Origin of the sequence: Enterococcus sp. AZ188 (genome assembly GCF_050544075.1) — a bacterium.
Classification (GTDB): domain Bacteria; phylum Bacillota; class Bacilli; order Lactobacillales; family Enterococcaceae; genus Enterococcus_D; species Enterococcus_D entomosocium.
This window is the reverse complement of the sequence record NZ_CP172943.1, coordinates 2,114,044-2,170,166: the sequence shown is the minus strand read 5'-3', so window position 1 is coordinate 2,170,166 and position 56,123 is coordinate 2,114,044. Positions and strand designations below refer to the sequence as shown.

The 56,123-nt window shown below is 43.8% G+C and carries 59 protein-coding genes, 1 tRNA gene and 3 other annotated features (2 of these 63 only partly in view); of the genes, 48 read left to right on the top strand and 12 right to left on the bottom strand.

The window, feature by feature from the left end:
* The 3 genes in view from IGI86_RS10200 to IGI86_RS10190 are tightly spaced (at most 46 nt apart) and all read left to right on the top strand, a layout consistent with a single transcriptional unit that may run on beyond the window.
* Positions 1-1,325, top strand: partial view of a beta-glucoside-specific PTS transporter subunit IIABC gene (locus IGI86_RS10200; protein ID WP_218192953.1) — the 3' portion only. Its footprint begins 508 nt before the window's first position; 1,325 of the gene's 1,833 nt are visible here — the last part of the coding sequence; its start codon lies beyond the left edge, outside the window; the stop codon is at positions 1,323-1,325.
* Between the two features lie 46 nt (positions 1,326-1,371).
* Entirely contained in the window at positions 1,372-2,835 is a 1,464-nt protein-coding gene (locus IGI86_RS10195; protein WP_005235257.1) for a glycoside hydrolase family 1 protein, read from the top strand.
* A gap of 20 nt (positions 2,836-2,855) precedes the next feature.
* On the top strand, positions 2,856-3,704 hold the full coding sequence (locus IGI86_RS10190; RefSeq protein WP_005235258.1) for a PRD domain-containing protein: 849 nt from the start codon (positions 2,856-2,858) through the stop codon (positions 3,702-3,704).
* 67 nt (positions 3,705-3,771) lie between these two features.
* Here the strand turns inward: IGI86_RS10190 and IGI86_RS10185 are convergent, their stop codons facing one another.
* Positions 3,772-4,173, bottom strand: a complete 402-nt coding sequence (locus IGI86_RS10185) for an HIT family protein (protein WP_254905026.1) — start codon at positions 4,171-4,173, stop codon at positions 3,772-3,774.
* Between the two features lie 173 nt (positions 4,174-4,346).
* Here IGI86_RS10185 and IGI86_RS10180 point away from each other — a divergent pair, with 173 nt between their 5' ends.
* The 4 genes from IGI86_RS10180 to IGI86_RS10165 all read left to right on the top strand — a co-directional run bounded on the left by IGI86_RS10180 (position 4,347) and on the right by IGI86_RS10165 (position 7,220).
* Positions 4,347-5,327 (top strand): aldo/keto reductase, encoded by a 981-nt coding sequence (locus tag IGI86_RS10180; protein ID WP_005235260.1) that lies wholly within the window; start codon positions 4,347-4,349, stop codon positions 5,325-5,327.
* A gap of 75 nt (positions 5,328-5,402) precedes the next feature.
* Positions 5,403-5,807: a MerR family transcriptional regulator gene (locus IGI86_RS10175; protein WP_008378568.1), complete on the top strand. Its 405-nt coding sequence runs from the start codon at positions 5,403-5,405 to the stop codon at positions 5,805-5,807.
* A gap of 66 nt (positions 5,808-5,873) precedes the next feature.
* Positions 5,874-6,434, top strand: a complete 561-nt coding sequence (locus IGI86_RS10170) for an NAD(P)H-binding protein (protein ID WP_086332477.1) — start codon at positions 5,874-5,876, stop codon at positions 6,432-6,434.
* A gap of 168 nt (positions 6,435-6,602) precedes the next feature.
* Positions 6,603-7,220, top strand: coding sequence for a YitT family protein (locus tag IGI86_RS10165; RefSeq protein ID WP_008378566.1), 618 nt, complete (start codon positions 6,603-6,605; stop codon positions 7,218-7,220).
* A gap of 52 nt (positions 7,221-7,272) precedes the next feature.
* On the opposite strand, the gene IGI86_RS10160 is transcribed toward IGI86_RS10165, so the two are convergent.
* From IGI86_RS10160 to IGI86_RS10145, 4 genes are read right to left on the bottom strand one after another with little or no spacing between them, the layout of a single operon-like run.
* Entirely contained in the window at positions 7,273-8,037 is a 765-nt protein-coding gene (locus IGI86_RS10160; RefSeq protein WP_086332476.1) for an ABC transporter permease, read from the bottom strand.
* Entirely contained in the window at positions 8,034-8,945 is a 912-nt protein-coding gene (locus tag IGI86_RS10155) for an ABC transporter ATP-binding protein (protein WP_008378547.1), read from the bottom strand. Before IGI86_RS10155 ends, IGI86_RS10160 begins: the two co-directional genes overlap by 4 nt.
* Complete coding sequence (locus IGI86_RS10150) at positions 8,942-9,169, bottom strand: PLD nuclease N-terminal domain-containing protein (RefSeq protein WP_005235274.1); 228 nt, start codon at positions 9,167-9,169, stop codon at positions 8,942-8,944. Before IGI86_RS10150 ends, IGI86_RS10155 begins: the two co-directional genes overlap by 4 nt.
* A complete protein-coding gene (locus IGI86_RS10145; protein ID WP_061054280.1) occupies positions 9,162-10,352 on the bottom strand; it encodes a helix-turn-helix domain-containing protein in 1,191 nt (396 codons plus the stop codon). Before IGI86_RS10145 ends, IGI86_RS10150 begins: the two co-directional genes overlap by 8 nt.
* A gap of 167 nt (positions 10,353-10,519) precedes the next feature.
* On the opposite strand from IGI86_RS10145, the gene IGI86_RS10140 reads away from it, so the two are divergent.
* Positions 10,520-11,686: a glycerate kinase family protein gene (locus IGI86_RS10140; RefSeq protein ID WP_194188310.1), complete on the top strand. Its 1,167-nt coding sequence runs from the start codon at positions 10,520-10,522 to the stop codon at positions 11,684-11,686.
* 69 nt (positions 11,687-11,755) lie between these two features.
* On the opposite strand, the gene IGI86_RS10135 is transcribed toward IGI86_RS10140, so the two are convergent.
* Positions 11,756-12,094, bottom strand: coding sequence for a RidA family protein (locus IGI86_RS10135; RefSeq protein ID WP_016613408.1), 339 nt, complete (start codon positions 12,092-12,094; stop codon positions 11,756-11,758).
* A gap of 269 nt (positions 12,095-12,363) precedes the next feature.
* On the opposite strand from IGI86_RS10135, the gene IGI86_RS10130 reads away from it, so the two are divergent.
* Positions 12,364-14,928: an HAD-IC family P-type ATPase gene (locus tag IGI86_RS10130; protein ID WP_430617247.1), complete on the top strand. Its 2,565-nt coding sequence runs from the start codon at positions 12,364-12,366 to the stop codon at positions 14,926-14,928.
* 16 nt (positions 14,929-14,944) lie between these two features.
* Here IGI86_RS10130 and IGI86_RS10125 read toward each other — a convergent pair whose 3' ends face one another.
* Positions 14,945-16,396: a helix-turn-helix domain-containing protein gene (locus IGI86_RS10125; RefSeq protein WP_430617246.1), complete on the bottom strand. Its 1,452-nt coding sequence runs from the start codon at positions 16,394-16,396 to the stop codon at positions 14,945-14,947.
* Between the two features lie 862 nt (positions 16,397-17,258).
* Positions 17,259-17,471 (top strand) — a binding site (T-box leader).
* A 67-nt stretch (positions 17,472-17,538) separates the two neighbouring features.
* Positions 17,539-17,785 (top strand) — a binding site (T-box leader).
* Positions 17,786-17,843: 58 nt separating this feature from the next.
* On the opposite strand from IGI86_RS10125, the gene trpE reads away from it, so the two are divergent.
* From trpE to trpA, 7 genes are read left to right on the top strand one after another with little or no spacing between them, the layout of a single operon-like run.
* Complete coding sequence (gene trpE / locus IGI86_RS10120; protein ID WP_218192955.1) at positions 17,844-19,250, top strand: anthranilate synthase component I; 1,407 nt, start codon at positions 17,844-17,846, stop codon at positions 19,248-19,250.
* A complete protein-coding gene (locus tag IGI86_RS10115; RefSeq protein ID WP_087663971.1) occupies positions 19,231-19,827 on the top strand; it encodes an aminodeoxychorismate/anthranilate synthase component II in 597 nt (198 codons plus the stop codon). The genes trpE and IGI86_RS10115 overlap by 20 nt, the downstream gene beginning before the upstream one ends.
* Positions 19,827-20,861, top strand: a complete 1,035-nt coding sequence (gene trpD, locus IGI86_RS10110; protein WP_430617245.1) for an anthranilate phosphoribosyltransferase — start codon at positions 19,827-19,829, stop codon at positions 20,859-20,861. Before IGI86_RS10115 ends, trpD begins: the two co-directional genes overlap by 1 nt.
* A gap of 26 nt (positions 20,862-20,887) precedes the next feature.
* Complete coding sequence (gene trpC, locus IGI86_RS10105; protein WP_016613402.1) at positions 20,888-21,646, top strand: indole-3-glycerol phosphate synthase TrpC; 759 nt, start codon at positions 20,888-20,890, stop codon at positions 21,644-21,646.
* Complete coding sequence (locus IGI86_RS10100; RefSeq protein WP_008378521.1) at positions 21,643-22,290, top strand: phosphoribosylanthranilate isomerase; 648 nt, start codon at positions 21,643-21,645, stop codon at positions 22,288-22,290. The genes trpC and IGI86_RS10100 overlap by 4 nt, the downstream gene beginning before the upstream one ends.
* Entirely contained in the window at positions 22,287-23,480 is a 1,194-nt protein-coding gene (gene trpB / locus IGI86_RS10095) for a tryptophan synthase subunit beta (protein WP_016613400.1), read from the top strand. The genes IGI86_RS10100 and trpB overlap by 4 nt, the downstream gene beginning before the upstream one ends.
* Complete coding sequence (gene trpA, locus IGI86_RS10090; protein WP_430617244.1) at positions 23,477-24,253, top strand: tryptophan synthase subunit alpha; 777 nt, start codon at positions 23,477-23,479, stop codon at positions 24,251-24,253. Before trpB ends, trpA begins: the two co-directional genes overlap by 4 nt.
* A gap of 153 nt (positions 24,254-24,406) precedes the next feature.
* On the opposite strand, the gene IGI86_RS10085 is transcribed toward trpA, so the two are convergent.
* Positions 24,407-25,264: a PhzF family phenazine biosynthesis protein gene (locus tag IGI86_RS10085; protein WP_430617243.1), complete on the bottom strand. Its 858-nt coding sequence runs from the start codon at positions 25,262-25,264 to the stop codon at positions 24,407-24,409.
* A gap of 114 nt (positions 25,265-25,378) precedes the next feature.
* Between IGI86_RS10085 and IGI86_RS10080 the strand changes: the two genes are divergently transcribed.
* A complete protein-coding gene (locus IGI86_RS10080) occupies positions 25,379-25,915 on the top strand; it encodes an AAA family ATPase (RefSeq protein ID WP_016620458.1) in 537 nt (178 codons plus the stop codon).
* Positions 25,916-25,954: 39 nt separating this feature from the next.
* On the opposite strand, the gene IGI86_RS10075 is transcribed toward IGI86_RS10080, so the two are convergent.
* The 3 genes from IGI86_RS10075 to IGI86_RS10065 all read right to left on the bottom strand — a co-directional run bounded on the left by IGI86_RS10075 (position 25,955) and on the right by IGI86_RS10065 (position 27,635).
* Entirely contained in the window at positions 25,955-26,377 is a 423-nt protein-coding gene (locus tag IGI86_RS10075; protein ID WP_005235304.1) for an HIT family protein, read from the bottom strand.
* Positions 26,378-26,717: 340 nt separating this feature from the next.
* Positions 26,718-26,791: transfer RNA gene (locus tag IGI86_RS10070), tRNA-Arg, on the bottom strand.
* 145 nt (positions 26,792-26,936) lie between these two features.
* On the bottom strand, positions 26,937-27,635 hold the full coding sequence (locus tag IGI86_RS10065) for an O-methyltransferase (protein ID WP_034872576.1): 699 nt from the start codon (positions 27,633-27,635) through the stop codon (positions 26,937-26,939).
* A 576-nt stretch (positions 27,636-28,211) separates the two neighbouring features.
* On the opposite strand from IGI86_RS10065, the gene IGI86_RS10060 reads away from it, so the two are divergent.
* The 4 genes from IGI86_RS10060 to leuD are packed head-to-tail and all read left to right on the top strand — an operon-like array spanning position 28,212 to position 32,743.
* Positions 28,212-29,732, top strand: coding sequence for a 2-isopropylmalate synthase (locus tag IGI86_RS10060; RefSeq protein ID WP_430617242.1), 1,521 nt, complete (start codon positions 28,212-28,214; stop codon positions 29,730-29,732).
* Entirely contained in the window at positions 29,729-30,793 is a 1,065-nt protein-coding gene (gene leuB / locus IGI86_RS10055) for a 3-isopropylmalate dehydrogenase (protein WP_218192956.1), read from the top strand. The genes IGI86_RS10060 and leuB overlap by 4 nt, the downstream gene beginning before the upstream one ends.
* On the top strand, positions 30,774-32,156 hold the full coding sequence (leuC, locus tag IGI86_RS10050; protein ID WP_218192957.1) for a 3-isopropylmalate dehydratase large subunit: 1,383 nt from the start codon (positions 30,774-30,776) through the stop codon (positions 32,154-32,156). The genes leuB and leuC overlap by 20 nt, the downstream gene beginning before the upstream one ends.
* Positions 32,156-32,743 carry a 3-isopropylmalate dehydratase small subunit gene (gene leuD / locus IGI86_RS10045; protein WP_430617241.1) on the top strand — a complete coding sequence of 196 codons (588 nt, stop codon included), beginning with the start codon at positions 32,156-32,158 and terminating at the stop codon, positions 32,741-32,743. Before leuC ends, leuD begins: the two co-directional genes overlap by 1 nt.
* Before the next feature lie 17 nt (positions 32,744-32,760).
* Here leuD and IGI86_RS10040 read toward each other — a convergent pair whose 3' ends face one another.
* Complete coding sequence (locus tag IGI86_RS10040) at positions 32,761-33,414, bottom strand: uracil-DNA glycosylase (RefSeq protein WP_034872574.1); 654 nt, start codon at positions 33,412-33,414, stop codon at positions 32,761-32,763.
* A gap of 169 nt (positions 33,415-33,583) precedes the next feature.
* Positions 33,584-33,654 (top strand) — a sequence feature (ribosomal protein L21 leader region).
* 19 nt (positions 33,655-33,673) lie between these two features.
* Between IGI86_RS10040 and rplU the strand changes: the two genes are divergently transcribed.
* The 27 genes from rplU to recN all read left to right on the top strand — a co-directional run.
* Positions 33,674-33,982 carry a 50S ribosomal protein L21 gene (gene rplU / locus IGI86_RS10035; RefSeq protein ID WP_005225751.1) on the top strand — a complete coding sequence of 103 codons (309 nt, stop codon included), beginning with the start codon at positions 33,674-33,676 and terminating at the stop codon, positions 33,980-33,982.
* Between the two features lie 26 nt (positions 33,983-34,008).
* Positions 34,009-34,353, top strand: coding sequence for a ribosomal-processing cysteine protease Prp (locus IGI86_RS10030; RefSeq protein WP_005225752.1), 345 nt, complete (start codon positions 34,009-34,011; stop codon positions 34,351-34,353).
* Positions 34,354-34,365: 12 nt separating this feature from the next.
* Positions 34,366-34,659: a 50S ribosomal protein L27 gene (rpmA, locus tag IGI86_RS10025; RefSeq protein ID WP_003126181.1), complete on the top strand. Its 294-nt coding sequence runs from the start codon at positions 34,366-34,368 to the stop codon at positions 34,657-34,659.
* 109 nt (positions 34,660-34,768) lie between these two features.
* Positions 34,769-35,233, top strand: a complete 465-nt coding sequence (locus IGI86_RS10020) for a GNAT family N-acetyltransferase (protein WP_430617240.1) — start codon at positions 34,769-34,771, stop codon at positions 35,231-35,233.
* A gap of 463 nt (positions 35,234-35,696) precedes the next feature.
* On the top strand, positions 35,697-36,632 hold the full coding sequence (gene phnD, locus IGI86_RS10015) for a phosphate/phosphite/phosphonate ABC transporter substrate-binding protein (RefSeq protein WP_005235326.1): 936 nt from the start codon (positions 35,697-35,699) through the stop codon (positions 36,630-36,632).
* Between the two features lie 95 nt (positions 36,633-36,727).
* Positions 36,728-37,516, top strand: coding sequence for a phosphonate ABC transporter ATP-binding protein (phnC, locus tag IGI86_RS10010; protein WP_144330571.1), 789 nt, complete (start codon positions 36,728-36,730; stop codon positions 37,514-37,516).
* Complete coding sequence (gene phnE, locus IGI86_RS10005) at positions 37,513-38,295, top strand: phosphonate ABC transporter, permease protein PhnE (protein ID WP_005235330.1); 783 nt, start codon at positions 37,513-37,515, stop codon at positions 38,293-38,295. The genes phnC and phnE (IGI86_RS10005) overlap by 4 nt, the downstream gene beginning before the upstream one ends.
* Complete coding sequence (gene phnE / locus IGI86_RS10000) at positions 38,292-39,083, top strand: phosphonate ABC transporter, permease protein PhnE (protein WP_008378503.1); 792 nt, start codon at positions 38,292-38,294, stop codon at positions 39,081-39,083. The genes phnE (IGI86_RS10005) and phnE (IGI86_RS10000) overlap by 4 nt, the downstream gene beginning before the upstream one ends.
* A 146-nt stretch (positions 39,084-39,229) precedes the next feature.
* Entirely contained in the window at positions 39,230-40,138 is a 909-nt protein-coding gene (locus IGI86_RS09995; RefSeq protein WP_005235336.1) for a diacylglycerol/lipid kinase family protein, read from the top strand.
* A gap of 96 nt (positions 40,139-40,234) precedes the next feature.
* On the top strand, positions 40,235-40,768 hold the full coding sequence (locus IGI86_RS09990) for a GNAT family N-acetyltransferase (protein ID WP_005235337.1): 534 nt from the start codon (positions 40,235-40,237) through the stop codon (positions 40,766-40,768).
* 230 nt (positions 40,769-40,998) lie between these two features.
* Entirely contained in the window at positions 40,999-43,773 is a 2,775-nt protein-coding gene (locus IGI86_RS09985; RefSeq protein WP_430617948.1) for a sigma-54-dependent transcriptional regulator, read from the top strand.
* Between the two features lie 229 nt (positions 43,774-44,002).
* Complete coding sequence (locus tag IGI86_RS09980) at positions 44,003-44,497, top strand: mannose/fructose/sorbose PTS transporter subunit IIB (protein WP_205684920.1); 495 nt, start codon at positions 44,003-44,005, stop codon at positions 44,495-44,497.
* Between the two features lie 68 nt (positions 44,498-44,565).
* Positions 44,566-45,558, top strand: coding sequence for a mannose/fructose/sorbose PTS transporter subunit IIA (locus tag IGI86_RS09975; RefSeq protein WP_008378493.1), 993 nt, complete (start codon positions 44,566-44,568; stop codon positions 45,556-45,558).
* Between the two features lie 30 nt (positions 45,559-45,588).
* Entirely contained in the window at positions 45,589-46,392 is an 804-nt protein-coding gene (locus tag IGI86_RS09970; protein WP_008378492.1) for a PTS mannose/fructose/sorbose transporter subunit IIC, read from the top strand.
* A gap of 20 nt (positions 46,393-46,412) precedes the next feature.
* The gene (locus tag IGI86_RS09965) at positions 46,413-47,324 is read left to right on the top strand and encodes a PTS system mannose/fructose/sorbose family transporter subunit IID (RefSeq protein WP_005235347.1); all 912 of its coding nucleotides are present in this window, start codon (positions 46,413-46,415) and stop codon (positions 47,322-47,324) included.
* A gap of 116 nt (positions 47,325-47,440) precedes the next feature.
* Positions 47,441-47,806 carry a DUF956 family protein gene (locus tag IGI86_RS09960; RefSeq protein WP_005235348.1) on the top strand — a complete coding sequence of 122 codons (366 nt, stop codon included), beginning with the start codon at positions 47,441-47,443 and terminating at the stop codon, positions 47,804-47,806.
* A gap of 74 nt (positions 47,807-47,880) precedes the next feature.
* Positions 47,881-48,120, top strand: coding sequence for a GlsB/YeaQ/YmgE family stress response membrane protein (locus IGI86_RS09955; protein WP_005225767.1), 240 nt, complete (start codon positions 47,881-47,883; stop codon positions 48,118-48,120).
* Positions 48,121-48,334: 214 nt separating this feature from the next.
* Positions 48,335-49,399 (top strand): M24 family metallopeptidase, encoded by a 1,065-nt coding sequence (locus IGI86_RS09950; RefSeq protein WP_005235349.1) that lies wholly within the window; start codon positions 48,335-48,337, stop codon positions 49,397-49,399.
* Positions 49,400-49,608: 209 nt separating this feature from the next.
* The gene (locus IGI86_RS09945) at positions 49,609-50,034 is read left to right on the top strand and encodes an Asp23/Gls24 family envelope stress response protein (RefSeq protein ID WP_005225770.1); all 426 of its coding nucleotides are present in this window, start codon (positions 49,609-49,611) and stop codon (positions 50,032-50,034) included.
* Positions 50,027-50,491 carry a transcription antitermination factor NusB gene (nusB, locus tag IGI86_RS09940; protein ID WP_005235350.1) on the top strand — a complete coding sequence of 155 codons (465 nt, stop codon included), beginning with the start codon at positions 50,027-50,029 and terminating at the stop codon, positions 50,489-50,491. The genes IGI86_RS09945 and nusB overlap by 8 nt, the downstream gene beginning before the upstream one ends.
* Positions 50,492-50,784: 293 nt before the next feature.
* Positions 50,785-51,636 (top strand): bifunctional methylenetetrahydrofolate dehydrogenase/methenyltetrahydrofolate cyclohydrolase, encoded by an 852-nt coding sequence (locus IGI86_RS09935; protein ID WP_005235351.1) that lies wholly within the window; start codon positions 50,785-50,787, stop codon positions 51,634-51,636.
* A complete protein-coding gene (xseA, locus tag IGI86_RS09930; protein ID WP_005235354.1) occupies positions 51,637-52,989 on the top strand; it encodes an exodeoxyribonuclease VII large subunit in 1,353 nt (450 codons plus the stop codon).
* Positions 52,970-53,191 (top strand): exodeoxyribonuclease VII small subunit, encoded by a 222-nt coding sequence (locus IGI86_RS09925; protein WP_005235356.1) that lies wholly within the window; start codon positions 52,970-52,972, stop codon positions 53,189-53,191. The genes xseA and IGI86_RS09925 overlap by 20 nt, the downstream gene beginning before the upstream one ends.
* Complete coding sequence (locus tag IGI86_RS09920) at positions 53,188-54,084, top strand: polyprenyl synthetase family protein (RefSeq protein ID WP_005235358.1); 897 nt, start codon at positions 53,188-53,190, stop codon at positions 54,082-54,084. Before IGI86_RS09925 ends, IGI86_RS09920 begins: the two co-directional genes overlap by 4 nt.
* The gene (locus IGI86_RS09915) at positions 54,081-54,902 is read left to right on the top strand and encodes a TlyA family RNA methyltransferase (protein ID WP_016620449.1); all 822 of its coding nucleotides are present in this window, start codon (positions 54,081-54,083) and stop codon (positions 54,900-54,902) included. Before IGI86_RS09920 ends, IGI86_RS09915 begins: the two co-directional genes overlap by 4 nt.
* Before the next feature lie 97 nt (positions 54,903-54,999).
* On the top strand, positions 55,000-55,449 hold the full coding sequence (argR, locus tag IGI86_RS09910) for an arginine repressor (RefSeq protein WP_005235362.1): 450 nt from the start codon (positions 55,000-55,002) through the stop codon (positions 55,447-55,449).
* A gap of 15 nt (positions 55,450-55,464) precedes the next feature.
* Positions 55,465-56,123, top strand: partial view of a DNA repair protein RecN gene (gene recN / locus IGI86_RS09905; protein ID WP_430617239.1) — the start only. 1,015 nt of this gene lie beyond the right edge of the window; 659 of the gene's 1,674 nt are visible here — the first part of the coding sequence; the start codon lies at positions 55,465-55,467; the stop codon falls past the right edge of the window.

Genomic DNA, 56,123 nt, shown 5'->3' with positions numbered 1-56,123 from the left:
TCAACCAATTGGTGGCGGTTTCCGCTGTCGGTGCCTTGATTTTGCCTGAACTAACGACACTATTGACAGATGGCGCAGCTTTCATGGGCTTCGGTTTACAAAATATCGCTTATGCGTCACAAGTATTTCCAGCCATTTTAACGGTTTTATTTTACGCTCAAATTGAAAAACTGTTTACCCGAATCTCACCAAAACCGATCCGTATCTTCTTTGTTCCAATGATGAGCTTAGTTATTACGGTTCCAGTTGCTTTATTGATTTTAGGCCCATTAGGCTTTGAAGTCGGAACGATTTTCTCAGCAGCGATCATTTGGCTGTATGCCCATTTAGGTTGGGTGGCAACGGGGATCTTAGCCGCTGTTTTACCATTGATGGTGGTTACCGGTATGCACAAAGCTATGATTCCTTATGCTGTTTCGTCCATGAGTGAGATGGGGGCAGAGCTGTTATACTTACCTGCCTCATTGGCACATAACATCGCAGAAGCCGGTGCTTGTTTTGCGGTGAGTGTTCGGACCAAAGACCAAAAACTTCGTTCAACCGCTGTTTCTGCAGGCATCTCCGCCCTTTTTGGCATCACCGAGCCTGCTTTGTATGGGGTGACGATCCTGCACAAACGAGTGCTTTACGGCGTGATGGCTTCCAGCCTAGTTGGTGGTGCAGTGGCTGGGTTATTTGCCATCAAGGCCTTCGCATTAGTTGGTCCCGGTCTAGCAAGTATCACTATGTTCGTCGATGAAGCCAACCCGATGAATCTTGTGTGGGCATTAGTCACGTTAGGGGTATCCTTTGCTGTTTCCTTCGTCCTTGTCCTTTTCTTATTCAAAGAAAAAACAGTGGAAAATAAGACGACAGTTGCCGATCCGAAAGCCGAAGTATTGAGTAAACCAGTAGAAGGCCAAGTGGTAGCCCTATCTGAAGTCAACGATGAAGTCTTTTCAAGCGGTATGATTGGAGAAGGTTTCGGGATTATCCCGACGTCTGGCGAATTGATCGCACCGGAAGATGGCGAAATCACGATGTTGTTTGAAACCAACCATGCGATCGGGTTAAAAACTCGTAATGGCGCAGAATTGCTCTTTCATATCGGCTTGGATACCGTTCAATTAGAAGGCAAACACTTTACCCCTTACGTGAAAGCGGGGGATCAAGTGAAACAAGGGCAACCCCTGATTCAATTTGATCTAGATGCCATCAAAGCAGCTGGGTTTGATCCAATCGTGATCTGTGTTGTCACCAATCAAGAAAACTTTACGGTCAAACCGATCGAATCAACCGATGAGCGCAACGAACAAGGCGTTCTATCGATTGCACCGATCGTCTAAACCAATGAGCAATGCAACCAAAACAATGTAAAAGGGGATTGAAAAAATGACTGAAACAACTTTTCCAAAGGACTTCTTATGGGGTGGCGCTATCGCCGCAAATCAAGTAGAAGGGGGATGGAATCTTGGCGGCAAAGGCTTGTCGGTAGCGGATGTGGCTACTTACAAACCTCATGTCGACGTGAAAAACTTTGCAGCACATATGAGTGTGACTGTTGAAGCCGTCAAAGAAGCAATGGCGGATTCAACGGATACCATCTATCCAAAACGCCGAGGGATCGACTTCTATCATCGCTATCCAGAAGATTTGGCTTTATTTGCGGAGATAGGTTTTAAAGTATTGCGTTTATCGATTGCATGGACCCGATTGTTCCCAACTGGGGAAGAAACGACACCCAATCCAGAAGGGATCGCTTTTTACCGCAATGTCTTCCAAGAAATGCAGCGTTTGGGAATCAAACCGATCGTAACGTTGTCTCACTATGAGATGCCGTTAGCGCTGAGCTTGAAGTACAATGGCTGGGTGGAACGTAAAGTGATCGATGACTTTGTCCGTTTTGCGACCGTCTGCTTTGAAGAATTTGGGGAGTATGTGGAGTATTGGCTGACCTTTAACGAAATCGACAGTATCCATCGTCATCCCTTTACAACAGCAGGTCTCATTCCTGAGCAATCAGAAGCTGGTAAGGAAGAGCAAGACGTATATCAAGCCCTCCATCACCAATTTGTGGCCAGCTCATTAGTGACAAAAATCGCCCATGAAATAAATCCCGACAACAAAGTCGGCTGTATGATCACGAAGTTGATGACGTATCCATTGACTTGTGACCCATTGGATGTTGAATTAACTTTAAAGAAAAACTTGGAAAATGATTTTTATGCGGACGTTCAAGTCAAAGGTGCTTATCCGCGAATGATTGAAAAAGATCTCGAAAAACGGGGCATCAAGATTGAAATGGCACCAGAAGACCGCCAAATCTTAAAAGATCACACCGTTGATTTTCTTTCTTTCAGTTATTATATGTCTATGGCTGAATCAGGCGACCCACATGCGGAACGGACACCGGGCAATACGGTTTTAGGGGTAAAAAATCCCAAGCTGCCGTCAACTGAATGGGGCTGGCAGATCGATCCTAAAGGCTTGAAAATCTCCTTGCTTTCATTGTATGATCGGTATCAAGTGCCATTGATGATCGTTGAAAATGGTATGGGTGCCGTGGATGTCCTTGAAGACGGTCAAGTGCATGATCCGTATCGGGTCGATTATTTCAAGGCACACTTCAAACAAATGAAGGAAGCCATCGATGAAGGAGTCGATTTGATTGGTTATACTTCATGGGCACCGATCGATCTGGTCAGTGCGGGGACGTCACAAGTGACGAAACGCTACGGCTTCATTTATGTGGATGCCGATGATGAAGGAAACGGCAGTTATGACCGTTTGAAAAAAGATTCCTTCGATTGGTACAAAGAAGTGATCGCTACCAATGGCGCAAGTTTGGCAGAATAAACAGTGAGGAGCGAGAGTGCATGATTTACATCAAGAAAGTCTTAAATTCAAGTGTCGTACTTGTTGATAAGGAAGGCCAGGAAATGATTGCACTTGGGAAGGGGATCGGCTATGGAAAGAAAGTCGGCGACAGCATAGCCGATACCCAGATCGATCAAGTTTTTCTGCCAATCGATGAAAAAAAATCGGGTCAGTTTGCCGATTTGGTGGATGAGATTCCGTTGTACTATTTTGAAATGACCAAAGAAATCGTTCAGCTGGCGCAAAAAATGCTGCCCTATCCGCTAAATTCAACGATTTACCTTACCTTATCGGATCACTTGCACTTTGCTGTGGAACGTCAGCAAAAAGGCTTGAGTGTGACGAATCGACTCTATTGGGAAATCAAGAATTACTATACGGAGGAATTTCGAGCCGCCGAACAGGCACTACGCTTGTTGAAAGAGAAGTATCAAATTGATCTGCCGGAAGAAGAAGCCTCCAATATCGCGTTTCATTTGATCAATGCCCAGTCGAACACCGAGGAAAATCAAGATGGGTTGAAAAAAGCCAAATTGATCGGGTTGATCGTCAATATGGTACGCTACTCGATCCAGCAAGACGTCAACACCAATTCGATCCATTATAATCGCTTTATCACCCACGTGCGTTTCTTCGTTGACCGGTTCTTTTTGGATGGTCTGCTGCAAGAAGAAGACGAAGGACTATACCGTCAAATGTGGGCTCTTTATCCAAATGCTATGGAGATCGCGACAAAAGTCAAAGCCTATATCGATAAAGAATATCAAACGAAGATCCCTGTCAATGAAATCGTCTATCTAGGCGTTCATATCAATCGGTTGATGAACCATTCAGCGATCAATTCCTAAGCGTCCTCATTTTTAACAAACACAAACAAGCCGTTTCCCTTTGCTGGAAGAAACGGCTTGTTTGTATTTAGTAGGCTTGCTTGTCAGGAATCACGCCTCGAACGCCGCCTTTTGGTTCCTCCACGTCGCCTTGGTAGCGTGGGATCAAATGACAATGGCAATGAAAGACCGTCTGTCCGGCAGCCTCCCCGCAATTGAAGCCGATGTTGAAGCCGTCTGGTCGATAGGTTTCCAACAAATAGGCTTTGCCTTCCTGCAACAAAGCCTGCAAGTCTTGTAATTCCTCTTGGGTGAGGGCAAAATAATCCCTTCGATGTTCTTTGGGGATCAATAGCAGGTGTCCAGGGGTGACGGGAAACTTATCAAAGATCGCATAAAAGCGTTCGTTTTCAATGATCGCATGTTTTGAGGCAGTACAAAAAATACAAGTCAAAATCTTCCGCTCCTTTTTCTCAGCTAGATAGCGTATCGATACTTATCTTTAGTGTACCAAAAGCTGATTCGAAATGAAACGCACGACAAAAAGCATGTCATTATGAGTCATTTGCGAGTAAAATGAAAAAAAGTTTGCTGATTCGCTTGACTTAGAGTGCACTTCAACCTGTATGCTTAGTGTAACTTAAAAAACAGGAGGACGAGCAAATGAACTATGTAAAATTTGGCAATACGGGACTTGATGTGTCACCATTATGTTTAGGGACAATGGGATTTGGCGATCCCAATAGTGGCTTTCATGAGTGGGTGTTAGAAGAAGCAGATAGTCGCGAAGTCATCAAAAAAGCCTTGGATCTAGGCATCAACTTTTTTGATACGGCAAATGTCTATTCTTATGGAGCGAGCGAAGAAATCGTCGGTCGAGCATTGAATGATTTTGCTCCGCGGGATGAGATCGTGGTTGCCACAAAACTGTATTCAAAAATGAAGCAACGGCCAAACAGTGGAGGGCTGTCTCGAAAAGCGATCTTTTATCAAGTCGAACAAAGCTTAAAACGCCTACAAATGGACTACATTGATTTGTATATCATCCATCGTTGGGATTACCACACGCCAATTGAAGAAACCATGAAGGCCTTACATGATTTGGTGGTTTCTGGAAAAGTGCGCTATATTGGTGCATCCGCGATGTACGCTTGGCAATTTGCCAAAGCACAAGCAGTTGCAGAGAAAAATGGCTGGACCAAATTTGTTTCGATGCAAAATCACTTAAACTTGCTTTATCGAGAAGAAGAGCGAGAAATGATGCCCTTGTGTGCCGATCAAAAAATTGCCGTGACGCCATATAGTCCTTTGGCTGCTGGACGTTTAACAAGAGATTGGGGTGCAGAGACCAAACGGTACTTAACGGATAAAACCGCCAATCAAAAGTACGACAAAACGATGGAACAAGACCGGGAGATCGTGGCACGAGTCGCAAAGATCGCTGACAATCACCAAAGCAAACGGTCGCAAATCGCCTTGGCTTGGTTATTGCAAAAAGAACAAGTGGTCGCACCAATTATTGGCGCAACAAAAGAAAGCCACTTATTGGATGCTTTACCTGCCCTTGATCTAAAGCTGACTGCCGAAGAGATTGCTTATTTGGAAGAGCCTTACTTGCCTCATGCAGTGGTAGGAGCGGAATAACGAGTAACAAAAGGGCTTCTGGCTCGTAGCATACAAAACGATCTAGGAAAAAATGCAAAACAAGGAAGTGAAGCCATGAATATCAAAAAAGTCAGTGAACTGAGCGGTGTCTCAGCTGATACCATCCGTTACTATGAAAAAATTGGGCTGATTCCGCCGGTCAAACGCAATAAAAACGGTGTTCGTGAATTTGATGATGACGACTTAAAATGGATCACCTTTACTAGGCAAATGCGTAATGCTGGACTATCGATTGATGGGTTGAGTCATTACCTGGCTTTATTTGAAGAAGGGCGAGGGACGGTTCCTGAGCGCAAGCAGCTCTTAGCAAAACAAATTGCGGTACTCAGGGAGAAAATCTCAGATATGACGGAAGCTGTTGAACGTTTAGAATACAAACTAGAACATTACGACGAGCATGTTCTGCCGACAGAAGAACGATTGCGTCAACGAAAAGCCAATTTGGTCACTAAGTCTTAATGACTGAATTCGCTACTATGGAAATTGAAACGTTCTGCTCAATGGAATCCAATAGAAAGGAAGCTTATGAAACGACTTGCGATTTTAGGTGCTGCTGGAACGATTGGGCAGCTGACACGCCAAACACTTTTAGAAAGAACCAATTTCTCCCTAGTACTCTATGCCCGCCAGGCAACGGAGCGTTTGCAACAGATTGATGCTGCGCGTGAGACGATCATTGATGGTGACTTTCTCGATTTAGGACGACTCGTTCGGGCATTGCAAGGTTGCCAGTCGGTTTTTTTGACGGATATCCATGATCCGCGGGCAACGCTGCGGGTGATCGAGGCGATGAAATTAGCAGAGGTCAGCCAATTGATCAGTGTCGCACCAGAAAGAAACCTTTGTCATTCAGAGGCATTAAAGCAATTGGTGTCCGCAACTGATCTTTCCCTTTCCCCGAAAAAGCATCAGCTGCTTTTGCAGCAAAAAAATCGCTTGATGTCCTATCAATTGATTAAAGGATCAGAATTGTCGGTTTACTTTGTTCATTTGCCGTCAGAGAAGAAACGTATGGCGAATAGAAGAGCATGGCGGGAATCTGTTGTAGAAGAAATCCTTTCCGCTTGTGATTGCTGTGCAGCTTAACAGCAATCTTAAAGGAATGAAAAAATAGCAGAATACTTTCTTGAAGGTCAGAATCAATTTTTTCATGTTTTCATGAAAAAATTGGTTCTTTCTTTTACGATTTTTTTGATAGAATAGACAGAAGCTTTTATACATAAAAATATTTGCCAGATCGAAAGGAGAACGTTGATGGAAACACTTATCAAAAAAAATCTTGCTTTATTGCTTGGGGTGCTATGGATCTGCATCGCATTAAACTTCTTCCTTTTACCTCACAGCATTGCTTCTGCCGGCGTCGGGTCGATTGGCTACCTCATCGAAACTGGCTGGTCGATCAATCGCCATATCGTTGTCTGGGGTATAAATTTATTGATGCTGGCCCTTGCGTTTTTACTTTTGAAACGAGAGGTCTTTGTCAATACGGTTATCGGTAGTTTGGCATTTCCCGTTCTTCTAGCACTTTTACCAGAAATTATGCTGCTGCGCTTTTATTCCATCTCATTGATTTTAGGTAGTTTCTTCTTTAGCTTCGGCATCTTTTCGCTCTACAAAATTGGTGCGTCTAATGGCGGCGTGACGATTCCGCCACTAATTTTGGAAAAATACTATGGCATTCGCAGATCTAGTGGGGTTTTCTTAACCAATTTGATCATCATCTTATTGAACCTTCTGATCTTTTCTTGGCAAGAAGCACTTATTTCTGCCTTTTCAATCTACTTGATTGCCTTCTTCATGCGGCTCTTCATGAGAATCGAACAAAAAATGCAGGCCAAGAAATCTGTGAAAGTCCAAGGAACAGCAAAATAGAGTAACATTTCAGAAGCAAAACATCGGTGCAAAAAATCTGCACCGATGTTTTTTAATATTTTCTTTTTCTTAGAACAGCTATGGAACCAGTCAAACAAGCGATGATCAAAAAGCAAGTTAACAACAGTGCTGGCAGCAGTTCCCCTAGTTTGATTTGGTCGGTTAAGTAGTTAGGAAATTGGCTGGAAAGGGAATATGGATTCCAGTTTGTTACTTGACTCCATAGGTTGCCTAACATGCCCATCAGATAACAGACGCCAATAAACAACAAACCTTGATAGATACTTTTAGCAAAGCTGGAACCTAGCAGCAGGATGCTGATTGCTAGTAAACCGAAAAGCCAATAGCTGACCAAAGCGCTAGGGACTTGAGCAGCGCTGGAATCATCGAAATAAATCATCGTATAAAAAGCACTGACACTGGCACTTAGGAGGTAACTCAAAGACCAAAGAATCATTAAATAGCAAGCTTTTGCTATGACGATCGTGGTTTTTGGTAAGCCTCTGGTGATCAGCTGAATAAAGGTACCCTGATTTATTTCGGCTGAGAGCGTATCGGTAAAAAGAATCACGAATACTAGCAGGCCAATCGTGCCGATGTTGCTGTAAAACTGAAGCCACGCATCGATCGATGTCGGATCAGCAATTGTGATTTCAATCGATTCCGGCATCATACTGGCCATCAGATCTGGCATGATTTTGGCAGTAAAGGGAGAAAGCATACCAATCAGGGCAAACAGGATCAAGCAAATCAGTAGTTTTTTGCTGCGAAGACCGCCGAGAAACTCTTTCTTTAAGAAAACAAGAAACGCATTCATTTGATCACCTCCAAATAAATCGACTCTAACGATGGTTCGATTCTTTGAAAGGATTCTGGGACAATGTGTTGTTCGTTCAGCAATTGTAGCAGCTGTGAACCGATATTGGTTCCAGTTTGTTCATCGATCAGTAATTGATTGTTCTTTCTTTTCGCCGAAATACCGTGGATTGCTAACACTTTGGCAAATTTTAAATGGTCACCTTCGTCGGTAAAGACAATCCCAAAGACGGTTTTTCGATAACGGTTTTTCAAGGAATCCATCGTTTCGAACGCACGGATCTGACCTTTGTGCAAAATCGCAATATAATCTGACAACTGTTCGACATCTGCGAGAATATGAGAGGAAAAAAGCACTGTCGTTTCTTCTTTGATTTTTTCCAATACATCAAGAAATGCTTTGCGTCCTAGAGGGTCTAGTGCGGATGTTGGTTCATCACAAATCAAGATGGCGGGGCGGTTGATCAGAGCTTGGGCTAACCCTAGACGTTGCTTCATGCCGCGAGAAAAGCCAGCGATTTTTTGTTTCGAAGCTTCCAGGCCTACCAACTCTAAGACTTCCATCACTCGCTGAGGCTGAAAAGATTCTTTATTTGGCTGAATTTTTCCGCAGAAAGTCAAATATTCTACAGCTGTCATAAAAGAGTAAAACTGCGGCACATCTGGCAAATAGCCGATCCAGCGATTGGTCTTGGTTGAGCCAAATTGTACTGGTTCGCCACAGACAGTGATTTCGCCTTCATCAATAGGGAGTAACCCTAAAATCGCTTTCATGGTGGTTGTTTTGCCGGCGCCGTTTTCCCCTACAAATCCCACGACACTCCCTTTGGGGACCGAAAAGGATAGGTCTTGTAGCACTTGTTTGTGCCCAAAACGTTTGGATAAGTGATTGATCTCGATCATCTTCATTGTTGATCCCCTTTTCCAAAAGCAAAATAAAGGATAGGACCGATCAGGCTAACAAAACAGGCGATGAAGAGCCAAAGAATACGAGAGCCAAACTTAAATTGTTCTTGTTTTAAAATATCTCGAACTGCCAAAACGATCAAGATCAATTGCAAAAGAATCAGAGGGATCAGTATGGGCAAATAATCAGATATATTTTCTGGTACGTTTAGTGAAAAACTATTCATGTGAGTCACTCCTTTGCGAATTAGATACTTGTTCAGCCAGATTGCTCAAGCGCTGAAACAACTCTTTAAATGGGGGTTTTTCTTGATACGGTTCAAACAAGGGTGTCAGCTGTGCTATTGCAAGAAATTGTTTTTTGACACTACCTGAGTTACGCGGGATCTGACTCCCTAATTCTAATTCACTGATCCACTCATCGATGCTGTTGAAATAATCATCTCCTTTCAAAACGATTTCCTCTGGAGTAGCTTCTAATGTTTTGACATACAGCGTTAATGCTTGTAACAATAAGCTTTCTTTTCCTAAAGCAGCAAACGAAACCATCCCAGCGGCTAGAAAATTCAGTAAAGAGAGGGGATGCAATTCGGCCAGTTGGAAGCTCTCGCTGAGTGCCAGTCCACGTGCATAGGTTTTTTCCAGTTGCTCCTCGTCTTGTGTGAGCATTGCTAAATAATTCGTTAGCAAACTCATAAAAATAATTAAGTACTGGTAAATCGCACTTTGCGTAACGATCTCAGCTTGTTGCAACTGATTTTTTTGCTGAAATGCTGCGGCAATCAACGGTTCGCTAGGTAAAAAAGAGAGAGTTTTCGTGCCAAGGATCGCCAAGACTTCTTCTGGCTTGTTTCTCATCAGAAGACAATAAGCATCGATCTGTTTCGCTTGTTGTGCCAGCTCACTGTCTCCTTGGTCCATGATCCGTTGGTACAGGGTTTCTGCTTCCTTCAAATAGGTATTTTTCTTTGCTTCCATCAAAGCGTCTTCGTAAGTTTGCCCTTTCGGGACGCCTTCTACGGGGACATCCGGCAACAGATCCCAATGATTCAAGTAAAAGGACCCCATTTGTAATAAGAATGGATAACAAGAGTAATAGCGTTTGGTAAAACTTTGAGCAAGAGCGAGAACTTCCGTTGGTGTTTTTGTTTGGAAGGCGTCTTTTAGTAATTGGTAGATTCGCTGGATCTCTTTAGGTGATAGCTGCGAATCTAAAATCAACAATTCATCGACGCTGCAATCAAAATACGCCGCTAATAAGGGCAGTGAAGTGATATCTGGATACGTCTGTCCCGTTTCCCATTTTGAAACGGATGCTTTTGACACGTTCATAAATGCTGCTAATTCTTGCTGCGTAACGCCTCTGTGTTTTCTTCTCCGGGCGATTTCCTCGCCAATTGGTAAGTCCATAGTACACCTCCGATAGGTTTGTTTGATATACTTCTATCATAAGAGGAGAAGGGATAACTTACAATGGATTACTAGTTAACTTTTGGTTGATTTGATTAACCATAGGTTGATTATTAACGTAGGTGCCCCCATCTCTGGCAAAGAGATGATCTAGAAGGAGAGGCAGAATGATGAAAATTGTAGCAGTGATTGATTCCTTCAAAGGAAGCGCCACTTCCGCAGAATTAAATCAAGCGGTCTTAAGCGGGTTTTCAGACCAGTGGGAAAAATGTAGTATTCCCATCGCTGATGGGGGAGAAGGCTCGATGGCAGCAGTTTTTGCTGCGTTTGGAGGCAATTACGAAACGGTTCCAGTGACCGACCCATTAGGTGGTAAGTTGCAAGCCCGTATGTTGGTCACAAAAATCAATGAAGAAAAAATCGCTTTGATTGAATCTGCGGAAGTGATCGGATTGCAACTCGTGGAACCTAGTGACGAGACCACCCGCAATAGCTCTTCTTTTGGTTTAGGCCAAATGGTCTTAGCAGCTTGCAGACAAGGAGTGAAAAAAATTTACCTGACCCTTGGCGGTAGCGGCACTTCTGATGGGGGCGTAGGCTTTTTACTTGCGTTAGGAGCAACCATTCAAAGAAACGTGCGAATGGAAAACAATCCTTTGCTACAGGCAGAATCTCTGGAGCTCAGCCAGTTGAACCCTCTGCTTGCACAAATTGACCTGTTTGCTTTAGCCGATGTAACAAATCCTTATTCAGGTGAACAAGGATTTGCGTCAGTTTTTGGTTCACAGAAAGGGGCAACCAAAGAAACGATCCAGCAGTTGGATCAACAAGCAAAGCGTTTGGCTGAACACATCAAGCGGACCACGGGGATCGATTTGGAAGTCCCTGGTGCTGGTGCAGCTGGGGGCCTTGGTGGTGCGGTTTATTTGGCAGGTGGTCAGTTGGTTCCGGGATTTTCGACGATTGCTTCCTTGATTGGATTTGAGGAAAAAATCAAAGGAGCAGACTTATTGATCACCGGTGAAGGTCGTATCGATGGCCAAACAGCTAGGGGGAAAGTACCCTATGGTGTCGCTTTGATCGCTCAAAAACGCCAACTCCCAATTGTTGCAATCTGTGGCTCCCGAACCGAACGTCTCGGTGAACTGTCGCAATTGCTTCCAACAGTCTTCAGTATCCAACAAGGACCAGTTTCCTTGGCAGAAGCGATGGAAAAAAAGCGAACCTTGATTAATGCTCAACAGATTGCTCAAGCCATCGCCGGCTTTGTGGAGCAGTGGCAAAAAAAGACCGGATCAGCTCCTTCAGAAGTCACTGATTTTCCAACCAAATAAGAAGCAAACACCAAAAAACTTCGTAGGGAAGGCAATCGCCAGTACGAAGTTTTTTGGTGTTGCGCCTTTTTAAGCCAAGGTGGCTTGTGCTTCAATCTCCACTTTAAATTCAGGGGCAACCAAGCCGGCAACGATGACGAGACTCATGGCCGGTTTGTTTTCTGCCAAAATGGTTGTGAATGCCGTACGGACAGCAGCTAAGTAAGCAGCATCCGTTAAAAAGACGGTCATTTTGACCACTGATGACCAAGACAGTTGATTGGCTGATAAATGCTCTTCGATTTTCTTCAAAACGATGGCTGTTTGCTCTTGCGGGTCCTCAGGTGTGGCCCCGTCTTGTGACGGCGTTTGACCAGAAATGAAAAGAAAAGGTCCTTGCGCGATTTTTGTATCGGTATAGATTGCCATTAATTTGGCTCCTTTCTTCTATCTTACCTTTGGATGATGGGGACAGATAGCAATTGATTGGGTGTGTCTTAGTTTACTTGATTACACCTGCAAAAACAATCAACAAACGTTTTCTGTTGGTTTTGTGAAACCACGGGACGAAGCCGCCCTTCCCCTTTAATAAAAACACTCATTTTTTTCAGGCTCCACTGAAATTATCGCCAGAATTTTATGGTTTTAATGTCTTATACTATGTTCAGATCAAATAAATAAACAAGGAGGAAAAAAATATGAATTGGTACAAAAACACAACAGAAGAACTATTACATACGTTGCAAACAACACGGCAGGGCCTTTCCTCCGAAGAACGCAACCAGCGTTTAGCAAAGCAAGGTGAAAATAAAATTACTGAGGCTGCGCAGATCCCTACATGGAAGAAAGTCGGCAAGCATTTTACAGACTTACTGATGTTGGTCTTAATCGTCGCAGCCGTTTTAAAAGGGGTTTCGGGTGATTATATCGAAAGCGGCATTATTATGGCGGTCGTCGTCATCAATGGATTAGTCGGCTACTGGCAAGAGCGTAAAGCCCAAGAGTCACTGGATGGGTTGAAGCAATTCATGGGGCAAGAAGCAACAATTTATGTTCATGGCCGCAAGAAGAAAATTGCTGTTTCTTCCTTAGTAAACGGAGATTTAGTCGTTTTAGGACCAGGAGATGTCGTACCAGCAGATATGCGCTTGATCGAAACCCATGATCTTGTGATTGAAGAGTCTATCTTAACCGGCGAATCTGAGCCAGTTCAAAAAATGACTGAACCCATTACTCAAGAAAGTACGATTGGTGACCAGCGGAACATGGCGTTTTCTGGTACCCATGTAGAAAGCGGAACTGCCAGCGGGATCGTCGTTGAAACAGGAGACGATACACAAATCGGCCAGATCAATCAAGCAATTCAGTCTGTGAAAGCGCAAGAAACCCCGTTGATCAAAAAAATGAAGCAATTGAATCACCAAATCTTTAAAGGCATTATCGGATTAGTGATTTTCTTGATCTTCTTTACTACCTTCCGCTACGGCTTTGATCTTGATCTCTTGTTCTCATCAGGTATCGCATTAGTTGTAGCAATGATTCCTGAGGGCTTGCCAGCCGTGCTGACCATGATTTTATCGATGGGTGTCAAGGAAATGTCTGAGGAGCAAGCAATCATCAAAACGATGCCATCAGTGGAGACACTAGGTGCCATGACGGTGATTTGTTCAGACAAAACAGGAACCTTGACCAAAAATGAAATGACGGTCGTCGATGTCTTAGTTGAGTCAAACGTGGATAAAGCAACGGTGCTTGATATCATGGCAAATTGTCAAGATTTGAAGCAAGACGAAGGACAAAAGGCGGCTGAACTCGTTGGAAACCCAACCGAAAAAGCCTTGTTACAATACGCAGAATTAGCGCAGCAACCATTGCGTAAAACAGTCGATAAAATTCCTTTTAGTTCCTCTTACAAGTACATGGCAACACGCCATCAAAATCAAGAAGAGCCGAATGACTCGGTAGTGTTTGTCAAGGGTGCGCCCGAAGTGTTGCTTGAGAAAAGCCAACTGACTTCAGATCAAAAGCAATGGTGGTTAGATGAAAGTGCAAAATTAGCAGCGAAAGGGCAGCGACTGATCGGCTTTGCGCATCTGACGCTGTCGGCACAGGAGTCCTTGTCCCACGAAGCACTCATCAATTTAACCTTTGTTGGGATCGCTGGCATCATTGATCCTCCGAAAGACAGTGCCATCAAAGCGGTAAAAGAGTGCTTGCAAGCGGGCATCCAAGTCAAAATGATCACAGGAGATCATGGCAAGACCGCTCAAGCTATCGGCAAGCAAATTGGATTGAAGCACACGAATCACGTGTTGGAAGGGCTGGAAATCGATCTGCTGTCTGAGGAGGAGTTGCAGCAAGCAGTCCAAAAGACAGATATCTTTGCTCGAACGACCCCAGAGCATAAATTACGGATCGTTAGTGCTTTGCAGGCGAATGAAGAGATTGTCGGAATGACCGGCGATGGTGTAAACGATGCACCAGCGCTGAAAAAAGCCGACATTGGGATCGCTATGGGGATCAAAGGCAGTGAAGTAACCAAGCAAGCAGCCGATATGGTTTTGGCAGACGATAATTTTCATACGATCGCCAATGCCGTCCGAGTGGGTCGACGGATCTACGATAATTTGAAGAAAACCATCAACTTCTTCTTACCAACGGCTGTTGCACAAGGATTGATCGTTATTGCGGCACTCTTGTTGAACCGACCACTGCCACTGACACCTGTACAAATTTTATGGGTAAATATGGTGACAACCATCACGCTTTCTTACGCACTCGGTTTTGAGAAGGCAAGTGCGGATGTCATGAATCGACCACCACGGCCAATCAAAGAAGGTATCTTATCTTGGTACAGTCTGTTCCGCATCTTCTATGTCTCGCTGTTAATCATGATTCCTTCCTACGTCTTAGCGATTCAGTTTGAAGGAACGGTCCTTCAACAAAGCATGCTACTGCAAAGTATCGTCTTTGCCCAAGCGGTCTACTTGTTAAACTGTCGGGAGCTGGTCAAGCCAGCCTTGAATCGCCAACTGTTTGCCAACCGAGCGCTATTAGTTTCTCTTTCACTGCTGATCGTATTACAGGCAGCGATTTTCCTAACCCCTCTAGGACACCAGCTTTTAGGGATCGGTTCTTTGACCTGGATGCAGCAGTTGAGTATCGCTGCTAACGGCGCACTCCTTTTCGCAGTCGTTGAGGGTGAGAAATTTATTACGAATAAGCTGCAAGGACGGCAAAAAGCCGCTCCAGTGAAGCAGTAGCGGCAGCTTGATGATTCTAGCGATAGCTTAAATAATAGGTTTGGATGAGCTCAGTCACTTGATTGAGCTCATTTTTCGTTGGTACCATCGATAAGTAAAAAACTGGAACAGATACTTCCTCTAAAGGGAAATTTGAGAGAATAAAATCAACCTCGATTTCCGCCAACGCTTCTAGTTGACCAGGCTCGATCGCCGATAAAAGGATGCGGGCACCGAGGAAGTCATTCAATTCTTGCAGGAGATAAGCTTTCCAGGCAGGCTCACCTTGGAAAACAAAATACCCTTTTGCGCGAATGGGATTGATCTGTAAAATCGCTTGTTGGATCAGTAATGTGGTGGTTGACCATAATGGAAAACTCATTTCCGATTGACTGGCTGTTTGCTCTTCTAAAAAGTCATGGATCGTCGCTTCGATCGATAGCGAATAGGGTTGATTTAACCGTTGGATCTCGTGAAATTCGAGCCCGAACAGTTCTGAGAGCTTGGCTGACTCTTGCGATTTGATCAAAAGCAACAGTAGATTCTCAATCAGATGTGTATCACTAGCTAAAGACAACTGCAACAAGCGGTCTAGTTTTCCAACAAAATGGGTCGTTTTCTGATAAATAGTTTTGTAGGATTCAAGGGTTGCTTGGATCGTTGCGGACCAGTCGTTATTGTAGTTCCAACTTTCTAAGAAGCAGTAGAAGCTAAAGAAGTGTTCGCTGCGTTCTAAATAAACGCCTTCTTTTTGATACAGCTGGCTTAATGGCTGTTGGAAAAGGCTATAAAGGGGATCGTTCCCCTGAAACTCAAAGGAATCGATACGGCAATTTGCTTTGATGCGAATCGTATTGATAAAAAACCAGCAGGTACCGTAGATTTGTTCCACTTCGATCTGCAACTTGGCTTTTGCTAAGCGATCCAAGAAATGATAATAGTGGGACTCATGAATCGTATATTCCTCAAAAAAGTAATTGTTATGGGTGTATGGCAGTAACAGGCGATGAAAAAAAACACGGATGTTGATCTCACTTCCTTCAAAGCGGATCATGCGATTGGTGATCCGAATCCGCAACGAAAAATCAGTGAGACTTTTGTTTAATTTTGTCACATGTCGTCGCAAGGTCTCATAGGATGTCCCTGTTTGGCTAAGAATATCTTGCGTACGGAGTTCGCTGGAAAAAAGCAATGCTTTCATCAAAGAAACACCGATCGATTGAGGGAAAAACGTTTCCCAGAGCTGACTCATCAACAATGGCCCATCATGGGTCAGAGCAAAGCCACTACTGGCAGCTTCGATCTGCCAACCATCAGGCAATTGTTGGCGAATATAGGTTAGATCGGAAAAAACGGTTCGCTCCGTCGTATCGATCAATTTTGCTAGTTGCTTGGCAGTGATCATTTTGTGATTCGCCAGTTGTTCCAAGAGAAGGATCTGACGTAATAAATCCTTCTCCGTAATGATTTTTTTCATCATCCCATCCATGACAAAAACTTCCTTTCCGAGTCTTGAAGGTCAAAATAGTCACATTGACTGTTTTGATGAAAGACAACTCTTTCGTGTTCTTTTTGATTTTATACGAAAAAGGCAAGTTTTGCTATTTCCAATTCACTGGATGATGTTTTTTTTATTAAAAAAGATGGGATCGGCAACCTTCTGAGTAACTGTCTAAAGGAATGCGTTTGTTTTATGTGTTTTAACGGTTAGAGGTCTATCATGTGTTCGTATTTCTTCATACGCAAATACATAGAATAACTTTCTTTCGACAATTTTATTTTTGAGGAAAAAAGACTCTTTTTGCGAGAGGCGTAGAGTTTTCGATGGAGCGCAGAATTGATGATCCATTCAATTTCTGCTTGTTCTTCCTCGGATAATTCGACTTTTTTCTCATTGGATTGAATGAGAGAGTAAGTAAATTCTAAGCAACTCATTTTATAAATAAAGGTGGAAAAATATAATTTGTCTATGTGCATTTAATCACCCTTTCTTACATTCGGTTCAATCATATAGAAGAATATTTCAAATAACAATTCTGTTTTTTCATGATGTTATGAAAATTTTGGGAAAATGTCGATTTTTTGTCAAAATTATAGCAAAGTTTTCACTCTTTGATCTTCACGTAAGGGTTATAAAAAAACGAATATTATTTAAATGGAGTAGCAGCTATAATTAAGTACGCTGAAAGAAGTGAAGGAGATTTTTATCCTAAAGAATGTCTTTTTATTTTGTTTAAGGCAACCCATTGCAGGTTGTTTTCTTGTATTGTCAAAAGGAGACAAAAAAAGAAAATTTGCTTTTTTCTGTTGACAGAACAGTAAAAGCCACGTAATATAGCTACCAATAACTAGTAAAGACCAAACAAAAGAGAAGTATGAGGACGTTCGTCTTGCAGAGAGCTGATGGTGGTGTAAATCAGCAGATTGACGCTTCAGAAATGGACTTTTGTGTCGAAAGGCTGAAATCAGTAGGCTTTTTTCGGGATCTCCCGTTACAGAGAACGATCGTTGATAGACGATCTAGAGAACCAATTGAGGTGGCACCGTGAGTAATCGCCCTCATGCAGACGAGTTTGTTTGCATGAGGGCTTTTTTGTTTTTCTTGCCCTTCAACCAATAAAAAAAATAAACGTAAAATCAAACTAAGAGAAGTACTTGAGTCTTTTTTGGTTACAGAAAGTCGGCGGTGATGAGAGTCCGATACCAAAAAATCAAGGAAATGGCCTTAGCCGATCATTTTTTGAACCCTTTTTTGGCAGTAGGAAAATGCGGGAACTCCCGTTATAGAGGAAGACCGTTGTTAGACGGTTGATAGAGAAGAAGTTGTTTTTTTAGGCAACTTTCAATTGAGGTGGTACCGCGGTCATTCGCCCTCAAGCAGACGTTTTTATGATGTTTGCTTGAGGGCTTTTTGTTTACAAAGAAAGGAGCAGCTTATGTATCGAATGGAACGAATCAACAGCGATTGTTTGACACCTGTCTCAGTGTTTTTACGGATTCAAGGGGCGCATAAATGTTTACTGGAAAGTATTCCCAGAGAAGAAGATACGGGACGCTATTCGATCCTCACTTTTGATCCTGTTCAGAAACTGACCTTTAAGGATGGTGTTTTTCAAGTAGAGGATCTTTTGGAAAAAACGGTCAACAAGTACCCGTGTCAGGATCCTTTAAAAGAAATGGAAGGGTATGTAGTCAAAAAGGAAATTAGCGCTTTACCGAATCTACCGCTGCAAAGTGGGGCGATCGGGTATGCGGGCTATGATATCGCAGCTTGCTATGAAGATATTGGACAACTGCCCGCAGATGAATTGCAGGTGCCTGATATGGCCTTTTGGCTTTTTGAAACTTTTCTCGTTCTGGACCATCAAAAGGAAACCTTGACGATCATCCTTGAAAATTGCTACAGCCAAAGGGGGACCACCGAGATGGAGCAGGTACTCCAAGCGGTGCAGCAGCAATTAAGGACACCGGTCGCAGCTGAGACCCGTGGGTTATCGAATGAAAAGCTGCATTTTACAAGTAATGTTACCCAACATGCCTATGAAACGATCGTTCGTGAGGCAAAAGCCCGAATTACGGCAGGGGATATGTTTCAAGTGGTTCCTTCCCAACGTCTGCAAGCAGCATTTACACAAGATCCTTTTGACTATTACCGAAAACTGCGAGTGACGAATCCGTCTGCCTACCTCTATTATCTTGATTTCGATCACGGATTCAAAGTGATCGGCAGTTCACCTGAAAGCTTGATTCGGGTTCAAGGAACAACGATCACCACAAATCCAATCGCTGGTACCCGCAAACGAGGGGCAACCAAAGCAGAAGACGAAGCTTTGGCGGCGGAATTATTAGCAGATGAAAAAGAACGTGCAGAGCACCAAATGCTGATCGATCTGGGGCGCAATGATTTGGGACGAATCGCTGAACATGGCACGGTTCATGTTCCTTTATACATGGTGATCGAGAAATACCGCTATGTCATGCATATCGTTTCGGTAGTGGCTGCCAAGCGCAGAGCAGGTGTGACGGCAATGGATGCCTTGAAAGCAACCCTGCCAGCAGGCACGGTCAGCGGGGCACCAAAGATTCGTGCCATGACTCGCATCTATCAGTGGGAAGCTGTTCGAAGAGGTGTCTATGCTGGTGCAGTTGGTTATTTTTCACGAAATGATCAAGCGGATTTTGCCATCGGGATTCGGACATTGGTATTGAAAGACGAGATCGCTTATGTCCAAGCAGGGGCGGGGATCGTTTATGATTCTGATCCCTCATCTGAATACCAAGAGACATTACACAAAGCCAAAGCACTATTGGAGGTGTCAGCCAATGATTTTACTAGTCGATAATTATGATTCCTTTACGTATAACTTAGTCCAGCAATGTCCAGCGGATACGATCGTCTTGCGAAATGACGATCCAGAGCTTTTTATTGTTGCTAAAGAAGCAGATGCCATCATTTTTTCCCCGGGACCAGGCCGTCCCGAAGAGGCAGGATTCATGATTTCTTTGATCAAAACATACCATGATAGCAAGCCGCTTTTAGGCATCTGCTTAGGTCATCAAGCCATTGGTGAAGCGTTTGGTGCCAAAGTGGTCCAAGCACCAGCTATTATGCACGGCAAGCAATCGACCCTTACGTATCAGAAAAAAGGCGTATTCGAAACCTACCTAGGAGACATGACTGTCATGCGCTATCACTCGCTTGTCATTGAGCCAGCGACACTTTCAGCGGAATTTGAGGTGTTGGCTGAAACAGAAGGGATCATCATGGCGATTCAGCATCGCGAAAAACCAATCGTAGGACTCCAATTCCATCCAGAATCAATGGGAACAAACGAGGGGGCATTTTTCATAGAACAGTTTCTTAAACTCGTCTCGGATAATACAGAAAAAACACAAGATGAAAAAAGGAGGAATCTTTAATGCAAGCACTAAAAAAGCAGCCGCCGCAACAAATCACTCAGCAATTATTTAATGGCCGTCATTTAAGTTATCAGGAGATGCGTCACTTTGCTCAAGGAATTTTAAGCGGGGTGTTTTCAGAAAGTCAATTGGGCGCAGCATTAGTTGCGATGAAGATCAACGGCATCACAGCTGCCGAATTGACTGCTTTAGCAGAAATTATGTTAGAGCATGCCGTGACCATTCCTTATGAAGGAGGAGACACCATGGACAATTGCGGCACTGGTGGCGACCACGCCAATAGTTTTAATGTCTCCACTACGGCTGCCTTCGTTTTAGCAGCTGGGGGAATCACGATGGCAAAACACGGCAATCGCAGTATCTCTAGTCGTTCAGGCAGTGCCGATGTCTTAGCATGCTTGGGGGTGGCAATTCAAGCATCACCAGAAAAAATCGCCGATCTATTAGCGACAGTCGGCATCGCTTTTCTCTTCGCCCCGTCGTTGCATCCGGGCATGAAAGCAGTGATGAAAATACGGCGAGAATTAGCGACACCAACGATTTTTAATCTATTAGGCCCTTTAATCAATCCTGTTCCGTTGACTACGCAACTGATCGGTACTTACGCTGGCGAGAGCTTGGTAGACACCGCTCAGGCGTTAGGCAGTCTTGGTCGGCAACGAGCAATGGTGACCCATGGATGTAATGGGATGGATGAAGCCAATTTGGCAGGTGAAACGGCGATCAGTTTTTATCACGAAGGAAAGGTGAGGAATTTTTCTTTGGATCCGCAAGCGTATGGCTTTACGCCAGCACCGATCGAGGCGATCGTCGGCGGAGATGCGGCTCAAAACGCCGCGATCTTAACAGCAGTTTTGAAAAATCACCCTTCCGTTTATCTAGAGACAGTGGTCTTAAATGCAGGGTTAGGCTTTTATACCAACGGCAAAGCCGCCACCCTAGCGGAAGGCTTTGCGATGGCACGAGCGTGTATCGCTTCGGGCGCGGCCTACGACAAACTGCAGATGCTGATTCGTCAGTCAAATAGCCATTAACTACGAAAGCTGTAAGGAGGAGAATCATGGATTTTTTAGAAACGATCATCCAGAAAAAAGTTGAAGAAGTTGCCGCGATGCCACAAGAAATCGAAAAGGTCGTAACCAAGCGTCCATCATTTTATCAGCAAGTCAAGGACCGACCACAAAAAATGCACCTCATTGCTGAAATCAAGCGTACTTCACCCTCAAAAGGAGACATCAACCAAGGAATCGACCCAGTCACACAAGCGCAAGCTTATGAAGCCGCGGGTGTCAGCGGGATTTCCGTTTTGACCGACCAGCAGTTTTTTAAAGGCTCGCTGGCAGATCTTGAAGCAGTCAGTAATGCCGTTTCGGTGCCTATACTATGCAAAGACTTTATTATCGACAGAAAACAATTGATTCGCGCCAAGAATGCGGGTGCCAGTATTGTTTTATTGATCGTGGCCGCTTTAAAACCAGAACGCTTAGCCATACTTCATCAAGAGGCAATAGCACTAGGGTTGGAAGTACTCGTTGAGACTCATAATGCGGCTGAATTTCAACAAGCCCAAGCCTTAGGGGCCAAAATCATCGGCGTCAACAATCGTGACCTAAAAACCTTTGACGTTTCCTTGGATGTCAGTGTTGCTTTAGCACCTCAGCCGTCAGAGGCGGTTTACATCAGTGAATCTGGTATTCGAACTGCCTCCGATGTGCTGCAGCTTGCACCGTTTTATCATGGAGTCCTCGTTGGAGAAACGTTGATGAGAAGCAATCGAATTGCTGAAACAGCTGCAGATTTGCAGGTGAGCCGCCGATGACCAAAGTGAAAATTTGTGGACTCACCGAACGGCTGCATGTCGAAACTGCCATCAGTGCAGGAGCAGATTACCTTGGCTTTGTTTTTGCCGAAAGCCGTCGGAGAATCGATCCGACACAAGTCCGCAAGATAACGGAGCAAGTACCCCAAAATGTAGGGAAAGTCGGGGTTTTCGTTTCTCCAAGTTTTGAAGAAGTGCAAGCGGCAATTCAAGCCGCCCAGCTGACAGCGATTCAGCTCCATGGAAAGGTTCTGCCATCTTTGCAAACAGCCATCCAGACAGGCATTTTTGCGCATCAAAAGATCGCAGTGATCCAAGCCTTTGATGGAGAAGCAGAGACTTTAGAACAAGATTTCCTAAGCTGCGATGCAGATTTTGGGTTATTGGACGCTCCAGTAAGAGATCACCCTTATGCTGGCGGCAACGGCCAATCCTTTGATTGGCAAAAAGCGGCGAGAAAACCGTTACCGTTGTCTGAGCGATTTTTTATTGCTGGCGGTTTGCACGCGGAAAATGTAGAAGAGGCGATCCAACTTTTTAGGCCTTATGCTGTCGATGTTTCTTCAGGCGTTGAAACCCAGGGGAAGAAAGACAGTCGGAAAATCGAACAATTTATTTACTTAGTAAAGGAGAAGATAAAATGACCCAATACCCCACAGAAGCAGGTTTTTATGGTTCTTTTGGCGGGCAGTTTGTGCCAGAGACATTGATGTATGCAGTCAAGCAATTGGAAACTGTCTATCGTGAAGCACAAGCGGACGCAAGTTTTCAAGTAGAATTACAGGAATATTTGCAAGAGTATGTAGGAAGAGAGACCCCCCTTTATCATGCACAGCGCTTGTCACAACACTTAGGCGGTGCCAAAATTTATCTGAAGCGAGAAGATTTGAATCATACGGGCGCCCATAAAATCAATAATGCGCTAGGGCAAGTGTTATTAGCAAAGCGGATGGGGAAAAAGAAAGTGGTAGCGGAGACAGGTGCTGGACAGCATGGCGTCGCCACAGCGACTGCGGCCGCGTTGTTCGGTATGGAATGCACGATTTTTATGGGTGCGGTAGATGTTCAGCGGCAAGCACTAAACGTCTTTCGAATGGAATTGTTGGGAGCAAAAGTGGTTTCAGTCACTTCAGGCAATCAGACATTGAAAGATGCTGTCAATGAAGCGCTGCGTTACTGGGTCGCAACCGTCGAGGACACCCATTACGTGATGGGTTCCGTACTCGGTCCGCATCCTTTTCCAGAGATCGTTCGAGATTTTCAAAGTGTGATTGGCAGTGAGACACGACGGCAACTATTAGAAAAAGAAGGACGACTACCGACGACAGTCGTTGCTTGTGTTGGCGGCGGCAGCAATGCGATGGGAATGTTTTACCCTTTTATCGATGATCAGACCGTTCGTTTGATTGGCGTTGAAGCAGCTGGGAAAGGTGTGGATACTACTGAGCATGCGGCGACCTTGACGAAAGGCAGTATCGGTATTTTACATGGTACCAAAATGCATCTGCTGCAAGACGATGATGGGCAAGTGATCGAACCTTATTCGATTTCAGCTGGTTTGGATTATCCAGGGGTCGGTCCCGAGCATTCTTACTTGAAGGAGATTGAGCGAGCGGAGTATTTCGCTGTCACTGATGAAGAAGCCGTTGACGCCTTTTATCTCTTGTCTCAAATCGAAGGCATTATTCCTGCTTTGGAAAGTGCTCATGCCGTTGCCTATGCCCTAAAGCTAGCCCCAATCATGACACCCGAAGAACGCTTAGTGATCTGCTTGTCTGGGCGAGGGGACAAAGATGTTCAACAAATCAAAGACCGGAAAGGAGCAGCGAAATGACCAGCAAAACATTGACGATGAAACTAAAGGAGCGCCAAAAACAAGGCAAGCCACTATTTGTTCCTTATATTATGGCGGGTGCCAACGGACTGGAACGCCTGCCAGCAGAAATCGAACTGTTGACGACACATGGCGCAGCGGCCATTGAAATCGGCGTGCCCTTTTCAGACCCAGTCGCAGATGGAGCGGTCATCCAAGCAGCTGGAATGCAGGCATTAGCCAATGGGACCACTTTAAAAAAGATCATTGCTTTGCTGCAAACCATCCATTCCGAGGTTCCACTGGTATTGATGGGGTATGCCAATTCATTCTTTCATTATGGGATTGAACAGTTAGCAAATGAGTTAAAAGCGACAAATGTGAAAGGGTTGATTATTCCAGATTTACCTTTTGAACATCGATCACTAGTAACCCCTACTTTTGATGCGGCGGATCTCGCGCTGATCACACTGGTCTCTTTGACCAGTCCTCCAGACAGAATTCAGACGCTGATCGAAGACGCGGAAGGATTCGTTTATGCTGTGACAGTGAACGGTGTCACTGGAGAAGATCGCCAATACAACGAACAGCTGGATCAGCATTTGCAAGCCATTTCGGAAAAAAGTCCGATTCCAGTATTAGCTGGTTTCGGGGTCTCGACCCACGCAGATGTGCAGCGCTTTGCCAGTGTGTGTGAGGGGGTAGTGATCGGTTCAAAAATCGTAGCAGTGCTACAAAACGAGCCACTGCCTAAAGTCAGTGAGCTGTTAGCAGAACTCGTTGGTAAGCCATAGAAAACAATGTGAAGGAAAGAACCCGAATTGGGTTCTTTTTTTATGAGAAAACTAGTATTCGAGGTACTGATGGGCTGCTATGGAAAAAAGAACGTGATGTGTGAAGAGGAAAAGAAAAAAGGCTGATTGAAGATCAGCCCCAAATTGTCGTGATTATGCCAGTGTATCGGTGTCGATGGTTACTGTCTCGCAAAAATGCCCTCTGCCCCCAACGTAAACATGTTGGATTTCCTTTCGCGAAGTCGTAACGAGTTTGACAAAGATTTCAGAAGGTTCACCTAAATTGCTGCCTTGTTCAAAGCGATACACTTCTTTTTCGAGGGCACACTTTTGATACAAGAAGCAAGCCAAGGCGGCATTGGAAGTGCCTGTGGCAGATTCTTCATTGATGTCAAACAATGGAGCAAAGTTACGACAAACGATTCGTTCTTTTTCCATTGCATATAAGTGCATGCCAACTACTTGTTGAAGCGTACTTACTTTTTTTATTTCCTCAAAATTAGGTGCAACTTGCTGCAACTGGGCCGTTGTTTTGATTGGAATAAGGATATCCTTTAATCCAGTAGAAACGATTTGAATAGGAATTTGATCATTGATAGCATTGGTATCAAAACAGTCAGTTAATTGTTCTAGTGAAAGTACATCTGAAAACAGTGGTTTGTTCTGTTCCATGAAAATGACACCGTCTTTGATGGTGATCGACAAACGTCCGGCGTTGGTGTCGATGCGATACTGTTGCTTGGAAAGTTTGTTTAGATACGATAATAGTGCAAAGGAGGCAATTGTTGCATGTCCGCATAAGTCAACTTCTTCTTTTGGCGTAAAATAGTCAAATCGGAAATCGGCCTGCGGGGATTTCGATAAAAAAGCTGTTTCTGAAAAGCCTAACTCTTTTGCGACGGCTAACTTTTGTTGTGGCGTAAGAGGCTGTTCCAACAAGACGACTCCAGCCTTGTTGCCACCCGTTTGATTTTTACTAAACCCACTTGCGATATGTACCGTTATCTCCATAGGACACCTGCTTTCTTTGTTCTTGTTAAGCATAGCATAATTTTTGCAGGAGGAGGATATGAAAACGGATTGGGTAAGCGTGTTATACTGAAGGTACGACAGAGGAGGGACTTTATGAAGAGAGGGAAAGTAGTTGTAGTGAGTGGCGTTACAGCGTCGGGCAAAACGACATTGGTTCGTGAATTGAGTAGATTGGCAGATGGAATAGTGATCTCCTTTGATGATTATAGTATCGATGCATTGCCCTCAGCACCATCTTTTGATTATTTTTTACAAGATCCCCGCGCAGCGATCAATCAATATGACATCAGTCTGCTACTGAAAGATTTGAAGAGAGCGATGAGCATTCAACCAATCATTTTTGTGGACTTTCCCTTCGGATATGAGCACCAAGATTTGCGTCAGTTGATCGATACGGTGATTTATTTGAAAACACCACTAGATATTGCTTTTGCTCGTCAGATTAAACGGGATTATACGAACGAATCAAAAGAAGCGATTTTGACTTGGGCAGATACTTATCTTTCCTATGCAAGAGAGCTATTTGTTTTACACGAACAGATCATTGCTGAAACAGCCGACTATGTACTGGATGGTGCTCTACCAGCTGATCAGCTAGCAGAACAAGTCAAGTATTATCAAGTATTTTAAGAAGCGCTTTTAAGCAAGATTTAGTCTACTGAGTTTTGTTTAATCTCCCTTACTATCTGTTTCAGAGGTCAAAAATGCCGCTGCTTCCTCTAAAGAGAGCGCTGCTCCATTGAATGTGGGCCACGCATTGATACCGTCACATTTTTTTCTCGGAATCAAATGAAGATGAAAGTGAGGGACTGATTGACCCGCTGCTTGATTTGCTGCGCTTAGCAAATTAATCCCATCAAATCCTAAGCGAGTGACACAATGATCTGCTATTTTTTGAACCGTTTGAATGAGGTGAGCAAGAAGAACGGGGTCGCAATCTAAAATACTGGTGTAATGTTTTTTAGGAATAACCAGCATATGATAATCCACGTCTTTGGCATGATCAAGGAAGGCGCAAACACTGTCATCTTCATGGATTACATGGCTTTTTATTTTTCCAGAGACGATGCGGCAAAAAGGACATTCTTCCATCAAAATTCCTCCTATGGAATAAATTTTGTTAGTTGTGTTCGAGAAGTATAATATCTAAAAATGTGAAGCTACGGGATTATGGGAAACCATAAACGATCTTTGTAATTAAGCCGCTCTTTGAGAGGATAATATCATATTTATTTAGCAGTTAAAACTATATGTGATAATTAATGATGTTTTAGATAATTAGTTAATAGGTTGTTTGCAAAAGAAAAGCACCGTGCTGCTGATTTGTGGTAAAAGTGACGTTTGAAAAAAGTGGTTTTTAAAAATTTATCAAAAAAAATCGTTAGGAATCAAGATTCCTAACGATCTGCTAGTGCAATGCACGATAATATAACGTTCCAGGAGGGATTCGAACCCCCGACCGTTCGCTTAGAAGGCGAATGCTCTATCCGGCTGAGCTACTGGAACAAATAATTTTCAGCGAATGCTCACTTCGCCTAAGCTGTTGAAATCAATCAGCAACAAATAACATTATAGAAAAAGGGCGCAGCAATGTCAATCGCTTTTCGCCCTTTTCTTATTTTTTCTTTGAAAAAAGGAAGCGCAGCTGCCCTCAACCTTTCTCAGGTTCCTCAAGAATTACGCTATCTGCTTCTTTCGTAATGAGAATCACACCATCTCCTAAAGGGACAAGCGTGGAGGTCAGCTGAGGATGGTTCATCACGGTATCCAAGAAAAGATTCAATTTGCGATGGATCGCTCGCTGGTTACGAGGGATTTCTTCGATGGGGTGTAGAATCGTTCCAGCTTGAAATACGTCATCCACCATCAGCACACCGCCTTTGCGTAATAGACGCAGACATTCTGGTAAAAATTCAATGTATTTTGATTTGGCGCTGTCCATGAAGATAAAATCATAAGGGCCACTCAATGTAGGTAGGACGTCTGCCGCTTGTCCTTCTAATAGCGTGATTTTTTCTTCATTTCCTAAGCGAGCGTAGGTTTCTTTGGCTTTGCGGATCATGACGTCAAAGCGATCGATCGTTGTGACATGACCATCTTTCACACATTGCGCCATCAAGCTTGAAGAAAAACCGATCGCTGTGCCGATCTCAAGGATTTCTTTTGGCTGGAGCTGTCCTAATAAAAACTGCAAAAAGACCACTGTTTCATGTGGGATGATTGGCACTTCTTTTTCATGAGCGGCTTGCTCGATTTCACCAAGTTCGCCGGGTAATTGCTTTTGTTTTTCACGCATAAACGCCACTAGTTCTGGTTTGACTACTGGACGATGCATCATTTCGTTGCGCATCTTCATCCTCCTAATTTATCGCTGCCCCTTATTATACGAATAACTCACCTTAAGTTCAATCTTTTCGAGTCTTTGGAACAACAAAAAAACCAGTCATAAGACTGGCAGGATAAAGGGGTGAAAAATATTTTTGGGATATTTCTATCATAACGGTGTTATGTGGAGGTTTGGTTAAAATCCTGTGAAGATCTCGTCAGGTTCTGCTTAAATTTTCATCAAGGAAGAAAAGCAACCCATCAACAGGGCAAAAACGAACTTTTTATCGAAATATTCAGAAAATTCAGGGAAAAGTGTTGACAGAGGAACCTGCTGTTTGGTATCTTCATAACAAGATAAAAAAAGTGATAGGTGACGACGATGGATAAACGATTGAAACAAACAGCTGCATTTTTATTATTATTATCGTAAGGACTCTTTTTCTATGACCCGCCTTTTTTAAGGCATCATTTGAAGAGTCCTATTCGCATTGCATGAAGGAAACCCTTTATGGAGTGCTTTTTTTATACCATTTTTTCAATTGTGTTTGAATGAGGTCGCGCCAAGCGTGCTCCTACCACTGCTAAGGAGGAAATAGTGATGAGAAAAATCCAGTTTTTTGATACGACATTGCGAGACGGTGAACAGACCCCGGGAGTCAACTTTAATACGAAAGAGAAGGTTCAACTGGCGCTGCAATTAGAAAAATGGGGCATTGATACGATCGAAGCAGGTTTTCCGATTGCATCAGAAGGAGATTTTCAAGCAGTCAAAGCGATTGCTGGGGCGGTGACGAAAATGACCGTTGCAGGACTTGCCCGTTGTCAGAAAAAAGACATTGATCGTGCCTATGAAGCTCTTTATCAAGCCGTCGATCCACAGATCCATGTCTTTCTAGCAACGAGTAAGGTGCATCGCCAGTACAAGCTGAATATGACGAAAGCAGAAGTACTCGCTTCCATCAAAGAACATGTGGCTTATGCGCGTGAACGCTTTGAAAAAGTTCAATTCTCGCCAGAAGATGCCACCCGCACCGATAAAGCCTTCTTGCTTGAGGCGGTTCAAACAGCGATTGATGCCGGCGCGACGATCATCAATGTGCCCGATACAGTAGGGTTTACCAATCCTACGGAATATGGAGCGCTTTTTGCCTATTTGATCGCCAATATCAAAAGCGAGCAGCAGATCACTTTTTCTTCCCATTGTCATGATGACTTGGGAATGGCGACAGCCAATGCGCTGGCGGCTATTGAAAATGGTGCTGATCGGGTGGAAGGAACGATCAACGGGATCGGCGAACGAGCTGGCAATACTGCATTAGAAGAAGTGGCCTTGGCGTTGCATATTCGCAATGATTTCTATCAGGCTACCTCCAACATCAAATTAAACGAAACAAAACGAACCAGCGATCTGGTGGCACGTTTGTCAGGAATCACGGTACCGAAAAACAAAGCGATCGTCGGAGGCAATGCTTATGCCCATGAATCAGGGATTCATCAAGATGGCGTCTTGAAAAATCCTGAGACCTACGAAATTATTACCCCACAGTTGGTGGGGTTAGAAACCAACTCGTTGCCTTTAGGCAAACTTTCTGGCCGCCATGCGTTTGTCGATAAAATGCAGCAACTGGGCTACCAGTTTGACCAAGAAGAAACCAACGAATTGTTTAAACGCTTCAAAGAATTGGCAGATAAAAAGAAGCAAGTGACCGAACAAGATTTGCTGGCTTTGGTGGCCGATCAAGGCCGCAGCCAAGAAGGCGGCTGCGAGTTGGACGCCGTTCAGCTACAATACGTGTCCAATGGCCATCAAGGAGCAGTGGTTTCTATCATCAAAGACGAGGAAAAACAAGTGGCATCAGCCAGCGGTGCCGGCAGTATCCAAGCTATCTACAACTCGATCGATCAGATTTTCCAGCAGCAGCCGAAGTTGTTGAATTATGAGATCACTGCCTTGACCAGTGGGGAAGATGCGCAAGCGGAAGTGCACGTGGTCATTGAATGCCAGGAAACCAATGAAAAAATCAGCGGGATCGGCTTAGACTTTGATGTCTTGCAGGCGTCAGCCAAAGCATATGTACAGGCTAGCGCAGCTCTAAAGAATCGAGGTGTCCTTGTTTGAAAAAGATCGTGGTTTTAGCAGGAGATGGCATCGGACCAGAAATTATGGACAGTGCCCTTGCGGTATTGAAAGCGGCTTGTCCTGACCATCTCCAGCACTTTCATTTTGACCAGCGGCCATTTGGTGGAGCGGCGCTGGCACTTACTGGAGAGCCATTGCCGCAAGAAACACTACAAGCTTGCCAGCAGGCAGATGCGGTCCTTTTAGGAGCCATCGGTGATCCAACTTGGGAAAACGCACCGACAACACCCGAGAAAGGACTTTTGAATCTGCGTCAAGCGTTAGGTCTATACGCCAATATTCGACCCATCAAAGTAGTTGATGCGGTGATTGCTTTGTCTCCCATCAAAGAAACGATCCTTCGAGGGACAGATTTTGTCATCGTTCGTGAGTTGACTGGCGGTATCTATTTTGGCGAAAAAGCAGAAAAACCTGAAGAAGCCTACGACATCAATCATTATCACCAAGCAGAGATTCGACGGATTTTGCGTAAAGCCTTTGAGATCGCCCGTACGCGGAAGAAGCGTGTTCTCTCTGTCGATAAAGCAAATGTGTTGGCGACTAGCCGGCTTTGGCGCCGATTAGCGGAAGAAACGGCACAGGAATTCCCGGATTGTCAGTTGACTCATCAATATGTTGATTCCGCCGCTATGAAAATCATCCAAAATCCCAAAGACTTTGATGTAATCGTGACCGAAAATCTCTTTGGCGACATTTTAAGTGATGAAGCCTCGGTTTTGCCGGGGTCATTAGGGGTGCTACCAAGCGCAAGCCATGGTGCAGAAGGGGTTTCTTTATATGAACCGATCCATGGCTCGGCACCGGATATTGCTAGGCAAAATTGTGCCAATCCGGTTTCCATGATTTTGTCTGTCGTGATGATGCTAAGAGAGTCCTTTCAAGAGGAACAGCTGGCAGATACCATCGAAAGTGCGTGTTATGAGGTAATGAATGCGGGGATCTTGACGCGTGATTTAGGTGGGACGGCAACGACAACTGCCTTTACAGAAGCGGTCATTGCACAGTTAGGAGTGAGCAATTATGGGGAAAACGCTGTTTGATAAACTATGGGATCGGCATGTGATCACAGGAGAAGAAGGGCAGGCGCAGCTGCTTTATGTCGATCTGCATATGATCCATGAAGTGACGACGCCGCAAGCCTTCGAAGGCTTGCGGCAAGCGGGACGGACAGTTCGCTGTCCCGAAAAAACCTTCGCAACAATGGATCATAATGTGCCTACCAAAGATATTTTTACCATCACCGATCTGGTTGCAAAAAAGCAAATGGATACGTTACGTAAAAACTGTCATGATTTTGGGATCGAATTGTGTGACAATGGCTCTGCCAACCAAGGAATTGTCCATATGGTTGGCCCAGAAGTAGGCCTGACCCAACCAGGAAAAACGATCGTTTGCGGTGATTCCCATACTGCCACACATGGTGCTTTCGGCGCGATCGCATTTGGGATCGGTACGAGTGAAGTGGAGCATGTCTTTGCGACACAGACGATTTGGCAGACAAAACCGAAACGCATGGGAGTTGAGATCACCGGTCAGCTGCAGCCGGGGGTGTACGCCAAAGATATTATTTTGGCATTGATCGCGACGCATGGCACAGATTTTGGTGGTGGCTATGCCGTAGAATTCTTTGGCGAAACGATCCGCAACCTGACGATGGAAGAGCGCATGACCATTTGCAATATGTCGATCGAAGGTGGGGCGAAAATGTGCTTGATCGCACCTGATGAAACGACCTTTGCTTATGTGAAGGATCGACGCTTTGCGCCACAAGCGTTTGCCAGTGCGGTGACGGATTGGCAAACCCTTTATACCGATGAAGGTGCCAACTATGATGCCCTGATCACCTTAGACGCAGCAACCTTAGAACCTTACATCACTTGGGGCACCAATCCAGAAATGGGAGTACCGGTCAGCGAAACGTTTCCTGAAGTGCGAGATCACAATGATCAGCAGGCCTATGAATATATGGCACTGCACCCCGGACAGACGGCTGCCGATATCCCCATCGAATACATCTTTATCGGATCGTGTACCAATGGTCGTTTGTCTGATCTGCAAGAAGCAGCGGCGATTTTGAAAGGTCAGACCATCAAAGAAGGGGTCACTGGCATTATCGTTCCTGGTTCACGCCCTGTTCGTAAAGCAGCGGAAGCTATCGGTTTAGACAAAGTCTTTATTGAGGCTGGTTTTGAATGGCGGGAGCCTGGCTGTTCCATGTGCCTAGGAATGAATCCTGATAAAGTACCAGAAGGCGTCCACTGTGCCTCCACGTCAAACCGCAATTTTGTTGGACGGCAAGGGAAAAACGCTCGGACGCACCTTTGTAGTCCAGCAATGGCGGCAGCAGCTGCGATTCATGGGCGTTTTGTCGATGTACGAGAAGTGGTTGGAGGTGTTGGTTAATGGAAGCTTTTACGCAATTTGAAGGTACGACGCTGCCTTTGATGAATGACAATATCGATACCGATCAAATCCTACCGAAAAATTATTTGAAGCGCGTTGAAAAAACGGGGTTTGGCGAATTTTTATTTGACGATTGGCGCTATTTGCCGCAACGCAAGCCTAATCCAGCATTTATCTTGAATGATCCAGCATATCAGAACGCTCAAGTCCTCGTCACTGGTGATAATTTTGGTTCTGGTTCTTCTCGAGAGCATGCGGCATGGGCGCTGTTGGATTACGGCTTTAAAGCCGTGATTGCTGGCAGCTTCGGTGATATTTTCTATATGAATGCCACCAAAAACGGGCTGCTGCCCATCGAGCTGCCTTTGACTGTTCGCCAAAGGATCGCCTCGCTGCCTGCTTCTGAAAAAATCAGCATCGACTTGCCGAGGCAATGTGTGATCGTTGCCGGGGAGGAGCATTTCTTTGCAATCGATGCTACCTGGAAACACAAATTGATCCACGGTCTCGATGAGATCAGTATCACCTTGCAGGAAGAGGCGAAAATCACCGCCTATGAGCAGACGATTCCAGCGTATTGGCAGTAGGGCTAGGAGACTGGTCGTTATTCGTCGGCTGGTATTTGTGAAAGAATGTTTCTTAACCCTCGCCAATCAGCTTCGATTTGCGGAGTCAACGTCCGATTATAAAAGATCGCAGCGGGATGATACATCGGCACGATCAGATATTCTTTTTCCGACCATTGATAGCCATCCTTTGTCGGATTGCTTTCTTGAATTTTGGAACGGATCACTTCGCCATGGTGGTCTTTGATATAATAGGCGTTGCCTAATAATCGCTGTAGTCCGATATTGCCAACAGTTGCAATGACGGGCGGATCCACGATGGACAACTCGTAGTCAAGCAGTGGTGCGTGTAGCAAGACTTCCTTTTTGGTAGGTGTCCGATTGGGATGGACGATCTCATGGGCACCGCTGCGCTTGTTGATTCGTTCTTTGACGGAATATGGACGGCTGCGGACAGCGCTGGTGATGTAGACATCCTCACGGGTCAAACCGGCTAAAGCCAACGATTTCATCAATTCTTTTCCTGCTTGTCCGCTAAAAGGAATAAAATTCTCGATTTCGGTTCGACCGGGGGCTTCACCAACGATCATCAATTTGGGCTGCAGCGGTCCTTGACCTGGAACAAATCCTTCCAACGGATAACTGCGGGATGCCTGTTGAACGGCAGTGGCTAATTCTTTGGGGTATTGCATGAAAACTCCTCTCATTCTGTTTCGCTTGTGCTCTTTCTTCTATAGTAATAGAAAATAAAAAATGCACAAAAGGAAATGACTAGTAGCAAAAGAATTCTGTCTTTTCCTTAATTAGTGATTGACTTTAGGAAAACATTTTGATAAAGTTAATCTGTTGTAATTGTGGACTCCACAGCTACAACCGCACAGAACAAGTAGTAAGTACGAAAGTCACTTGGGATGGCGAGTCTAAGTATATTATAAGGAGGTGCTGTAGAGCATGTACGCAATTATCAAAACTGGTGGGAAACAAGTAAAAGTTGAAGTGGGTCAAGCAATCTACGTTGAAAAATTAGACGTTGAAGCTGGACAAAAGGTTACTTTTGATGAAGTTATCTTAGTAGGTGGCGAATCAACAAAAGTGGGTGCCCCAATCGTTGCAGGAGCAACTGTTGAAGGAACTGTTGAAAAACACGGCAAACAAAAGAAAGTCGTAACTTTCAAATACAAACCTAAAAAACATTCACACCGTAAACAAGGTCACCGTCAACCTTACACAAAAGTTGTTATTGACGCGATCAACGCTTAATTCTTACGAAAAGCAGGGTAACGAATATGATCAAAGGGACATTCAAACGAAATGACTCTGGTCGGATTGTTTCTTTTGAACTAGCTGGACACGCACAAGCAGGAGAATACGGCAAAGACATCGTCTGTGCTGCAGCATCCGCTTTAGCGATCAGTGCAGTCAATGGGATCGATGCTTTGGCTGGCGTTGCGCCAAAAGTTGAAGCAGATAACGAAAATGGTGGGTACTTATTAGTCACACTGCCTTCTCGTTTAACCCAAGAGCAGTCGAATATCGCACAAATTCTTTTAGAAAATTTGTTGATCGGCTTGCAATCAGTTCAAGAAGAGTACAACGATTATATCCAAATCAAAACTACTAAAGAAAACTAGGAGGTGCATCTCATGTTGATGAAAATGAATTTGCAATTCTTCGCTCACAAAAAAGGTGGGGGTTCTACTTCTAACGGACGTGACTCTCAATCAAAACGTTTAGGTGCGAAACGTGCTGACGGTCAAACCGTTTCAGGCGGATCAATCCTTTATCGCCAACGCGGTACTAAAATTTACCCAGGGGTAAACGTAGGTATCGGTGGAGATGATACATTGTTTGCAAAAGTTGACGGCGTTGTTCGTTTCGAACGTAAAGGCCGCGACAAAAAACAAGTATCTGTTTATCCAGTAGCGCAAGAAGCATAAGAAAATGACATCCAGATTACGTAAAAGTAACCTGGGTGTTTTTTTATACACCAATGAAACCGTTTTAACGAAATAGTTATTTGTAATGGCTTAGATAAGGAGAGAAGCAATGATTCAGTTGAAAGAAATCACGAAGGAAAACTATCGTGCGTGCATGAATTTGAAGACAACGAAGGAGCAAGAAGACTTTGTTGCGCCCAATTGGTACTCAATGTTAGAGGCGATCTATGAGGAACCTCGTCAGGCATTTGCCCTATACAATGGTGAGGAAATGGTCGGCTTTATGCTATTTAGTTTTTACGAGGCGGATGAGGATTATCCAAAAGCTTCGTGGTGGATCGAGCGGTTTATGATCGCAGAAAAATTCCAAAATCAAGGGTTAGGCACTCAGGCGTTTCTTGCTGGGTTAGATTGGTTCAAAACCCATATCCAAGCGCAAGAATTAAGGATCTCCGCTGTAGATGGCAACGAGATCGCAACAAAGCTTTACGAACGAAACGGCTTTGTCTTGACAGGTGAAATGATTGATAACGAGCATGTACTCTTGTTGCAGCTGCCAACGGATCAAGGGTAAATGACTCTTTCTACAGTAAAAAATGAGGTCAAAAGCAGAGGTTCTTAAGGGGATTCTCTGCTTTTTTTATTGGTGTTTTTCCGGTCAAAAAAGTGAGCCGTCATTTTCTGGCTAGATTTTTCAAGAAATTTTGTGCACTTAGGGTAAGAATTACGAGTATATCCATGCTTTGTTGTTCACAAAGTTCCTTTTGCTATTAACGGAATCTTTACACGTTGACAACACAAACCTTATATTCATTTGATACTCTGAGGAAGTAGAACAAATGGAAAGAAACTTTCGAAAAACGTTGATTATTGAGAATGTGCTCACGAATGGTTTTGGTCGAAACACGAACATTATCAAAAAAGAAAACGTTCGTAATTCGAAAAAGATTGTTTTTGATTCGTTGGTTTTTTATAATCAAAAAGGAAAGTTCGGAATTCCGTGAGTTCGATTTTTTTAATGAAAAGGAGAAAAAGTGATGAAAGTTTGGAAGAAAACGGCAATGTTTGGTTTAGGTTTGGTGGCAGCAGTTACGCTGGCGGCATGTGGCTCAGGTGGAGCAAGTACTGACTCGGCGGCTGAAGAAGCAGGATATGTACCAGAAAAGTTGACCGTTCAATTTGTTCCATCACAAGCAGCAGAAACATTAGAAGCAAAAGCAAAACCACTTGAGCAATTATTAAGTGATGAATTGGGGATTCCAGTCACTGTGAGTGTTTCCACTGACTACAATACAATCGTCGAAGCAATGGCTTCGAAACAAGTAGATGTCGGCTTTTTACCGCCGAATGCCTATGTTTTAGCAAATGAACAAAGCAATGTTAAGGTGTTATTACAAGCACAGCGTTATGGCATCAAGCAGCCTGGTGGGGAATCAACGGATGAATTGGTTGATAGCTATCGTTCAATGATCGTCGTAAAAAGCGGCAGCGATATCAAAGAGTTGGAAGATTTAAAAGGCAAAACGATTGCCACGCAAGATGTTACTTCTTCTGCCGGTTATGTTTGGCCAGTAGCAGAAATGAAAAAAGCAGGCATCGATATCAATACGGATGTGACGACTGTTCAAGTTAAAGGCCATGACCAAGCGGTCTTATCTGTCTTGAATGGCGACGTTGACGCAGCGTTCGTTTTTGAAGATGCCCGCAACACGGTCAAAAATGATTACCCAGAAATCATGGATGAGGTAGAACCAATGTACTTTACCGAACCGATCCCGAACGATACGATCAGTGTCCGCAGCGACATGAGTGAAGAGTGGGACAAAAAAATCCAAGATGCCTTTATCGCGATCGGTAAAGATGAAGAAGGAAAACAAATCATCTCTGATATTTACTCTCATGAAGGATACGTTGTTTCACAAGACAGCAATTTCGACATCGTAAGAGAGTATGCGGAACAAGTCGGACAATAACTAATAGATGAATAGATCGGGAGGGTACCGGTAGTTGAGGTACCCTTTTCGAATGGAAAGCAATTTTTACCTAATGGAAAGAAAGTAGGAGAATCATGGCTCTAGAGAACGAAACGATTATTTCATTTCAGAATGTGACCAAGCAATACCCAAATGGGGTATTAGGTTTGAAGGACTTAAACATCGATATCAAAAAAGGGGAATTTGTCATCGTAGTGGGTTTATCAGGAGCAGGAAAATCAACGATGCTGCGCTCCATCAATCGACTGCACGAGATCACGAGTGGCGAGATTTTAATCGATAGCAAGTCGATCACAAAAGCAAAAGGAAGAGAGCTACGCTTGATTCGTCGAGACATTGGCATGATTTTCCAAAGCTTTAATTTGGTGAAACGTTCGAGTGTCTTGCGAAATGTCTTAACTGGGCGAGTAGCTTATCACCCAACGATCAAAATGTTGCTTGGTTTGTTCCCGCAAGCGGATAAAGAGCTGGCTTATCAATCGCTGCAGCGGGTCAATTTAGCAGAAAAAGTCTATACTCGAGCCGATGAATTGTCTGGCGGTCAGCAGCAGCGGGTTTCGATTGCCCGTGCTTTGACGCAAGAGCCGAAGATTATTTTAGCGGATGAACCGGTTGCTTCCTTAGACCCTTTAACCACTGAAAAAGTCATGAATGACTTAAAACGGATCAATCAAGATCTGGGCATCACTATCGTAGTCAATTTACATTCTGTCCAATTGGCAAGAGAATACGGCACACGGATCATCGGGTTACGAGATGGGGGCTTGGTTTTTGATGGCCCTGTCAGTGAAGCGACCGATCAGCGATTGAAACAGATTTATGGTAGCGAGATCATGGAAGAGCAGGAAGGGGCAGGACAATGACGACAAATACGTTGCCGAAACGCAGCGGACTATGGAAAAATGTTCTGTGGCTCGTCATTTTTTTAGTGGTATTGTTCGTTAGCGGCTCTATTTCTGGCGTTGATTTGGCACGGTTCTTTAGCAACAGCAGTCAAATGAATGTCATTTTACAAAAGATGGCTCATCCTGATTGGGCATATGCCAAAATCATTGTTGAGCCGATTTTGCAAACCATCCAAATGGCGATCATCGGCACGACCTTTGGTGCACTGGCGGCTTTTCCGTTTTCACTTTTAGCAGCACGAAATATCATGACGAATCATTGGATCAGCGGTTGTTTCCGTTTTGTTTTAAATATCATTCGGACAGTACCTGATTTGATGCTGGCGGCTTTATTTGTTGCCATTGTCGGAATCGGTCCCGTTGCCGGGGTGATCTCCATCTCTGTGTTTTCTTTTGGGATGATCACCAAATTGTTTTATGAATCGATTGAAACGATTGATGAAGGTCCGATCGAAGCAATCACGGCTTCTGGAGGATCGAAGTTTGACATCATCCGCTATGCAGTCGTACCGCAAGTCATGAGCCATTTTCTTAGTTACTTGCTTTATGCCTTTGAGATCAATGTGCGGGCATCGACGATTCTTGGGTATATCGGCGCAGGCGGAATCGGTGTTTTCTTACAACGATCTTTAAGCCAATTTCGATATGACCAGACGTCGATTATCGTCTTAGTGATTTTTGCAGTTGTTTTGGTGATTGATACCATCAGTAATAGATTAAGGGAGCGATTGTTATGATGTTGCCAGCAGAACCGAAAAAGAAAAAAATACGGAATTGGCTGATCGCAGTAGTCGTTATCCTCCTTTATATTTGGGCTTTTGCTGGCGTGCCTTTTGCGGGTGTTAAAGAAAATGTCGGTCAAATTGTCGGCTCAATCTTTTATGGCTTGATCCATCCTGATTGGGGCTATGTTTATACCGGTGATGGCGAAGATTTGATCAGTTTGATGATCGAAACCGTTGCGATCGCCTTTGTAGGTACGTTTTTATCCTCAATATTAAGTATTCCTTTTGCCTTTTGGGCGGCGCGCAGCAAAAACAGCCCTCGCTGGCTATCAGGTTTCGGTAAAATCGTGCTGACGGCGATTCGAACGTTTCCAGAAATCGTCTTAGCGATCATGTTCATCAAAACAGTGGGTCCCGGATCCTTTGCTGGTGTTTTGGCAGTTAGTGTCCATTCCATTGGGATGTTGGCGAAACTCTATAGCGAAGCGATCGAGAACATGGATCACGGTCCTTCAGAATCGGTCGTTAGTGCGGGAGGAAATCGTTGGGATGTGTTAGGCTTTGCGACATTGCCACAACTGATTCCAGAATTTCTTTCTTTTACCTTGTATCGTTTTGAACTGGCTGTCCGTTCAGCTTCGATCTTAGGGATCGTAGGGGCAGGTGGGATCGGTACGCCGATGATCTTTGCCATCAATGCGCGATCATGGAGCCGTGTAGGAATCATTTTATTAGGGATCGTTGTGACGGTCACGATCATTGATTTTATCTCTGGGCGCTTGCGTAAACGATTGGTTTAATAAAAGGAAGTGCGTACTCGAAAAAAACACAGTCTGCATAGGCTGTGTTTTTTTGCAGCGGATAGGCGGATGTCGTTTAAGACAGGTTTCGTGAAACTTGTTATACTGGATTCATAGAAAATGAATCCAAACAAGGAGGCTGTTTTATGAAAGCATTATTGATCGTCAATCCAAGTTCTGGTGGGGAACAAGCGAAAGAATTTGAGGAGATGGCAGAAGAAAAGCTGCGGGAAGTTTTTTCAGAAGTCGTTGTCAAACATACCGAAAAAGAAGGAGATGCTACACGTTTTGCCTCTGAGGCAGCAGCAGAATTTGACAGTGTCTTCGCAATGGGCGGTGATGGTACCGTCAATGAAGCGGTCAATGGCTTAGCTCCTCATGACAAACGACCAAATTTCGGTTTCTTCCCGCTGGGCACAGTAAATGATTTAGCCAGAGCATTAGCGATTCCACTAGATCCCAAGGAAGCCATCGAATCATTTGCAGTGGATCACACCCGCAAAATCGATATTGGGCAGGTTAATCAAGACTATTTTACCAATGTAGTGGCGATTGGTATGATTCCAGCGGCGATCAACAATGTGGAAGTTGAAGAAAAAACCAAGCTGGGAAAAATGGCCTATTTTGTTTCTGGTCTACGGGAAGTGCGGAAAAATGAAAGTCATCCGTTTGAAGTGACCGCCGAAAATAATGGGGAAAAAACGACAATCGAGGTTGAAAGCAGTACGATGATCGTTGGTTCATCCAATACGATCGGCGGTTTCGAATCTCTTTTGCCTAAAGCGAGTACCGATGACGGCAAATTACATCTGATCTACTTAAAGGATACGAATCTTTGGGAAACTGTCAAAAGCGTGCCTGAGCTTCTCAAAGGAGTTACGGAATCAAATGATGTTCTTGGTTATCAAACTTTTGATAAAGCAACGATTCGTTTGGCGGATGGGGCAACGATTGAAACGAATGTCGATGGTGATCCAGGGCCGGAATTGCCAATCACAGTAACAGTGCTGCCCCAGCATCTCACCGTGTATTGCGGAGTTGAAAAAGCCCGCTAAATCATTCATAACTAGGAAACGATCCGTCAAAAGCGGATTGTTTTTTTTATTCAGAAAGAGTATACTGGGAAAAAATTTACTGAAAGAAGGGGTTCTATGACGATACGTTCTGCCACGATTGCAGATGCCCAAGCCTTGACAGCCATCTATGCTTATTATGTAGAAAATACACCGATTACCTTTGAAACGGAGGTGCCATCGGTTCAAGAATTCGCGGAACGCATCGCCAAGACCTTGAAACGCTACCCGTATCTCGTTGCGGAAGAGGCTGGTGAAATTGTCGGTTATGCCTATGCGTCAGCCTATAAAGAACGGGCGGCGTATGATTGGACCGTTGAAGTAACCGTTTATTTAGCGCCGGATGCCAAAGCAAAAGGGCTCGGCACCGCTCTTTATCAAGGGCTTGAAGAAAAACTAAAAGCGAAAAACGTGGTCAATCTGACTGCGTGTATTACAGGAGGCAATCAACAAAGCGAGGCTTTTCATGAGAAGCTTGGGTATCGGAAAGTTGCTGATTTTGCGCATGTCGGCTATAAGTTCAATCAATGGCACGATGTGATTTGGATGCAAAAAGAACTGCAATGGTTTCCTGATCAGGTGCCAACGTTCATTCCCAATGAAAAAGCCTAACACATCCTGACTTTTGAATATCTTTTTTTGGCAAAATGCTTTATGCTGAGAGTAGCATGTGAAAGGACGTTCTATTGTTCTTTCGAACAAAGTATTTTGCTTTTTCTGTGTGGAAAAAAAGTTGCTTTTTTATAGAAAAATGAGTAAAGTATTCAAGTGGAAAAAACAAGGAGGCGAAGCTGTTGGGCAAGCGAATCGAACGGATTTATCAATATATCGTCGAAAATACGATGAGCGGCTTAGGGGAAAAGAAGGGGTTGTCTACTTCAGAAGTTGCCGATCATTTAGCCATTCAGCGCAGTAATGCCAGTAAGGATTTAAATAAGCTTGTTAAAGAAGGGCGCGTCGAAAAAAGCGACTCGCGGCCTGTTCGTTATTGGGCGGCAGGGGTCGATCCCAGCAGTAAGGAAAAGTATGTCCCAAGCTACAAAGAAAGTCGCCCGCAAAGAGAAAAAGCCTTCCCTCAACGAGTACAAGGAAAACCCTCTGACCGAGATATTTTTGCGACGATCATCGGTGCCAACGGAAGTATGAAAAACGCTGTTGAGCAGGCGAAAGCAGCGATCTTGTATCCGCCGAAAGGGCTAAACTGCTTGATCACAGGGCCTACTGGTTCTGGGAAAACGTACTTTGCCCATGCGATGTTCCAGTTTGCCAAAAGCAATCAAGTAATTGCCGATGACAAAGAATTGATCGTCTTTAACTGTGCGGACTATGCAAATAACCCAGAGCTTTTGATGAGCCATTTGTTTGGTTATGTACGGGGGGCATTTACGGGTGCCGATCAAGAGAAGATTGGTATTATTGATCAAGCGGATGAGAGTATGTTGTTTCTCGATGAGATCCATCGATTGCCGCCAGAAGGGCAAGAAATGATTTTTTACTTTATGGATCATGGAACCTTTAGCCGTCTAGGAGAGACGGGCAAAAATCATCAAGCGAATGTCCGAATCGTTGGTGCTACTACCGAAGACCCCAACTCAACGCTATTAGATACCTTTACCCGACGCATTCCCATCAATATTCAACTGCCCTTTTTTGAGAAACGACCCGCATCAGAAAAAGTCGATCTCGTTCGGGTATTAGTCGGGCAAGAGGCGACCCGTATTCAGCGGACGATCTCCTTGACAGAAGATGTGGTCAAAGCGTTGATCGGCAGTGTCAGTTTTGGGAATATCGGTCAATTGAAATCCAATGTCCAGCTAGTCTGTGCACGGGGCTTTTTGAATCATATGCAACAAGATGAGATTGAAATCGATTTGATCGATTTGCCAGAAGGGATTCGTTCAGGATTGATCGTTTTGGGGAATCGCCGCAATGAGCTGGCAGAGCTTTCTAAGATCCTTGAACCGAAGATCAGCATTCAACCGAATCAAAACTTAAACAATATTCAATCAGATTCCTATGAATTGCCTTATAATCTTTACGATATTATCGGCGACAAGGCTGCTCTGCTAAAAGCAGATGGGTTAGATCAAGAAGCGATCAATCATTTTATCTCAACAGATATCAATGTTCACTTAAAGTCTTTTTATAAAGATCACGGGTTTTCCTTTAACTCGGTCAATAAACTAAGTGAATTTGTCGATCAGAAAGTGATCAGTGTAACAAATCAAATCTATGAGCTGGTTCGACAACGCTTAAATTATGATTTTCAGCAAAATTTCATCTATGCCATGAGCTTACACATCAGCTCGTTTTTGAAAAAAATCCATTTGGGAGAAGAACGACAAACCAATGACAATATTCGTCAGATGGTAGCTGATTATCCTCAAGAGTTTGAAGTCGCCAAAGAAGTCCGCGATTTTATTGGTGATAGTTTCCAAGTGGCGATTCCTGAGAGCGAATCTTATTATTTAGCGGTTCTTCTGGTTTCTCTTAGAACCTCTCATTCCTCTGGGAAAATCGGCGTCGTCGTTGCAGCCCACGGCAACAGCACAGCCAGTAGCATGGTACAAGTGGTCAAACAATTGCTGGAAGTCGATCAAGTGACAGCGGTGGACATGCCATTAGATATGCCCCCGGCTGTGGCGTTGAAAAAAATCGTGGATAGTGTACGGGCAGTCAATGATGGCAGTGGGGTGATCCTCTTAGTCGATATGGGGTCCTTAGCGACCTTTAATAATGAAATCCAGCGAGAAACGGGTGTGGCTGTTCGAACAGTCGATATGGTGACCACCTCCATCGTCCTAGAGACGGTCCGTAAAGCGTCAGTGATCGGCACGGACCTCGATCAGCTCTATGATTCATTACGGAAGTTCCGCGGGTATGGAGCGGTCACTGTGGAAGAACCAGTGACACAAAACCACCATCCTAAAGCGATTCTAGCTGTCTGCGCTTCGGGAAAAGGAACGGCGCATCGCATCAAAGAATTGATCCAAAGCTCATTGTCAAAACGTCAAAACCAAAATGTCGAAGTGGTGACGTTATCGGTGGCGGATCTGAGGACGGACTTGGATCAGATTCAACAGCGCTACCGTCTGATTGCCGCAACAGGGATCATCGATCCCCATATCGACGCACCGTTTATTTCATTAGAACGTTTTATTGACCAAGATGTTGATCTACTGTTGGATGATATCCTATTAGAGAATGATTTGAGTTTTGAAGATGAAGTACAGCTAGATGATCGGCAGGCGAAAGAAATCTGTGTCCGGTATTTAGAGGAAAACTTTACCTATGTCAATGCGAAAAAAGTAGTAGAGCCGTTGTGGAAATTTGGCGAAGAGATCATTCACGATTTGGATTTGGTAGGGGCGCAGCAAGGCTTTCAGATCAATTTTGTGATGCATGGCGCAGGTATGCTGGAGCGGATCTTACTGCGGCAGCCATTGACTGTTTCTGAAATTGATTTAGCAGCGATGGAGGAGAATCCGCTTTATGGCCAATTGCATGTGCATGTCCAATCGTTTTCACGCTTGATGAATATCGAAGTGCCTAAGACTGAAGAGTACTATCTGCTAGAGCTGATCAAAAACCATCACGAAAAAGAAATGTATTTTTAATTCTTACAAATAATACAGATACACTAAAAAAGATACAGTATTTTTTAGTGTATCTTTTTTAGTGTATTATCTGAATGCTGATTCTTAAGGTTTTTTCAAGAATAGTGTATCGGAAAAACTTGGCACGCTTCTTGCTTCTATATAAGTGGATACAGGAGGTGATTGAAAAAAGAACAGATCCTCAATATGAAAAGCGGATCGATGGATGTAGGAGGCTTGCACAATGGGAATGGATATACGTCTTGCCCGAATCGACGATCGGTTGATTCATGGTCAGGTCGCCACAGCTTGGTCGAAAATGACTGGTATCAATCGAATCATCGTGGTCAGTGATGAAGTCGCAAATGACCAATTACGAAAGTTTCTCTTGAAAGAAGCTGCTCCACCAGGGATCAAATCCAATGTGGTGACAGTAGCGAAAATGCTTGAGGTGGCGCATAACACATTATTTAATACGCAAAAAGTCATGTTATTATTTACCAACCCTCAAGATGTCGTGACTCTGGTTAAAGGAGGCATTGACATTCGTTCCGTCAATATCGGCGGTATGAGTTTTTCAATGGGAAAACGAATGATCACTAATTTCGTGTCAGTCAATGATCAAGATCTTGCTTCATTGCTTTACTTGCAAAACCATGGCATTGAAGTGGAGATACGCAAAGTTCCAGCTGATCGTAAAATCTTTTTGAAGGATATTTTGGAAAAAGAAGGTAGTCACCCTTAGTTTTTCGATGTTGTTTTTTCTTTCGTATTCGTGTCACATTTTTCAATTTTGATATAGGAGGTAAAAAGATGGTAGGAATTATCCTAGCAAGTCATGGAGAATTTGCTAACGGCATTTTGCAATCTGGTTCAATGATCTTCGGCGAACAAGAAAATGTTAAAGCTGTTACATTGATGCCAAGTGAAGGTCCAGATGACATCAAGGCAAAAATGCAAGAAGCAATTGCTACATTTGACGATCAAGAAGAAGTATTATTCTTAGTTGATCTTTGGGGTGGTACTCCTTTCAACCAAGCGAACAGCTTGTTTGAAGATCACAAAGACAAATGGGCAATCGTTGCTGGTATGAATTTACCAATGGTGATCGAAGCCTATGCTTCACGTTTTTCAATGAATACAGCGCATGAAATTGCTGCGCATATCGTTGAAACAGCTAAAGAAGGGGTCAAGGTCAAACCAGAAGAACTTGAACCAGAAGAAGCTTCAGCACCAAAAGCAGTGCAAGACGATCAACCTAAAGGATCACTTCCTCCGGGAACTGTTCTAGGCGATGGCAAAATCAAAATCGTACTTGCTCGTGTCGATTCACGTTTGTTGCATGGTCAAGTTGCTACAGCTTGGACAAAATCAGTGAATCCATCTCGGATCATCGTTGTTTCTGACGCGGTGGCAAAAGATGACTTGCGTAAAAAACTGATCGAACAAGCAGCTCCTCCAGGAGTAAAAGCGAACGTCATTCCAGTGGACAAAATGATTGAAGTTTCTAAAGACCCTCGTTTCGGGAATACGAAAGCTTTACTATTATTTGAAAACCCACAAGATGTATTACGTGCTGTTGAAGGTGGCGTTGATATTACTGAAGTGAACGTTGGTTCAATGGCTCACTCTGTTGGGAAAGTTGTTGTAAGTAAAGTATTGTCGATGGGTACAGATGATGTGAATACATTTGAAGATCTGAAAGAACGCGGCATCAAATTCGATGTGCGTAAAGTACCAAATGACTCTCGAGACAACATGGATGAAATCTTACGCAAAGCCAAAAATGAATTGGCAAATAAATAGAAACGTATTCAACTAAATAGGAGGTCTATCATGACTATTATATCTATGGTATTAGTAGTACTCGTTGCCTTTTTAGCTGGTATGGAAGGGATCTTGGATGAATTCCAATTCCATCAACCGCTAATCGCGTGTACTTTGATCGGTTTAGTGACCGGTAATTTGGAAGCATGTATCATTTTGGGCGGATCATTACAAATGATCGCACTTGGATGGGCAAATATCGGTGCCGCTGTTGCACCTGATGCTGCATTGGCGTCTGTCGCATCTGCAATTATTTTAGTTTTAGGTGGACAAGGAACTGCTGGTGTTGATACAGCGATTGCCGTTGCGATCCCTCTAGCTGTTGCTGGGTTGTTCTTGACAATGATCGTTCGTACATTGGCTGTGCCAATCGTTCACTTTATGGATGCTGCTGCTGAAGAAGGCAACATTCGTAAAATCGAAATGTGGCACGTGATCGCTGTATGTATGCAAGGGGTTCGTATTGCGATTCCTGCAGCTGCATTGTTGGCTATCCCTGCTGCAACTGTTCAAAACTTCTTAGAATCAATGCCTGCATGGTTAACTGATGGTATGGCTATCGGTGGTGGTATGGTTGTTGCCGTTGGTTACGCAATGGTTATCAACATGATGGCAACTCGCGAAGTATGGCCATTCTTTATTATCGGTTTCGTAATCGCAGCTATCTCTCAATTGACATTGATCGCTATCGGTGCCTTGGCAGTAGCAATCGCATTGATCTACTTGAACCTAACTAAAATGGGCGGATCATCAAATGGAGGCGGCGGCAGCAACACTGGCGACCCTCTAGGCGATATCTTGAATGACTATTAGAATCGAAGGAGGAGAAAAAAATGGCAGAAAAAATTCAATTAAATAAAAAAGATCGTTTAGCCGTAGCATGGCGCTCTACCTTCATTCAAGGTTCATGGAACTATGAACGTATGCAAAATGGTGGTTGGGCATTCTCAATGATTCCAGCAATCAAAAAATTATACAAAACAAAAGAAGACCGTGCCGCTGCTTTGAAGCGTCACTTAGAATTCTTTAATACTCACCCATATATCGCATCACCAATCTTAGGTGTAACTTTAGCGTTAGAAGAAGAACGTGCCAATGGCGCGCCTGTCGATGACGTAGCGATCCAAGGGGTAAAAGTTGGGATGATGGGTCCTTTAGCCGGTGTCGGTGACCCTGTGTTCTGGTTTACTGTACGTCCGATGTTAGGTGCATTAGGTGCTTCTCTTGCTTTAGGCGGAAACATCTTAGGCCCAATCATCTTCTTCGTTGCTTGGAACATCATCCGTTGGGCATTTATGTGGTACACACAAGAATTCGGCTACCGTGCTGGTTCTAAAATCACAGATGACCTTTCAGGTGGTTTGCTACAAGATGTAACAAAAGGTGCTTCTATTTTAGGGATGTTCGTATTAGGGTCACTTGTTCAACGTTGGGTATCGATTTCCTTTGCACCAGTTGTCTCAAGCGTACCGCTTGATGAAGGTGCTTATGTCGACTGGGCGAACTTGCCTTCTGGTTCAGCTGGTTTGCAACAAGCCTTCCAACAAGTAGCTGAAGGCCGTGCATTGACTGATACAAAAGTAACAACATTGCAAAACAACTTGGATCAATTGATTCCTGGTTTAGCTGCACTATTGCTTACTTTGTTATGTATGTGGTTATTGAAGAAAAAAGTTTCTCCAATCGTCATTATTATCGGTCTATTCTTAGTCGGTATCGGTGGACACTTGATCGGATTGTTATAATCTTTTCAATGATAGGTGCTTGGGGAGACCCAAGCATCTTTTTATTTATTCGCCAAACATGCCGCAAACACGTATAATAGGTAACGATAAGACGATATAGAATGGAGTAAGCGCAAATGGTACAATCCCTTAATACAAAAGTTGATTTGACGATCGATGCTACGTCTTTTTTAGGTATCAATGAATACGGCAAAATAATGATCGGCGATAATGCCTTTGAGTTTTATAATGATCGTGACAAACGCAAGTTTATTCAAATTCCTTGGGAAGATGTCGACTATGTGATCGCTTCGGTCTTGTTCAAAGGACGCTGGATCCCACGGTATGCGATTCGGACCAAAAAGAATGGGACATATACCTTCTCATCAAAAGAACCAAAAAAAGTTCTGCGGGCAATTCGCGAATACGTTGACCCAGATCATATGGTCCATTCTCTTGGCTTTTTCGATATCTTGAAACGGGCAATTACCCGTAGAAAATAACAAGAGAGCATATGTTTTTCCAATTGATTCTCAATATGTTACCCTTTTTATAAGAAAGTTTAGGAGGGGTTATTATGCACTTTTTATGGACATTGATCGTGGGAGCGGTCATCGGTTCAATCGGTGGCGCCATCGCAGGAGAAAAACGCGGTTGCATTTTTGATATCGTGGCAGGACTTGTGGGCGCATCAATCGGACAAGGTTTATTCGGCACTTGGGGACCGCAAGTGGCAGGAATGGCAATCGTGCCAGCAATCATTGGGGCAGTCATTTTCGTGGCTGTCGTATCATTCTTTTTGGGACGTAAAAGATAATTATCAAAGAAGCAATCCGTTGATTGGGTTGCTTTTTTTGTGGATTAAAGTTATCTAGAAAAGAACAACGAGAGAGCCAACTAGAGTCTTTTTAAAACACCATTCTTTAGGTTCGTATTGTTTGATTTTTTAGAAAACTTTTCGCTTACTTTCCGCTTTTTCTGGAAGTTTGTTATAATACTATCGTATAGAACAAGAAAGTAGGGAACGATACATGTTAAGAGTTGAAAAATTACGTGAAGCAATGAGAAAAGATTCGATTGATGGGTTCTTGATCACCAGCCCATACAATTTGCGTTACTTGACAAACTTTACTGGTACAACTGGTTTAGCAGTCATTACGTTGGACAAAGCTTTTTTTGTAACAGATTTCCGATATACAGAGCAAGCAGCTGCCCAAGCCCAAGGATTTGAGATCGTAAAAAATAGTGGACCGATTTTTGAAGAAGTTGCAACTATCTGCCAAAAGGAAGAAATCAATGTCTTAGCATTTGAAGAAAGTTTCGTCAGCTTTGCTGAATACTCCGTCTTAGAAGACTTGATTGAGGAATCCTCATTAGCTCCTGTATCTGGTATGATCGAGGCATTGCGGGAAGTCAAAGATGAGGAAGAGATCGCATTGATCCAACAAGCCTGCCATATCGCCGATCAAGGGTTCGAACATATTTTGAAAATGATCCGCCCAGGGATGACCGAAATCGAAGTGGCGAATCAGTTAGATTTCTTTATGCGTTCATTAGGTGCCACAAGCGTATCTTTTGAAACGATCGTGGCCAGTGGTCTTCGTTCAGCAATGCCCCATGGGGTTGCCAGTGAAAAAGTGATTGAACAAGGCGATCTGATCACGTTAGACTTTGGCTGTTACTATCAAGGCTATGTGTCTGATATGACCAGAACTTTTGCTGTGGGGGATCCTGGCGATAAATTGAAAGAGATCTATCAAATCGTGCTAGAAGCACAAGAAAAAGTCTTGGCAGCAGCAAAACCTGGAATGACCGGAATTGAACTAGATGCGATCGCCCGGGATCACATAGCTTCCTTTGGCTACGGGGATGCTTTTGGTCATTCAACAGGCCATGGGATTGGTTTAGAAATCCACGAAGGACCAAATGTCTCCTTCCGTGCTGATAAAGCATTTGTTGTCGGAAACGTCATTACAGATGAACCAGGCATCTATCTTCCAGGAATTGGCGGCGTTCGTATCGAGGATGATCTTTTGATCACTGAAACTGGTAATAAAGTGTTGACACATTCACCGAAAGAATTGATCATTCTCTGATTCATCGACCTTGTTTTTCAGAAAATTCATTGAGAATAGTGGGTTATTATAGATTCTCAGTGCAGAAAATGATAAACTTAGAGCGAGAAGAAACACTGTGCCATGGATGTTATTGATTGAATCAAGCGCTGGCTTGCTTCAAACGGAAAAAACGAGCGATTTTTTTACAAACAATACGGTACAGCTGTTTAGAATGGAGGCAAAAACGTATGAATGAAGATAAAAACCTTGTATTAAATGCAAGTCCTGAATTAGGCGAGATCGTCATCGCGCCAGAAGTGATCGAGATCATTATTGGGATCGCTGCTTCTAAAGTGGAAGGTGTCTATGGGATGCGAGGAACACTGGCAAACAGTGTCACTGAATTACTAGGCCGCGCAGCTCATGGCAAAGGAGTCTACTTAACGATCGATGAAACAGGGATCAAAGTGGATATCTACTGCTATATCACTTATGGGATGTCAGTGCCTAAAGTGGCAATGGAGATCCAAGAACGGGTCAAACAGCAAGTCTTATTTATGACAGATGTGCAACTGGCTGAAGTAAATGTTCATGTTGTGGCAGTCGTGCCAGAAAAAGTAGATTTACCAGACATCGAAGAATTATTTGGAAACGACGAGGAAGAAAATGAGTAAAGAATTATCACGGCATGAAATACGGAAAATGGCGTTACAAGCTTTATTTCCACTAGACTTTAACAAAGATTTAACGAAACAAGATGCCATCATGCATGCCATCGAGTTGGAACACCATGAATTGATTGATGAAGAACAAGAGCATTTTGTCCCTGTTTATTTAGATCAATTAGTGGCAGGTGTCTGTCATTATAAAGAAGCCTTGGATGAAGTCATTCAAAGTCATCTAAAAGCCGGTTGGAAAATCCAGCGTTTATCAAAAATGGACGTGACGATTTTACGAATCGCTTTGTATGAAATGATCTATGTGGATAATGTGCCGAATCGTGTGGCTTTGAATGAAGCGATCGAATTAGCGAAAACCTTTAGTGACGATCAGTCAAGGAAGTTTGTCAACGGTATTTTATCGACAGTCAATCAAGAGCTAGAAACAAAAAACAACCAAGTAAGTGAGTAATTTTCAGCCTTAACACTATCGAACAAAAGAAAACAGCCTTTATTCGATCGAGGCAGAAACCGAACGATTTATGAGCAACCGCCTTGTTTTGACGGTCCTGCTTGATCGTTCGGTTTTTTTGCATACACTTTGTCGGTTTGACCTCGTTTTTTCCGAAAAAAGGGAGCCTTAGACGGTGTTTTTCTTTTCAGAAAATGCTATGATAGAAAACATGAAGAAGCAGATCGACAAACGATTGGTGCGTTTCTTTTTACAAAATAAGTCAGTATAATCAGGTTGGAGGAGTTGTCAGAATGGGTACATTGATCAATGGAAAAGAATTGGCTGAAAAAATGCAAGCGGCGTTTCTTTCAGAGACAGCAACACTAAAAGAGCAGGGTGTGACACCGGGATTAGTTGTTTTACTTGTTGGAGAAGACAAAGCAAGCCAGACTTATGTGAAAAATAAAGAACTAGCTGCGGCGAAAATCGGCATCAATTCCCGTGTTGCCCGCTATCCTGAATCCATTACTGAGGCAGAATTATTAGCAGAAATCGAACAGTTCAATAACGATGATGCCTTTCACGGCATTTTGGTTCAACTTCCTTTGCCAAAACATATCAATGAAGAAAAAGTGCTGTTAGCCATCAAACCGGAAAAAGATGTCGACGGTTTTCATCCAATCAATTTAGGAAAATTATTTGCCGGTGTACCTGACCGAATTCCTTGTACCCCTTATGGCATCATGAAAATGTTTGCTGCGTATGGGATCGAATTGGAAGGGAAAAATGCTTTAGTTATCGGCCGCAGCAACATTGTCGGAAAACCGATGGCGCACTTGCTCTTAGGGGCAAATGCCACCGTGACTATTGCTCATTCAAAAACCAAAAATCTGCCTGAGTTAGCGAAGCAAGCGGACATTTTAGTCGTGGCGATCGGCCGCGGTCATTTTGTCACAAAAGACTTCGTAAAAGAAGGGGCCGTGGTGATCGATGTAGGAATGAATCGGGATGCCAATGGCAAGTTGATCGGCGATGTGAAATTTGATGAAGTCGAACCGATCGCTAGCTATATCACCCCGGTACCTAGAGGTGTAGGACCAATGACGATCACGATGTTGATGGCCCAAACGATCGAGGCAGCAAAGGAGACAATGAAAAACTAAATGGCGCAAGAATATTTAACGGTGACCGCATTAACAAAATATATCAAGCGTAAGTTTGACGTCGATCCGTATTTAGAGCGGGTTTATTTGACGGGGGAGATCTCTAATTTTCGTCGTCGCCCCAATCACCAATACTTTAGTTTAAAGGATGATGGTGCAAAAATTTCGACCGTCATGTTCAAGGGCGCTTTTGACAAGCTGCGCTTTCAACCAGAAGAGGGCATGAAAGTCATGGCGGTTGGACGTATCACCTTGTATGAGGCAAGCGGAAATTACCAAATGGTGATCGATCACATGGAACCAGATGGTGTCGGTGCCCTTTATCAAGCCTATGAACAATTAAAGCAGAAATTGGCAGCGGAAGGATTATTTTCTGCACCGAAGCAGTCGTTGCCGAAATACCCGAAACGCATCGCAGTCTTGACCAGTCCTAGTGGGGCGGTGATCAGAGATATCATCACGACGACCCAGCGGCGTTATCCCATTGCTCAGATCGTTTTGTATCCAACCGTGGTACAAGGCAACAAAGCCGCGGATGATGTGGTGAAAAATATCCAACGAGTCGAAGCCGATGGGACCTTTGATACTATGATCATCGGACGTGGGGGTGGGTCGATTGAGGACCTCTGGCCTTTCAATGAAGAACGAGTGGCAAGAGCCATTTTTGACGCAAAAACCCCCGTTATTTCTTCAGTGGGGCATGAAACCGATACGACGATTGCCGATTTAGTGGCGGATGTGCGGGCGGCAACTCCGACCGCAGCTGCCGAATTAGCAGTGCCCGTCCTATCAGAAGAGATTTTGCGGATCGAAGAAAGACAAGCCCGATTAGAGCAAGCTTTTATGCACCAGATCCAGTACAAACAAGAACGCTATCAGCGAGTGATTGGATCATATGTTTTTCGACAACCAGAGCGCTTGTATGAGGCACAGTCCATCAAACTCGATCAGTTGCAGCAGCGGATGCAGCAAGGTCTGCAAACCTTGCTTTATGATAAGGATCGCCATGCACAGCAATTGATTTCACGGTTAGCACAACAACAACCAAAAGCGCGATTGCAAGCTAGTAACCAAGAGGTCAGTTATCTTTCCCAACGCTTAATGAAAGCCATGAAAGATATTTATGCAGCAAAAGAAAATCAATTTGCAAATGCAGTCCAATCTCTTGATTTGCTAAGCCCACTGAAAATCATGGGTCGGGGCTACAGCTATACCACGAAAAATGAGCAGGTGATCAAATCGATTGATACGATCGAGCCAGAAGACCAGCTGACGATCCATTACCAAGATGGCCAAGCACTTGTCGAAGTTATTAGTACAGAAGGAGTTAATCATGGCAAATCCAACATTTGAAGAATCATTACAAGAATTAGAACAAATTGTAACCCGTTTGGAACAAGGGGATGTTCCCTTAGAAGAGGCACTAGATGCTTTTCAAAAAGGGATGGTTTTGAGTAAGCAATGCAAGGACACTTTGAGTAAAGCAGAAAAGTCCTTAACAAAAATGATGACAGAATCTAACGAAGAAGTGCCTTTTGAAGAGGAAAACCAATGAGTGCTTTAACAGAATTCACAAAAGAACACGCCCCATTGATTGAAGAAGTCATGGAGCGCTTTGTCAAAGAACACACCTCTGATCAACGATTGTTTAAAAGCATGCAGTATTCGATCCAAGCTGGCGGCAAACGTATTCGCCCGCTTTTATTGGCAGCAACAGTCGCCGCTTTTCACAAACCCGTCAATACCGCGGTGTACCAGTGTGCGGCAGCCCTAGAAATGGTGCATACGTATTCGCTGATCCATGATGATCTGCCAGCAATGGACAACGATGATCTGCGTCGAGGCAAACCTACCAACCATAAGGTTTTTGGTGAAGCTTTAGCGATTTTAGCTGGAGATGGTCTTTTGACGGCTGCATTTCAATTAGTCGCTATGGCGGAGATCGAAGCCAATCAAAAAGTTTTGCTGCTGCAGCAATTGAGTAAAGCGGCGGGAACACAAGGCATGGTCGCTGGCCAAGCAGCTGATATTCAAGGAGAAAACCAAGCCCTTAGTCTTGAGGAACTGATGTCCATTCATGAACGGAAAACTGGAGAATTGATCCGCTTTGCGGTGATTGCTGGAGGTGTCTTAGCCGACCAGACGGAAGAAGTTCTGCATGAATTGGATCGCTTTGCCCAGCATATTGGGTTAGCCTTTCAAATTCGCGACGATCTGCTGGATGCCACTAGTACGACCGAAGAGCTAGGCAAAGTTGTCCGTCGAGATGACGAATTGGCGAAAAGTACCTATCCTGCTTTACTTGGCTTAGCAGGCGCGCAGCAAGCCTTGACAGAAGAATTAGGCAAGGCCAAAGAAATTCTGGCGCAATTAAGTCAATACGGTCAATTTACGCCGGATGTTTTATTGGCATTTGTGGAACGATTTGAGATTCGAGGGAACGCATGAAGAAAGAACGAGTAGATGTTTTAGCTGTCCAGCAAGGCCTGTTTGAGACCCGAGAGCAAGCCAAACGGGGAGTGATGGCTGGATTGGTGTACAAAGAAAAAAATAATGAGCGCCTAGATAAGCCGGGAGAAAAAATTGCCGCAGATACACTGCTGCAGATCAAAGGCAAAAAGCTGCCTTATGTTTCTCGTGGTGGTCTCAAGTTAGAAAAAGCACTCAAAGTCTTTGATTTTGACGTAACCGATAAAATCATGTTAGACATCGGCGCATCCACCGGTGGTTTTACTGATGCGGCATTGCAAAATGGTGCCAAAAAAAGCTATGCATTGGATGTCGGTTACAATCAGTTAGCCTGGAAGCTGCGGCAAGATGAGCGAGTGATCGTAATGGAGCGGGTCAACTTCCGTTATGCAAAACCAACTGATTTTTTAGACGGTCTTCCAGATGCCGCTACGATCGATGTTTCTTTTATTTCACTTAAACTGATTTTACCCCCGCTGTATGATATTTTGGTAGCGGATGGCGAAGTGATGGCGCTGATTAAACCGCAATTTGAAGCGGGCAAAGAAGCAGTCGGGAAAAATGGGATCGTTCGTGATCCCAAAACCCATGAACGAGTTTTGGAGGAAGTACTAGCATTTGCTAAGAAAACAAACTTCGATGTCTTAAACCTAAGTTTTTCACCAATCACTGGTGGCGAAGGGAATATCGAGTTTATCGTACATTTAAAGAAAAGCCTGCAAGAAGGTACCGCAGCAGGGATCGATATCCCGAAAGTTGTTGCATCAGCACATGAGACCTTTCATCAACCAAAATAAAGAATGGAAGAGAGTGGACATTTTACTTGTCGGCTCTCTTTCTTTCTTGCGCAAAATAGGATAAAATTAGTAGGAATTCATTCAGGAGGAACAAGAGATGAGAAAAAAAGAACGGCATCGCTTGATTACACGATTGTTAAGTGAACAAGATATTCAGAAACAAGAAGATTTTGTCGAGTTGTTAAAAGATCGCGGTGTCTCAGTCACACAAGCAACCATATCAAGAGATATCAAGGAATTGAAGTTAGTGAAAGTTCCTTCCCAAAAAGGTGGCTATCGCTACAGTATCCCGCAAGAGACAACGGAAGACGTGAGTGGTAAACTTGATAAAATCCTAAAAACGGCTTTTGTTTCTGTCGATCGAATGGACAAATTTGTGATCCTGCGCACACTGCCCGGCAATGCCTCGGCTTTGGCGAATTTAATCGATAAACGTTATGCCAAGGAATTATTTGGCACGTTAAACGATGATGACAACGTCTTGATGATCACTAGAACAGAAGCAGATACCGAGAACCTATTCAGGGATTTCCAACGTTACGTTTAGAAGAGGAGGCAAGGGATGCTTTTAGAATTGTCGATCCAAAATTTTGCGATTATTTCCAACTTGCACTTATCTTTCCATGAGGGAATGACGGCACTGACAGGTGAGACAGGTGCCGGGAAATCAATTATTATCGATGCGATGGGTTTGCTAGCAGGCGGTAGAGGTTCCAGCGACTACTTGCGTCAAGGAGCAGAGAAATGCCGTTTAGAAGGGATCTTCGAATGGCCGAATCAGCAGGAGTTCAAAGACTTGACCGCAGATTTAGGTATTGATGAAGAAGAAGTTTTGATCGTACAACGAGATATCTCTCAATCGGGGAAAAATATTTGTCGTGTCAATGGTCGAACCGTTACCTTGTCGGTTTTGCGTCAAATCGGTTTATTCTTGGTCGATATCCAAGGACAAAATGAGCATCAAGAGCTGCTGCAGCCAGAAAAACATTTGACCTTGATGGATGGGTTTGGGGATGATAGCTTTAAAGCGGAGCTTGCGGATTACCGTCAAGCCTATCAAAGCTATCGCTCTTTAGAAAAACACGTCAGGACCATTCAAGAAAATGAACAGCTATATGTCCAGCGAATGGACATGTTGCGTTTTCAACAAGAAGAAATCGCCCAAGCAGAATTGATGGAAAATGAAGAAGAACTGCTGATCGATGAACGAGAAAAACTGAC

What these genes read in the sequence shown, in the direction of transcription:
- IGI86_RS10195 (WP_005235257.1), top strand. Translation starts at nt 1,372, where the DNA reads ATGACTGAAACAACTTTTCCAAAGGACTTCTTATGGGGTGGCGCTATC.
- IGI86_RS10190 (WP_005235258.1), top strand. Translation starts at nt 2,856, where the DNA reads ATGATTTACATCAAGAAAGTCTTAAATTCAAGTGTCGTACTTGTTGAT.
- IGI86_RS10180 (WP_005235260.1), top strand. Translation starts at nt 4,347, where the DNA reads ATGAACTATGTAAAATTTGGCAATACGGGACTTGATGTGTCACCATTA.
- IGI86_RS10175 (WP_008378568.1), top strand. Translation starts at nt 5,403, where the DNA reads ATGAATATCAAAAAAGTCAGTGAACTGAGCGGTGTCTCAGCTGATACC.
- IGI86_RS10170 (WP_086332477.1), top strand. Translation starts at nt 5,874, where the DNA reads ATGAAACGACTTGCGATTTTAGGTGCTGCTGGAACGATTGGGCAGCTG.
- IGI86_RS10165 (WP_008378566.1), top strand. Translation starts at nt 6,603, where the DNA reads ATGGAAACACTTATCAAAAAAAATCTTGCTTTATTGCTTGGGGTGCTA.
- IGI86_RS10160 (WP_086332476.1), bottom strand. Translation starts at nt 8,037, where the DNA reads ATGAATGCGTTTCTTGTTTTCTTAAAGAAAGAGTTTCTCGGCGGTCTT.
- IGI86_RS10155 (WP_008378547.1), bottom strand. Translation starts at nt 8,945, where the DNA reads ATGAAGATGATCGAGATCAATCACTTATCCAAACGTTTTGGGCACAAA.
- IGI86_RS10150 (WP_005235274.1), bottom strand. Translation starts at nt 9,169, where the DNA reads ATGAATAGTTTTTCACTAAACGTACCAGAAAATATATCTGATTATTTG.
- IGI86_RS10145 (WP_061054280.1), bottom strand. Translation starts at nt 10,352, where the DNA reads ATGGACTTACCAATTGGCGAGGAAATCGCCCGGAGAAGAAAACACAGA.
- IGI86_RS10140 (WP_194188310.1), top strand. Translation starts at nt 10,520, where the DNA reads ATGATGAAAATTGTAGCAGTGATTGATTCCTTCAAAGGAAGCGCCACT.
- IGI86_RS10135 (WP_016613408.1), bottom strand. Translation starts at nt 12,094, where the DNA reads ATGGCAATCTATACCGATACAAAAATCGCGCAAGGACCTTTTCTTTTC.
- IGI86_RS10130 (WP_430617247.1), top strand. Translation starts at nt 12,364, where the DNA reads ATGAATTGGTACAAAAACACAACAGAAGAACTATTACATACGTTGCAA.
- IGI86_RS10125 (WP_430617246.1), bottom strand. Translation starts at nt 16,396, where the DNA reads ATGGATGGGATGATGAAAAAAATCATTACGGAGAAGGATTTATTACGT.
- trpE (WP_218192955.1), top strand. Translation starts at nt 17,844, where the DNA reads ATGTATCGAATGGAACGAATCAACAGCGATTGTTTGACACCTGTCTCA.
- IGI86_RS10115 (WP_087663971.1), top strand. Translation starts at nt 19,231, where the DNA reads ATGATTTTACTAGTCGATAATTATGATTCCTTTACGTATAACTTAGTC.
- trpD (WP_430617245.1), top strand. Translation starts at nt 19,827, where the DNA reads ATGCAAGCACTAAAAAAGCAGCCGCCGCAACAAATCACTCAGCAATTA.
- trpC (WP_016613402.1), top strand. Translation starts at nt 20,888, where the DNA reads ATGGATTTTTTAGAAACGATCATCCAGAAAAAAGTTGAAGAAGTTGCC.
- IGI86_RS10100 (WP_008378521.1), top strand. Translation starts at nt 21,643, where the DNA reads ATGACCAAAGTGAAAATTTGTGGACTCACCGAACGGCTGCATGTCGAA.
- trpB (WP_016613400.1), top strand. Translation starts at nt 22,287, where the DNA reads ATGACCCAATACCCCACAGAAGCAGGTTTTTATGGTTCTTTTGGCGGG.
- trpA (WP_430617244.1), top strand. Translation starts at nt 23,477, where the DNA reads ATGACCAGCAAAACATTGACGATGAAACTAAAGGAGCGCCAAAAACAA.
- IGI86_RS10085 (WP_430617243.1), bottom strand. Translation starts at nt 25,264, where the DNA reads ATGGAGATAACGGTACATATCGCAAGTGGGTTTAGTAAAAATCAAACG.
- IGI86_RS10080 (WP_016620458.1), top strand. Translation starts at nt 25,379, where the DNA reads ATGAAGAGAGGGAAAGTAGTTGTAGTGAGTGGCGTTACAGCGTCGGGC.
- IGI86_RS10075 (WP_005235304.1), bottom strand. Translation starts at nt 26,377, where the DNA reads ATGGAAGAATGTCCTTTTTGCCGCATCGTCTCTGGAAAAATAAAAAGC.
- IGI86_RS10065 (WP_034872576.1), bottom strand. Translation starts at nt 27,635, where the DNA reads ATGCGCAACGAAATGATGCATCGTCCAGTAGTCAAACCAGAACTAGTG.
- IGI86_RS10060 (WP_430617242.1), top strand. Translation starts at nt 28,212, where the DNA reads ATGAGAAAAATCCAGTTTTTTGATACGACATTGCGAGACGGTGAACAG.
- leuC (WP_218192957.1), top strand. Translation starts at nt 30,774, where the DNA reads ATGGGGAAAACGCTGTTTGATAAACTATGGGATCGGCATGTGATCACA.
- leuD (WP_430617241.1), top strand. Translation starts at nt 32,156, where the DNA reads ATGGAAGCTTTTACGCAATTTGAAGGTACGACGCTGCCTTTGATGAAT.
- IGI86_RS10040 (WP_034872574.1), bottom strand. Translation starts at nt 33,414, where the DNA reads ATGCAATACCCCAAAGAATTAGCCACTGCCGTTCAACAGGCATCCCGC.
- rplU (WP_005225751.1), top strand. Translation starts at nt 33,674, where the DNA reads ATGTACGCAATTATCAAAACTGGTGGGAAACAAGTAAAAGTTGAAGTG.
- IGI86_RS10030 (WP_005225752.1), top strand. Translation starts at nt 34,009, where the DNA reads ATGATCAAAGGGACATTCAAACGAAATGACTCTGGTCGGATTGTTTCT.
- rpmA (WP_003126181.1), top strand. Translation starts at nt 34,366, where the DNA reads ATGTTGATGAAAATGAATTTGCAATTCTTCGCTCACAAAAAAGGTGGG.
- IGI86_RS10020 (WP_430617240.1), top strand. Translation starts at nt 34,769, where the DNA reads ATGATTCAGTTGAAAGAAATCACGAAGGAAAACTATCGTGCGTGCATG.
- phnD (WP_005235326.1), top strand. Translation starts at nt 35,697, where the DNA reads ATGAAAGTTTGGAAGAAAACGGCAATGTTTGGTTTAGGTTTGGTGGCA.
- phnC (WP_144330571.1), top strand. Translation starts at nt 36,728, where the DNA reads ATGGCTCTAGAGAACGAAACGATTATTTCATTTCAGAATGTGACCAAG.
- phnE (WP_005235330.1), top strand. Translation starts at nt 37,513, where the DNA reads ATGACGACAAATACGTTGCCGAAACGCAGCGGACTATGGAAAAATGTT.
- phnE (WP_008378503.1), top strand. Translation starts at nt 38,292, where the DNA reads ATGATGTTGCCAGCAGAACCGAAAAAGAAAAAAATACGGAATTGGCTG.
- IGI86_RS09995 (WP_005235336.1), top strand. Translation starts at nt 39,230, where the DNA reads ATGAAAGCATTATTGATCGTCAATCCAAGTTCTGGTGGGGAACAAGCG.
- IGI86_RS09990 (WP_005235337.1), top strand. Translation starts at nt 40,235, where the DNA reads ATGACGATACGTTCTGCCACGATTGCAGATGCCCAAGCCTTGACAGCC.
- IGI86_RS09985 (WP_430617948.1), top strand. Translation starts at nt 40,999, where the DNA reads ATGAGCGGCTTAGGGGAAAAGAAGGGGTTGTCTACTTCAGAAGTTGCC.
- IGI86_RS09980 (WP_205684920.1), top strand. Translation starts at nt 44,003, where the DNA reads ATGGATATACGTCTTGCCCGAATCGACGATCGGTTGATTCATGGTCAG.
- IGI86_RS09975 (WP_008378493.1), top strand. Translation starts at nt 44,566, where the DNA reads ATGGTAGGAATTATCCTAGCAAGTCATGGAGAATTTGCTAACGGCATT.
- IGI86_RS09970 (WP_008378492.1), top strand. Translation starts at nt 45,589, where the DNA reads ATGACTATTATATCTATGGTATTAGTAGTACTCGTTGCCTTTTTAGCT.
- IGI86_RS09965 (WP_005235347.1), top strand. Translation starts at nt 46,413, where the DNA reads ATGGCAGAAAAAATTCAATTAAATAAAAAAGATCGTTTAGCCGTAGCA.
- IGI86_RS09960 (WP_005235348.1), top strand. Translation starts at nt 47,441, where the DNA reads ATGGTACAATCCCTTAATACAAAAGTTGATTTGACGATCGATGCTACG.
- IGI86_RS09955 (WP_005225767.1), top strand. Translation starts at nt 47,881, where the DNA reads ATGCACTTTTTATGGACATTGATCGTGGGAGCGGTCATCGGTTCAATC.
- IGI86_RS09950 (WP_005235349.1), top strand. Translation starts at nt 48,335, where the DNA reads ATGTTAAGAGTTGAAAAATTACGTGAAGCAATGAGAAAAGATTCGATT.
- IGI86_RS09945 (WP_005225770.1), top strand. Translation starts at nt 49,609, where the DNA reads ATGAATGAAGATAAAAACCTTGTATTAAATGCAAGTCCTGAATTAGGC.
- nusB (WP_005235350.1), top strand. Translation starts at nt 50,027, where the DNA reads ATGAGTAAAGAATTATCACGGCATGAAATACGGAAAATGGCGTTACAA.
- IGI86_RS09935 (WP_005235351.1), top strand. Translation starts at nt 50,785, where the DNA reads ATGGGTACATTGATCAATGGAAAAGAATTGGCTGAAAAAATGCAAGCG.
- xseA (WP_005235354.1), top strand. Translation starts at nt 51,637, where the DNA reads ATGGCGCAAGAATATTTAACGGTGACCGCATTAACAAAATATATCAAG.
- IGI86_RS09925 (WP_005235356.1), top strand. Translation starts at nt 52,970, where the DNA reads ATGGCAAATCCAACATTTGAAGAATCATTACAAGAATTAGAACAAATT.
- IGI86_RS09920 (WP_005235358.1), top strand. Translation starts at nt 53,188, where the DNA reads ATGAGTGCTTTAACAGAATTCACAAAAGAACACGCCCCATTGATTGAA.
- IGI86_RS09915 (WP_016620449.1), top strand. Translation starts at nt 54,081, where the DNA reads ATGAAGAAAGAACGAGTAGATGTTTTAGCTGTCCAGCAAGGCCTGTTT.
- argR (WP_005235362.1), top strand. Translation starts at nt 55,000, where the DNA reads ATGAGAAAAAAAGAACGGCATCGCTTGATTACACGATTGTTAAGTGAA.